The following is a 48,698-nucleotide window of genomic DNA, read 5'->3' as shown; positions in this document are numbered from 1 at the left end:
CGCTTGGAACTCTCCGGATTTGTCTTTCATCAACCTTATGAAGGACTAACTTACTGGGCTCTTTCCTGAATTGTCCTTCATCGACCATTTATACCGCTGTACTAAGAATCAACAATGAGTTTTATGATTAAAGCAAACCTTTTTGCTCTAGCACTTCCTTCAATTTAATGCGAAGACCATCCATATCGATAATACTGTCGATCACAATTACTTCTCCTAAATGCCCCATTCCTTCCGCAATATCCTTTGCTGCGATAAAAAGATCGGCTGCATCTGGGGTGGCAGAGCTTAGGTCAGAATGTTCAACTTCAATACCGCTAACCCCTAACTCACCAAGAATTTGTTGTACATTCATCTCCAACATAAAGCTGCTTCCTAAACCAGACCCACAAACGGCTAAAATTTTCATTTGAATTTCCTCCTAAAATGTATAATGAATAAATAATTAAACCACTGCTGAATAACGCTCAAATAATGTAAGAATATCTTCTGTTGTCTCTAACTCTTTTAAGAGCCCGACATTGTTGTTCTCACTAAGAAGCTTCGTTAATTGTGATAACGCCTTAAGATGTGTGGTATTATCGATAGCCGCAATACAAAATAGTAAGCGGACTGGATACTTTTCGTCATTTAAAAAATAAACCGGCTCATCGAGCTTCAAAAAGCTCATCCCCACTTGATTGACTCCTAATTCTGGCCGTGCATGTGGAATCGCCACCTCTGGTCCAATCACGACATATGGACCTAATGTCTTAATATTGGTAATCATCGCATCGATGTAAGAGGACTCAATCGCCCCTGACTCTAATAATGGATGGGCTGCCACTTTTACAGCCTGCTCCCAATTCGGAAGCTGTCCTACAATTTGAATCGTATCTTCTTTCAGTAAATCGCTTAACACTGGTTGATTCCCCCTCTGAATATCTACCTTTTTGTGAAAGGTTAGTTGATTTAAAGCATTGGTTAAGCCTTTTTCATCATAAACATTGGCATAGCGCCCAATTGTTTGAATTAGCTCTTTTGTCGAGATGTCATGGTACTCTATCCCGAACAGGTGATGATACACTTCATTGACCAAACTATTCTTTTCCGTTGGAGTCATAATCGGCTTAACATAAAAGCATGGCAGCTTTGACTCCAGCTCTACTGTCGAAAAGAGAAGATCATATTGGTCGACATTCTCCTTTTGATAACCTTGTAGCGACAGTGTTTTTTCGACAATGATTTCGGAGAAAAGAGACTCCAGCAGGTGTTTCACCATCAACGATGAGCTAATCCCACTTGGACAAACGACAATGGCTCGTTTCTTTTTCGGTACGACCTGCTTCGGCTTTTCTAGCAAGGCGCCAAAATGAATCGTGATAAAACCAATTTCCTCTTCTGGGATTCTGATACCTAATAGTGATCCAATCGGCTGAAGCAATTCTTTTACAATCGTATAAAGCTCTTGATGTTCCCGTTTGATTTGGTCAAGCAGCGGATTTGTAATCGGTATCCGATATTTCATTCGAAAATAAGCGGGCTTAAAATGCTGATACAAGGTGTTAATGACTTCGTTCTTTTTCTCAAAAGCAATCGCTGCTTTATTTTCAAAATCAAAGACAAGCTGTTCACATAATTTAAAAAGTAAATCCCAGTCTCCGTCTTGCATAGAACGATTTCCTAAAGACAAACCGAGCAATTGGGTGGTGAAATAGCAGAGCTCATTTTCATCTTCCTCAAGATGAAGCGATTGAAATAAGGTTTTTGCCACTTGCCACATATGTTCTTTTTTTAATAATTCGACTTCATCGTTATGAAATCTCACAAACTTGCTTTCTTTTTGACGGTAATAGTAGAAAACGAGAAAGTAGGTAAATAAATGCAAGCGCTCCTCGACGAAATGGAGATCGAACAGCTTTTCCATTTCATTAAGCTTATCGTGAATGGCAGGCAATGGAATTTGTTCATTTCGATCACTTACTAGATGGTTGATCAGTTCTTTGTAATATGGAATCCGAATCAGCTCAGCTAAATGATGTTGAACAAGTACCCGCTTATCCGGCTCTGCACCCGATAGATGGTAGCCGTTTTGCCTCGAGTAGCGTATTTCAACCAGAAAGGACATGTTCCTTTCATTGGCTTTTTTCACATCTGAAATAACTGTGTTCTTACTAACCTGCAAGAGCTGTGTTAAATGGACTGATGAAATCGGCTCTTGCCGGATAAATAGGTAAAGGTAGATGAAGATCAAACGTTCCTCTTCTGTTAAAATAAAGTCACGTTCCTTCTCTTCTATCTGTTGTTTCCGGAAATAGTCAACTACCTCTTCCGGCATGACGATATATTGATCTCCCCTGTAAGGTATCGCGGGAAGAGCTTTGTCCTTCAACCAATGATTGACTTTTTCCAAATCATAGGAAATCTGCCGCTTGGTTAATTGAGTTAGATCCATAACTTGGTTCATGGTAGTATTCTTCACTTTTAATAGATGTTTCAATAAAAGTGCGGGACGTTTATCAATCATCATCGTGTCTCTACCTCCTGAAATAATCATAGTATAAAACGCTTTCATAGTGTCCGGTCATTGGGAACAATTGATGTTTGAACAATCTGACAAAATTGTGCTCATCTCGCTGCCAGACAAATTTTTGTTCCATTATAGACAATTGTGAAAGTTTTCACTATAGTAGTTTTAAAAAAGCAGGTGAAAAACTATGTATCTAATGGATTATCATCATCACACCAATCATTCCTTTGATTCCACCGCGAGCATGGTGGAAGTATGTAAAAGAGCGATAGAAAACGGGATAATAGAAATTTGCTTTACCGAGCATTTCTCCGTTAATCCGCTTGCGCCAACCTACGGACACATGGTTTTTGAAAAATATTTAGATGAGATTCGTGCTTGTCAGGAACAATTCAACAGCCAATTAACAATCAAAGCTGGGATTGAACTATGCGAGCCCCATCTTTTAAAAAATCAATATGATGAAATTCTGCAGCCACTTAACTTAGATTTCATCCTAGGTTCCGTCCATAACCTTAACAACCAGAAACTTCGTTTGGCCCTCAAAGAAGACCATCCAACTGCCTATAAACGGTATTTTAATGAACTATATCAGATGGTCTCGACAGCGGATATCGATATCATCGCACATTTCGATTTAATGAAACGCTATGCTTATAAAGAACATGGACTCTATGTCTTTCAAGAGCACCGAGAAAAATTTGAGCAAATACTGAAAAAAGCGATTGATAGAAATATAGGAATGGAGATTAATACATCCGGACTTCGAACAGGGTTAAAACAAACATTACCATCGATTGAAATCATCCAGCTGTATAAGGAGTTAGGAGGAGAAATTTTAACGATTGGTTCGGACTCTCATACGGTTGAGGATGTAGGGGCAAATATTGCGGCTGCCTATGAATTGGCCAAGCATTGTGGGTTTCACTATATTTATAAATTTGAGAAAAGACAGCCGATACCAGTAAAAATAGTCTAATGGTGTGTTTGGCTTTTGGAAGAAGATAAATTAAAAGAGGAAATAAAGTATGACGGCCCTTTTGTTAAAGAAAGGACAAAAGGGCCTGAATGAAGGAAGATTAGAAAATTCCTTAGAAGTTTTATGCCTAGAGGTGCAAACCAATACACAAATGATTGCAAATGATAATAATCATGGTCCACCAATATGAATGACTGTAAGCGGGGTCAGACCACAATCTTTTTTAACGGGTTGTTTGCTCTGCATATTTTTTGAAATTATCTAGTATGGCCTGCCATCCTTGCTGCTGCATCTCAATGGGATTCTCTGTTTCAGCATCAAAGATTTCGATTACTTTGGTGAAGTTATCATGTCCTTTAAACGTGATTGTCACTTTTCTTCCATCACCAAGTGTATATGCAATCACCTCATGTACTTTCACTTCATCATAAATTCCACCAAAATCGAAACCAAAACTACCATCTTTCGCTTCCATTCTTGAACGGAATTCCCCACCAACTCTTAAATCATTTTCTGCAATCGGTGTGTGCCAATCATCTGAAGCAGCGTTCCATTTTTTAATATGAGTTGGCTCTACCCAATATTCCCATACTTTCTCTACTGGTGCTTGAATGGTTGTTTCTACTGTTACTTTTTTAAGTGATTCCATTAATTTACCGCCTCTCTCTTAATACGAAAATGAGTAGTTGCCTGGCTATGTTCAGTTGATTTCGACTACTTCTTCATTGTTTCCATTCTATCATTAAAAATCCCAACGATTTAATTCAAGAGAAATTTATTATGCATGATTGTATAGGTGAAAAATCTATTCATAATTATCTTTTTACTAAATCATCTTTTCGACAATATTCCTACCTATATGGAGGTTCAAATATAGGAATGACAGCATGTACAGCACTTCTAATCAATCGATTAGTTAACAGAGATTCTTTTAAACAAACATTTGATTAAAAACTTCTTAATCCCTTTTATAACAAGGCCTTTGCTAGTTTTCAAGAAAAATTTTGTCGATAAAAAGCTTGATTCTTAGTAATATCGGACAATAAAAACCTTCACTTTACAGAGTATTACAGACGACAACATTTTTTATATTACACAAACGATTGATTAGTTTTCCTTTAAGTCCATATAAAAGGAGGCTTTCTGCATCACCTTACAGAAGAATATTGTCAAATTTTAAAACACCTGGTACAGGTATCGATATATGAAAAATCGTAGAAGTTCCCAATGAAAGAATGTGAAAGTTTTACTCGGACACTTGTGTAACAAAATCAGCTAATAGTCGAACACCAAAGCCTGTTGCTGATTTTGGATAATAGCCTGTTTCTTCACTTTCGGCAACACCTGCCATGTCAACATGGAGCCAGCGACATGATTTTGGTACAAAGCGTCGAAGGAATAAACCTGCCGTTATCGACCCTGCCTCTGCTTTCGTACTAATATTGCTAAAGTCAGCATAATCACTTTTTAAATAGCATTCATATGCATCCACTAATGGCATAGGCCAAATGAAGTCGCCATTTTCTTGACCGATCTCCTTCATTTTAAAAGAAAGTTGCTCATCACCGAAAACGCCGGCTATTTTTGAACCAAGTGCAATGCCGATCGACCCTGTTAATGTCGCAATATTCACGACGTATTCGGCATTCCATTCACCGGCGCGAATCAGACCATCCGCCAATATTAATCGACCCTCGGCGTCCGTGTTACCGACTTGAACCGTAGAACCATTTTTGTAACGGATAATTTCACCTGGTAGAACCGATGTATTATCGGGTGTATTTTCAACAATTGGAATCAAACCAACTACATTTACTTTCGCCTTTAAGGCAGCTAAAAGCTTAATGGCTCCAACAACAGCTGCCGCTCCACCCATATCCATACGCATATCGCTTAAATCCTTCACAATTTTCAAACTAATCCCACCCGTATCAAAGGTTACACCTTTTCCAACGAGAGCAATAAGAGGTTTTGACTCATCGCCATGGTACTCGAGTTCAACAAAGGAAGGCTTATATTTACTGCCGCGGCCGACCGTTAACACGCCATTCATTTCCATTTTTTCTAACATTTCTTTATTAAAAACATTCACTTTAACATTTGAATTAGTAAACTCCTCTTTTATCATCATGGGGAAGGTTTCCGGATTCAGGACATTCGGGAGTTCATTCATTAAATCACGAGAATATGCTGTCGCTTCTGCCCGGATCTTACCCAATTCAATAAATGGACTGAACTCGGCTCCACCATCCACTTGCAGTATCGTTTTAAAAGAATCTTTCTTTGATTGATAGGTATCAAACTTATAAGATCCTAGTTGCCAGCCTTCGACAAAGGCCGTAACGGCTGCTCCTGTCTGTAATTTTCGCAGCCCCTTTTTAAAGACATCGTGATGAATAACAGCTTTCGGAACGAAACGACCACTCAGATCGCGGGCAATTGCTCCAGCGATCATACGAAGCTCTTCATACGTCTGCTTCTCTTCCTTCATTTCCTTTACGGCAACAATTAGCTCACCATCAAGCATCAATGGCGTAAAAGCGGCAGGGCTATTTTCAATAAATTGTTTTAGATATTTACTAGTTTGAATTCGTGAATCATTTAAAAAATGAATTGTAGCTTGAATTGACATTTATTTCCCCCTTACTAACGATCATCACGATGTTCGTATTCGAAAACAAAATCCTTACTCGATTCTTCTCGAATCTCCCAGGGTCATCTTTTTTGCCCCATAATCCTAACGCCACTAGAACCGTCACCTTGTTCCCCTTTACTATGCTTATCTTCGATCACTTGGCTGATTTTTGTAAATACAAAGGTTGTAAATACGGCAGCAAAAACAATACCGTAGAAGCCGGAACCGATGCCGATCCCTACACCGCCAGCAAAAAATACCATGGCAGCGGAGGTTAGTCCTTTAACTCGTAAACCATCCTTTAAGATGAGTCCTGCACCTAAAAAGCCCAGTCCCGAAACGATTTGAGCCGTAAGACGCATTGGATCCATTCGATTATTGAAATTGGAACCGCCAAAAGCCTCGGCACTATAAATGGAAATAATCGTTATTAAAGTACAGGATACAGAGACATAGGTGAAGGTTTTCAACCCCGCCGGTTTATTCTTTGCACTGCGATCCCAGCCGATAAACATACCAAGAAGGGCACTAATGACAAGCCGCAAATAAACCTCAATATTTTTTAGTAATTGTTCTTCATAGAAGATTCCGAAATAATCCATTACTGTACCCCCTTTAATAAAATTTTTCCTACATATAGCCAAGGATGGAGGCACCCCATTGGTACCTCCATCCTTATCCCCATCATCCCAAAGGTTTCAAAATTCGCTGCCGCTTTTCATAGGTTGCGACTTGGACTGCTCCTTTTGCTAAGAGGGTTTCTGTGTTGTGGTCGACATATGCTCCGATATCATCAGGAAAGTGGGAATCGGATGACGTTGTGATATCGACACCGTTTTGAAGCAATATGTCTAGGAATTTCGGACTCGGGCACATTTCTTTAACAGGATAGCGATAATACAATCCTGCATTTACCTCCGTTGCTGTATCCGTTTCTACTAATGCATTCGCGATTCTTTCATAATGTGAAAGAAGGTCGTTTTCGTCTGGACGATAATTGAAAACCTTGAGATTATCCAAATGAGCAACAAAATTAAACAGTTTACTGCGGATTGCTTTTTCCACAACTCCAAAGAAATCCTCGTATAGATGGTGTAAATCGAATGTGGTAAATAATTGTTGGGTATCCGGATTATCGAAGCCCCAGCCATTTAGAAAATGCACGGACCCTATGACATAATCCCACTCATAGGCATCCAGCAGTTTAGCTAATTCCTCTTCACCGCCCGGAAAATAATCCGCTTCAATCCCCAGTCTTAAGGTGATCCCCTCTGCTTCCCAGCGTGGTTTCGCTTCTGTAATCACCCGGACAAAGTCGCCCATGGATTCCGTCATGACTTGGTTCAGCCAGTTCCTTTGTTTTGTGCCAAGCTCCGTATCACTGATATCCATATACTTTTCAAAATAAGCTCTTGTTTCTTTAAATCGGTAAAGGTGGTCAACAATGCCTACCTCACTTAATCCCTTACGCTTTGCCTCCTGTAAATATAAATCAATCCACTCCGGTGCATACGAGCCTTTTTGGACACGTTCATTTAACCGCTCCATACTTTCCTTCAGCCAATCGAGTGTATGTAAATCCTCACGCTGCGGATAAAAATGGCCTAAGGCTATATTTGTGCGGTCAAGCCAGCGTAATGAATACGGCCCTTCTTCGAGATGCAAATGGTAATCGACTTTCATTTTTCTGTTCCTCCCTATGATGGATATCCTTATTTTTCAGGCCAGATTTTCGCATTAGGTTCGAGAAGCCATTTATGCTCTTCCTCCATAATGCGCTCTGTCCACGGATTGTTGTGCAGGTGACGAATCATCCAGCAAAAATACATCGCATACCCTGGTGCCGTAGCCTGAGGATGGTCGAGATTCCCTGGGATGGTAATATAGCTATTATGCTCGACACGGTAAGCCTCACTTCCAACCATGGCACAGCCAAACCCTTGAGGCTTATCAAAGCGGTAGTAGTACACCTCTGGCTGCTGATGATGGTGCGGCGGGTAGCTTGACCAGCGCCCTGGGTAAGAAATTACTTCGCCAATTACTAAATTGGAATAAGGGGCATTGTTATAATCAAAAATGGTTCGGATCACACGTTCAGCGGTTCCGTCCCATACTCCTTCTCCAGCTACGGTGCTGCTGCATTCTTCCGGTGTATATAATTTTGGTTTAAATTCCTTATCATTATCTGTTTTCTGAACGAGCACTTCGCTGTCAGAGAGTGCTGTTATCTTCACCTCGACCCCTTTTGGAACGTGGAGACACCATGGATCCTCTTCAAACACACTATCACGCTTCATCTCTTGAATCGTACCGTTCCACTCAAGCTTGACTTCACCCTCTAAAAGGAGGATTGCACTCTCTTTCCTTACTTCGCTCACCGTTTCGGATTCTCCTGAGAGAAGCGAGTAAATCCCAATGTCCTGCAGCATATCAGGATGTTTACCATCCATACTCGTGATTTCCGTATATCCTTGTGTTAATTCACCCAGTTTTTCATACATGCTCATTTCCTCCTATAAAGCGTCCGCCTTTCGCCTGCAGCGAAGTAGGACGCTTCTTTACAGTTCTGCTGTTTTCAAAAAATTCGGCTGTGTTAAAGGTCAATATTGAGGTTACTAATTTAGGAATTCTAAATAGACGGAAGAATTCCGCTTAATTAGCAATCATATTAAAAAATAGCTTAAATAGACGGAGAATTTCCGCCTATTGATCCAAAAAACGCGAAAATGGAGGGGTTTGCTTTACATAACCGGAAAATCTCCGCTTATTTACACCGAAACAGGCTCCATTCTGCATTTAATCGGAAAATCTCCGCTTGTTTTCCTATCGCTGGTTACTGGAGCGCAAATCAACAACCTTAATTAACACAAGCTAAAAATCTAATAGGCACGTGCTTTTACGAGAGCGGTCTCCTTTTCGGCAAAGGCTGTTTGGATACTCTCCTTTTTCGAGACCTCTGGTACACCGACATGCCACCACGCGTCATAACCATTTGTCATCGTTTTTGGCAGCACCTTGATGTCGATGAGTGTACTGACTTTTTGCTGTTTCGCATCGGCAATCGCTGCTTGTAATTCTTCCATTGTCCGGACAGAATATGTTTTTGCCCCGTAGCCCTCCGCCACCTTGGCAAAATCAATCGTCATCAGCGGGCCATCCAGGTTACCCGTCTCATGGTTTCGTTTTCGGAATTCCGTCCCAAAGCTGCCCATGCCATTGCCCATCTGGAGATTATTAATACAGCCAAAACCAGAGTTATCGAAAAGAATCACATTTATTTTTTTCCCTTCCTGAAGGGAGGTCACCAGTTCCGAATGAAGCATTAAATAGCTGCCATCACCTGTCATGGCATAGACCTCTTGGTTCGGAGCGGCTAGTTTAACCCCAAGTGCTCCGGCGATTTCGTAGCCCATCAAGGAATATCCGTACTCCATATGGTAGCTATTTGTGGATTTGGACATCCACATCCGCTGTAAGTCACCCGGCAGACTTCCTGCCGCCCCCACGATAATCGCATTATCGTCTAGACACTCGTTTAACTTGGCAATCACACTCGTTTGCACAAGCTCTGTTCCTAACGCTTTTTTATATTCCGCCAACTCTTCATCAAGGTGTCCGGCGATTTCCGGTACAAAGTTCTCACCGTAACAAATGTCCGACAAGCGTTCCAGTTCCTTCAGCCAGGCTTGTTTTGCTTCACTAATTTCATTTTGATAGCTCGTTTTATAACCATGCAACTGTCTGGAAATAGCTTCAAGCCCCGCCTTGGCGTCAGCCACAACCTTAACTGCCTCCAGCTTAGAGGCATGGAATTCTGATATATTAATGGTTAAAACATCTGCATTTGAAAAAAGTTGCTTCGATGCAGTGGTAAAGTCAGTAAACCGTGTTCCGACTCCGATGATTAAATCAGCTTCCTTCGCAATCGTATTCGCTGCCAAGTTGCCGGTTACACCGAGCCCGCCCAAATTCAGGTTATGCCCGCTTCCCACTCCGCTTTTGCCTGCCTGTGTTTCCGCAAACGGAATATGGAAGTTTTCCGCGAACTGTAAAAACGCATCAGCGGCTTCTGAATAGCGGACACCACCGCCAAGAATCAGCAACGGCTTTTTCTTTGATTGAATCAGTTTCACCGCGTCATTGACACTTTCAACAGAAGGCTGGCGGCGCTCAATTCTGTGTACCCGTTTTTCAAACAAACGTAACGGAAAATCCCATGCTTCTCCCTGAACGTCCTGTGGAAGGGCAATGGTAACAGCCCCTGTATCAGCCGGATTGGTTAAGACGCGCATTGCATTTAACATCGCTGACATCAGCTGCTCCGGACGGTTAACACGGTCCCAATACTTACTCACTGCACGAAATGCGTCATTGGTGGAGATTGTTAAATCATGCGTTTGTTCGATTTGCTGCAATACTGGATCCGGCTGGCGTGTGGCAAAGACATCACCTGGTAAAAGTAGCAGCGGAATATTATTGGCTGTCGCCGCAGCGGCAGATGTGATCATGTTGGCCGAACCCGGTCCAACAGAGGAGGTGCAGGCGATAATTTGCTTCCGATGTTTTTGCTTCGCAAACGCCATCGCTGCATTCGCCATCCCCTGCTCATTCCGTCCTTGATACACTACCAATTCGCCGGGATCCTCTTCCAGCGCCTGTCCCAACCCCAACACATTTCCATGACCAAAAATCGTAAAAATCCCTTTGACAAATTTTTCTTTCCTGCCATCAAACTCTACATACTGGTTATTTAAAAATTTCACCAGTGCCTGTGCGGTCGTTAAACGAATGGTACTCACCGGTCATTCTCCTCTCAAAACAGTAAAATAGGCTTTTTTATAAAGCTTTGTTAAATTTCATTGTTGATTTTTAAATATAAAAGGTCATGAAGGACAAGTCGGGTGACTTCCCATTGAGTTTTGTCCCTCATAAGGTTTATGAAAGACAAATCCGGTGGCTTCTCGTTGAGTTTTGTCCTTCGTAAGTTTGATGAAGGACAAATCCGGTGGCTTCTCGTTGAGTTTTGTCCTTCATTGGTTGATGAAGGACGAATCCGGTGGCTTCTCGTTGAGTTTTGTCCTTCATAAGGTTCATGAAGAACAAATCCAGTGACTTCCCATTGAGTTTTGTCCTTCATAATGTTGATGAAGGACAAATCCGGTGACTTCCCATTGAGTTTTGTCCCTCAGAAGGTTCATGAAAGACAAATCCGGTGGCTTCTCGTTGAGTTTTGTCCTTCATAAGGTTGATGAAGGACATATCCGGTGGCTTCTCGTTGAGTTTTGTCCTTCATAAGGTTCATGAAGGACATATCGGGTGGCTTCCCATTGAGTTTTGTCCTTCATAAGGTTAATGAAGGACAAATCAGGTAACTTCCCATTGAATTTTGTCCTTCATTAGGTTAATGAAGGACATATCGGGTAACTTCCCATTGAGTTTTGTCCTTCATAAGGTTGATGAAGGACAAATCCGGTCGCTTTCCATTGAGTTTTGTCCTTCAAAAGGTTTTTCGCGTAAAAAATCAACATCTATCTTTAACAAAGCTTTCTTTAAAGCAGCCAATGTTAAAACGCGAACTCTTTGGAACTATGAAAGGGAAGCAGACGGACAGCCGTCGTCCAACCTTCTTCCCCTTTTCAAAAATCCTAGTTTACGAAACGCGCTGTAACCATTTTCTTTCTAGTATAGAATTCCACGCCGTCTGTGCCGTTGGCATGCAGATCACCGTAGAAGGAATCTTTGTATCCTGAGAACGGGAAGAACGCCATAGGTGCCGGTACGCCAAGATTAACTCCGAGCATACCCGCATCGATGGTTTCACGGAACTGACGAATCGCCGAAGCACTGTCCGTATAGAGACAGGCCCCATTTGCGAATGGTGAAGCATTGGCCACTTCAACAGCTTCCGTTAAATCTTTTACACGAACAATGGAAAGGACCGGTGCAAATACTTCATCCTGCCAGATTTTCATTTCTTGCGTAACGTGATCGAAAATCGTTGGCCCAACAAAATAACCTTCTCCTTTTACGGCTTCATCCTCCCTGCCGTCACGAACTAGCACAGCTCCCTGCTCAACACCAGATGCAATGTATCCAAGCGTCCGCTCCTTATGGGAATCACGAATAACCGGACCAAGGAAGACCCCTTCTTCAAGTCCATCACCGATCACAATCTCATTGGCGGCCTGCTTTAGCTTCGCGACAAGTTCATCTGCAACCGACTCCTCAACTGCTACTACCGCTGCCGCCATACAGCGTTCCCCCGCGGAACCAAAGGCAGCACTCGTAATTTCCTTCACGGCCACATCAAGATTTGCATCCTTTAAGACAATCGAATGGTTCTTGGCTCCGGCAAGTGCCTGAACACGCTTTAGATGAGCAGTCCCTGTCTTATAGACATATTCGGCAACCGGCTGAGAACCAACAAAAGAAATAGCTTTTACAAGTTTGTGCTCAAGAATACCGTTCACGACATCATGTGCGCCATTAACAATGTTTAATACACCCTTCGGCAGACCGGCTTCTTCAAAAAGCTCAGCAAGGCGGGCGGCCAGAATCGGTGTCCGTTCAGATGGTTTTAGGACAAAGGTATTTCCGCAAGCAATCGCAAGCGGGAACATCCAGCATGGAACCATCATCGGAAAGTTAAACGGCGTAATCCCGCCAACCACACCCAGCGGGTACCGGTACATGCCTGACTCGATGTTGGTAGCAATATCAGGAAGTTGTTTTCCCATCATTAATGTCGGTGCTCCAGCTGCAAACTCTACACATTCAATTCCCCTTAGTACTTCCCCTTGTGCCTCTGAATAGCTTTTACCGTTCTCTATCGTTATGAGCTTGGCAAGTTCATCCCAATGCTCAACCAGAAGCTGCTGATATTTAAAAAGAATACGAGCCCGCTTCGGAACGGAAACCTGCGACCATGTTTTAAATGCTTCATTTGCAGCTTGAACAGCACGATTTACATCTTCTTTCGTTGATAAAGGCACTTCTGCCAGCGCTTTACCTGTAGCCGGGTTTACAACGATTTCTGTTTTATCTGAAGCGGAGGCGACCCACTCGCCGCCGATAAAATTTTTTAGTAGTGTAACGGTTGTGTTTGTCATCTACGATCTCTCCTTATTTCATTGGCTCTTTCTTTTACGAAAACAACCAATCTATTAAACTGGTTCATACACACCTGTATTTAGTTGTTCCAGTAATTCCTCCGCTGTTGGCATGGCATCTGAACAGCTGTGTCGGGAAATGACAAGGGATGCGGATGCGCTCCCCATTTTCATGGCCTCGCTGATGTCTTTGCCTTTCATTAGACCGTAAATGAAGGCAGAGGCATATGAATCCCCGGCACCAAAGGTTTTCAGTACATTTGTTTTAAAAATACCGCTTCGGTGGGACTCCCCGTCTTTCGTGTAGGCAATCGAACCGGCTCCCCCATGTTTGATCACCACAATCTCGGCACGGTGGGAGAACCAGCGATTTGCGGTACTACGGTCATCTGCCTCTGTCATATTTAACATGCTTTCCATCATATTAAACTCTTCACGTGTACCGATAATTACATCACATTTTTCAGCTGCCAAATTGTAATAAATGGCCGTTTCCGCTTCATCGGTCCACGTATAGGGACGATAATCAAGATCGAAAAATACGGCCACTTGGTGCTTCACAGCATATTCAAGGGCTAGGAAAACCGCTTCACGTGACGGGCTCTTTGCAAGTGCTGTTCCTGAAACCAGAAGTGCTTTTGCCTGTTTAATATAGTTTTCATTGATTTCAGCTGGATGGAGCAGCAAATCTGCGACATTGTCACGGTACATTAAAATGCTGCATTCACTCGGACTCTTAATCTCTGTAAAAGCTAGACCGGTAACAGCACCCGTCCGATCAATTGTCACACTGCTCGTATCAATATCATTTTTTTCAAGGTACTGAGTAATGAATCGGCCCATCTGGTCGTCTGATACCTTGCCAATAAATCCTGTTTTCTGCCCGAGCCTTGCCGATCCAATGGCAATATTCGCAGGTGACCCGCCAACATATTTTGTAAATGTACTAGTTTCTTCCATCGGCCGATGGATTTCATTGGCATTCAAGTCAATGCAAAGGCGGCCAATGGCAATGAGATCAAGCGGCCGGGATTGGTCAAATGTTAAGGGATTCATGATAATTCCTCCGTCCTATATTCCTATAGATTCAAACTGCGATAATACAACGATCGTGCCCCGTTTGCAGAAAATACCACAGTATCGGAACTGTGGTATTTGAACTGATGGTCACACTATTAATGATCGATTATAGCCCCAGTCTCTCTGACATTTTCACTAGATTCGTTAAGCTGATTTCTAAACTATCAAATGGACTTCCTGGACAATAATCTTGCTCCACACAATAGTATACCACTCCATTTTCTTCGCCCCATTGCAGGATTGGTTCAAAGTCAATGCTGCCTGTACCTACTTCGGCAAAGGTTTGTCTCTCATCCTTTGTCATATCTTTAAAGTGTAAAATCGGAATTCGATTTGGGAATTTTTGAATATACGATAGCGGGTCTTCTCCAGCTTTTTTAATCCAGTACGTATCAAGCTCCGGAATGATAAACTGGTTGCCTTCCGGTTTTAGCATGTAAGTAAGAGCATACTGCCCATCCACTTCTGTTTGAAAGTCGTAGTCTTCGTTATGGTAACCGACACGATAGCCTAATGGGGAAACCTTTCTCGCGACTTCTAATAGCTCCCGCTTTACCTGCTTATAGCCGTCAACATTCAGGTATTCCTCATCTAGATAGGGACAGTATAAATGGGTTGTTCCGAAAAGATCCGCTTCTCTTAATACTGTTTTCAGTTCATTGTTCAGTCGGTCAAGACTGACATGCATGCCGGCTACCTTTAAGCCTGTTTCTTTCAGCACCGCAGCAATTTCTTCAGCCGGGTATCCGAATAGACCATCAATTTGAACAGCTTCCCATCCCATATTTTTTAACGTTCTTAACACCCCGGGGAAATCTTTTTCAAGCTCATTACGTAAGGTGTAAAGCTGAGCGGCAAATTTATGTTTCATGTACAATCACCTTTCTAAGGAACCTTGATAGATTTTTAAATTAAGAGTTTAATAGAACAGGTTTTTCAGCTATCCGTAAATCAAGCCATTTCACGATATCATGAGAGAGCTCCAGTTGGGAGCCCTTGAAAGAAGACATCAGCTCGGTTACTTTTTCAGGACCAATAATAGCCGCTGTCGGAAAGGACTGGTTTAACACATAGGAAAGAGCTACCTGAATCGGTGTCACGCCAAGCTTTGCGGCAAGCTCCTTTGCCCGGTCAAATCGTTCCCAGTTCTCTTCGGAATAATAAACCTCTACCATTTCCTGATTCTCACGGTTTTCCGGTGTGAATGCCCCCGAGAAGAAACCACCCGCCTGCGAAGACCAAGCTAATAATGGCAATTGATGGTTTTCATGATAGTGAACCATCTCTTCATCAGCAGAGACACAGCCAGGCCAGCGAGGGATGAGACACTTCGCTAGACTTAAATTTGGGCTGTTGAAGGTAAAAGGAATCAGATTGTGTTCTTTTGCATAGACATTTGCCTCTTCCAAGCGTTGGGTCGTCCAATTGGAAACCCCAATCGCTTTGATTCGTCCTGCTTTGATATGTTCATTAAGAATTTCTAGGATTGGTCCCACTTCAACCTCTTCGTCATCACGATGTAGGGCGTATAAATCAATATACGTTGTTTGCAAGCGCTCCAAGCTTTCAAACAAATCCTTTGTAATCGACTGGGGATTCACACGTTTGCCAGGTTCGCCGTCATCATTATGAGCACCTTTTGTTAAAATCGTGATTTTCTCACGGTTTCCACGTTCTTTCATCCACTGCCCGATAATTTCTTCACCGCGGATATATTGATGGGCTGTGTCCAATGTATTACCGCCAATTTCCACAAATGTATCTAGCATCTTCGTAACATTTTCCGGATTGAATTGAAAAAAGTCGCCAGATCCCAAAATAAGCGGTGATACTTCAATTTTGACAGGCTGCTGATTTTCGATTCCATCAATCGTTAAGTATTTCATCTGTATCCCTCCAAGAACCATTACCTTCTGAGTTTATATTTGTATATCGGCAATAATCGGAAAATGATCGCTCGGGAAACTTCCACCCGGACAATCTCCGATAATCTTCGTTTCAGCGACGGTTATATCCCCATGAACAAGAATCCAATCAATCCGGTCATTTCTGCCGGTTTTGTCCTCAAAATCATTAAATGTCCCCAGCTCCTCGTTCAAACGCTCAGACGCTAAATACCATGTATCGGTAAAAGCCCCTTCTGCTGTCAACAGATGATACGGTACCGAACCATTTCCTTCATTAAAATCACCTGTTAACACGATAGGTTCTGCCGGAGATAACTCGCTTGCTTGTTGAACAATTAATTTCGCACCCTTGATCCTCGCTTCAGAGGAGTAATTATCCAAATGCGTATTCAAATGGTAGAAGGTGGTCCCAGACTTCAATTCCTGAAACCGGATCCATGTCACCATCCGCGGACAAATATTCCCCCATGTTCGGGAGCCGATTACGGCGGGCGTTTCTGAGAGCCAGAAATGGCCGTATTCTAAAACTTCCAAGCGGTCTTTTTTGAAAAAGACCGCCATATATTCACCTTTGCTTCCGCCTTCTCTGCCAAGGCCGACCCAATCATAGTCTGAGAGCATCGAGGATAAATCCTTGACTTGACGGAACAGGCATTCTTGTGTGCCGATGAGATCAGGGTCCTCACGTAGAACTACTTCTTTAATCAATTCTCTCCGCTCATTCCATGAATGAGGAGGAGTATCGTCCGCATACCGCATATTGTAGGTCATGACACGAAGCAGGTTAGATTCTGACATGGTACCTCTCTCCTTATTGTCCCGCTATGTCCACTAGGAACGTCTTAATTTCATATGGTTCGATTTCAAATTGAATGCTTCCTTGTTCCGTCGTTTCGCCAATTGGACGTTCCATTAAGTCACATTCCTGCCAAGAAGTGATTGTTAAGTCACTGCTCATTTTCACAGTACTACGGCTGCCGGTAAATTCATGGACACGCACTAAAATCTGATCGCTGTCTTCTGCTTTTTTGATAGCGTCAATCATGATATTGTCCGCTGACATCTGGAATAGAGAGAATGCTGATTTAACCGCGGCACCTTTTGCTGCCACAAGCGGCTGATTTAAATCCCACGCTGCTTGAACAGTATTCCCTTCAACCCAATCTCCCTGATGCGGCAGAAGGGAATAGGTAAATTCATGTTTCCCTTGATCCTGTAAGTAATCCGGGTCTGTTGAAGAACGTAATAATGATAAGCGAATGACATTGTCCTTTATGTCATGTCCGTATTTACAATCATTTAAAATGCTGACCCCATAGCCGCGTTCAGATAAATCTGCCCATTGATGTCCAACGGTCTCAAAGCGGGCCATATCCCAGCTAGTATTCCAATGAGTTGGTCGTTTTAAATTGCCGTATTGAATATCATACGTTGCTTCCGTTGCCCTGACGGCTACAGGGAATGCAGCTTTTAACAAGCGGTTTTGCTCATGCCAATCAATATCTGTCACGAAATCAATTCGTGGGTTTAAGGCAAAGAGCACCATTTGTTGTTTCACACTCGAGTCAAGATAGGTCCATTCAAACTCTACTGTCAAACGCAGGTTGTTTACTTCAGTTACCTTTACGGATTGCAGCTGAGTAATTTCTCGCATTTTTTCCTGGTAGTAAATATCGATATCCCAGGCATCAAAATTCATTGGTTTATCTTCAAACACTTGAAGGACATTCCCTCTTGCACCTTTCGCTAAAGACTCCCTGTTAGCTCGGCGGTCAAAAATCCTCGTTAACTGCCCCTGTTCATTCCAAGTGATTTCATAATAAGGAGTAACAACGCCTGAAGCTTGAACCTCAAACAGAACAGGCTCATCCACTTTCCCCAATGCACCCTCGAAATGAATTAAATTCATTCCTGCTGCTGGCACAGAATCAACCTGTACAAGCCATTGGTCTCCCTCACGGCAGGAGGCTATTTTCTCGCCATCGGCAGTTTTCCATTCTCCTTGCTCCATGCCTTGTTCACTAGGAATCACCACCAACCCTGAACGCTCCCATGATGAAGAATTCATGATTGTGTAGGTGTTTTGAGCCGGCTGTACAAGGGAATTCACAGAATCGGCGTAGATGGAACTTGCTAGCTCTTCCGCCTCCTCATACTCTACCTGGCAATCTTCATATACTTCGCGAATCGACGTGCCTGGAATAATATCATGGAATTGATTGCGTAGAATAATCTTCCATCCTTCGTTGATTTGCGCTTGCGGATATTTTCCAAAGTCTTTAACCAAAAGACTGTCCAGCACCGTCAGCCATTCAACTTCCCGGTACAGCAGCTCCAGCCTGCGATTCATTTTCTTGTTATAGGCTTGGCTTGTATAGGTACCGCGATGGTATTCGAAATAAAGTTCGCCATCCCATGTATGAACATATTGATCCGTTTCAGCAACCGTTTTTTGCAGTCGCTTAAAATAGTCATCCGCTCTGCCTGTTTCAACCCGAGGCAGTCCAGGCATATCATTTAATCGTCTGCGCATCTCAAGCATCTCGCGGTTAACGCCACCTCCGCCATCTCCATAGCCATAAGAAAGCAGCAATTCTTTGTTAATCAATTTATCCTTGTACTCTGTCCAGCTGCCCAAGACGGTCTCAGGCAGAATCTGACCGTTATAGGTGTAGATATGCTTCCAATCATCATCTGTATCGGTGGTTGTAATAAAATGGGTTAAGATCTCCGTGCCGTCAATTCCGCGCCATTTAAACGTATCATGCGGCATCCGGTTGTATTGGTTCCAGCTGATCTTTGTCGTCATAAAGGTATCAATGCCAGACTTTTTCAAGATTTGTGGAAGAGCCCAGCTGTATCCAAACACATCCGGCAGCCATAAATAGCTGGATTCAGCCCCAAACTCTTCACGGAAAAAGCGAGTGCCCATTAAAAGCTGACGGACGAGTGACTCACCAGAAGGAATATTACAGTCCGCTTCCAGCCACATGCCCCCGCCTGCTTCCCAGCGACCTTCTTTGACACGTTCCTTAATTTGCTCGTAAAGCTCAGGGTAATCGGTTTTTATGTAATCATATAATTGCGGCTGCGTTTGTAAAAATAGGTATTCTGGAAATCTTTCCATTAAACGCATCACTGTTGAAAAGGAACGAGTCGCCTTTTGTCTGGTGTGTCTTAAACGCCACAGCCAGGCAACATCAATATGAGTATGTCCAATCGCTTGAATTGTCACAGGGTGATGGCTCTTTAGCTGACTTAATTCCTGCTGCAAAACATCTCGTGCTTCCGCAACAGATTGATAAAAGCCGTTTGATCCTGGCCTCGACCAATCAAGCTGTAAAAAGGTACGATCAAGCGCTGTAAGTAACGACTGGCGCTCAGGAGCGTGTTCGTTCAAAACCTTAACTGTTTTTAACACAGCCATGGAAGTATAATAAAGGTCATCTGCCGCCTCATCCAGCCAGGCAATTTCTGCGGTTTTCAGTTTGTGTTCCTGAGGTGCCGGCACGCCGCCCCCCTCTAGTCCGGACCATAAGCGGAATGTCAATTCAACCTTTTGCCCCGCTAAGGAAGCAGGTATGAACACTTCTTGGTGGTTAGAGTCAACACCTTGATAAGGTGTCCCGTTTAGATAAATCATCGATTCAAAGCCGGAATTGTTCCCGTCACCTGTTTTACCAAAATCAAAAATCCCTAAAACATCATGCCCTTCCCATGCTGCCGGGATTTCAATATCCGTTTGCAGCCAGGCGTATAAATCACGCCCAGACCAATGATCCCCTAGACGGATGGTGGACCATTCATTATTTTCCGGAGGACTCGCTACAATCTCATCGGAGCCATCCAATTGATAACGAAATTCGGAAATCGTTGTTCGTTCGCGATATCGGTAGGTTTCTAATTCCTTTATTCTTCTTGCAATTTTCTCCTCTGTCCAAAACACCATGATCTACCTCCTAAAGCGGATTTTATTTATACCTTCGCATTCGATGCTGAATTCTCTTGCACAACCTTGGACCCGTCCGCCAATCGAAGATAGGTGTCAAAGTTCCGTTTACCCTCTTGCAATTGAATAATCCGTGCCCCACGCGGGAAATCATCCTGCCCATAGCCGTTATAACCTGTGGCCCGGCCATAACATAATTGAATTCCATGTAACTCACCACAAAAATCATTTAAGTGGTCATGTCCGACAAAAGTACCCTTAGCGGTGCCCATTTCCACCATTGCCGAAAAGAGTCCAGAATTCACCGCAGGGCTGCAAATTTCCCCTTCCTTCATAGAACCGACACAGTTTCCGTGCTCCCATACTTCTTTATACTCGGGAAGCGGAATATGGAAAAATAACAGCTCCGCCGGTCCTCCGTTTTCCTTTAAAGCCAGTGACTCTTTAACGTACCAGTCTATCTGGTCTCGTTTTATAAAATCGTAGCCACCAACCAGCTTGTTTGCGTTATCCATCCCAGAGTCTAAGAAGAAGAGGGCCCATTCTACCTCAGCACCTGAAGAATCCAAAACGGGTACAACATAATTGCCGGCCCCGCTGACAACTCCTACTTCTGTAAGACTATTCGGATACTCTTGCATAACAGCTAACAATTCCTCTTTCGATACATTTCCTTCTGTATCATGATTTCCAAATACAGCTGCCCAGGGAATGTTCATTTTTCCAACCGGCTCAAGAGCTCCCCGAAAAGCAGCAATTGGGTTATTACTGGCCGGGCTGTAGATAATATCCCCAGTAAACACAACCAAATCCGGCTTTTCTTCTATTAAAATACGTTCCATTAAACGATTCGTATCAGCATCTAATTGATCGCCATTTTCCCAATGAAGATCCGTGAATTGTACAATTTTGAAGGTACCATCTTGTCTGAATTGCAGTTGTTTTTTCATAAGAACACGCCTCCTATTCCTTCACCGAACCAATATTAACACCCTGAGCAAAATACTTTTGGACAAATGGATAAACGAGGATAATCGGCGCTACTACAATAATAATTGTCGCCATTTTCAGTGAATCACCTGTCACGGTTATTTTTTCTAAGGCTGCATACGCCCCAGAGTTTCGCAGCAATGCGTCCGCTAAGGCCTGCTGCCTTGTCAGCATCTCTTGTAGTAGCGTGGCAAGTGGTTTTAATTCAGGATCTCTGACATAGAAGGATCCGGAAAACCAGTCATTCCAGTGAGCAACTGCATTAAACAGGGCTATGGTTGCAATAACTGGCTTGCTCATTGGAAGAATAATTCTCAAAAAGATTTGGAATTCACCGCAGCCATCAATCCTTGCCGCTTCAACCACACTATCCGGTAACCCCTGGAAGAACGTTCTCATAATTAAAATATTCCATACACTATAAAGACTTGGGATGATGTACACCCAAATGGTATTTGTTAAATTAAGATCTGTTAATACTAAATAGTAAGGAACAATCCCACCGCTGAACAACATCGTAAAAAAGATGAAGAAGGTAATGACCTTTCGTCCTGGTAAGGTCTTTGTCTGCAAGGCATAAGCAGCCATCGCTGTTAAGAATACACTGACCACCGTGCCGACTACCGTACGAAACACACTAACTGCCGTAGCATTCAGAACCGTTGATTGCTTAAATACTTCTATATAATTCTCTATGCTAAATTCTCTTGGGAAAAAGTAGATACCGCCGCGCTGTGCATCTGTTCCCTCATTAAAAGATAGAGCAAGAATATTCAAAAATGGGAGAATAATAGATAAGCAAAGTAATATGATGATGGTATAATTGAAGACCTGGAAGAAATTCCATGATTTTCTACGTTCGCGATACATGTATATCACTCCTAAAATAGAAGCTCCCTCTCCTTTTAAAGGAAAGGAAGCCTTCCTCTGATTACCGTTTTTTTAGAATCGAATCGTTGTGCCTTCTTTTTCTTTCTTTTCAATCAATTTGATATAGTCTTCCAAACCAGACTTTTCAAGTAATTTCTTTGAATCTTCTAGAATCTTCTTCGCTTCATCTTCAGACTTACTATAATAAGCACGTAATAAGTTTTCATTGTACGTATCTAAGGCAATATTCAAGTTATCACCGTTTTCATATTCGTAAATGAACGACTTTGGTGAGGATCCATCGATTACCTTCGCATTCTTTAACTTCTCATCATAATTCCACATTTCGATGATCTTTTCAGCAGATGCCGTATCAGCTCCAGCAACATTTGCACCATATTCAAACTCGCCAAAGTCAGCAACGTTATCAATATCTGTGTAACCTAAATGCTCTGCCCAGTAAGAACGAACACCTCTGAAACCTAATTTCGCAGCAGCTTCTGGGTCATTTGCTTTTAACTCTAATACTTCTTTGTTCACAATTGGGTTGCCTTTTTCATCTAATGTATAGTCTCTACCTTCAAGACCATATTGGCTTAATAATTTACCTTCACGGCTTGCTAAGTAATCAGCAAGTTTTACAATGTCTTCAGGATGCTCTGTTGTTGTCGGGATGGACCAGCCGGCATAACCTGATTTGTAAGCTAATTCCATTTGGTAATCACCCTGAGCCGTATCGATTGGTCCTAACGGGACATATTTCATATCAAGGTTTTCTGGAAGATAGTTATGAAAATCGGCAACAATTCCAAATGATTTATTCACAACGCCTTCCTTCGCTTTATTTTCCGGCATTGTAAAGAACTCAGGATGCAGGAGACCGTCTGCTAATAATCCTCTAATAAAGTTCACACGTTCTAGACCATAATCAGTTTGCGATTCATGTTTGATTTTTCCATCTTTGTCCTTTAAGAACTTCTCGCCCTTAGAACCAGTCCAGACAAGGTCATTGAAAATAAAGTCACGGTCAGCACCGCCCCATGCTGTTGGTCCAATTGGTGTAATCGGCTTGCCGTTTACATCTTTAAGGTTGGCTGCTTTAATTTTCTCAGCTAAATCACGTAATTCTTCATGCGTATCAATCTCTGCAGGGTTAATACCTAATTGGTCAACAATATCCTTTAAGATATACGGTCCGCCAACATATTTACGTGATACTGTACCAGGTTTACGTGGAATCGCCATATGAACGAAATAGCTGCTTCCTTTAAATTCTTCACGGAACATAACATTATTCTTTGTATCTGCAGGCAAGTAACCATCTTCGAAATACTTGCTGTAAATCTTTGTTTCTTTCAACATCGGTGTTAAATCATGGAACATGCCTTCACGTGCACCTTTTAGAAGAATCTGCATTTCAGGACGTCCACTGTGATCTAAGTAGTACGCAATAAAGTCCGGCAGGTCCCCGGCAGCTAATCCAGATGTTAACGCTTCTGTTGAGTCTTCGACTGTGATTCCTTGTAATTCTAAAGTAATCCCTGTTCTTTTCTTTAATTCCGCAGCAATTTCTGGGTTCATGTCAGCTGACACGTCGCCATCACTCATGAATACTAACCCTTTAATCGTCCTGTCTGCTATCCAAGTATCTGGTGCGTTCTCTGGCTTTTCACGGCTCTCTGTAGAACTCTTCTTTTCTGTACAAGCAGCAAGCAACATAATACTAATCAATAACAATGTTAAAAATTTATATGAAACTCTTTTCATCTAAATTTCTCCCCCTATAATTGGTTTACCATAATGATGTATTAAATTTCTTGTTTGCAAATCGATTTACTACAAGTACAACGACTAACCCTATAACCCCCTGCATCATCCCAACGGCAGTTGCATAGCCAAATTGGCCGCTTTGGAGCCCGGTCCGGATCACGTATGTATCAATGATCTCTGCAACCTCTGCATTTCCTGGAGTCTTCAATAAATAAATCTGATCAAAACCTGCAGAAAGAATATTACCTAACGATAGAATAAAAAGAATCAAAATGGTTGGTCTTATTCCCGTTAATGTAATATGCCAGATTTGCCTTAATCTACTAGCTCCATCAATTGCCGCCGCCTCATAAAGAGCGGGATTAATTCCGGCAATGGCTGCAAAGTAAATAATTGAACTCCAGCCGATATCCTTCCACACATAACTCCAAAACATAATTGAGTGAAAATACTTTTCGTCCATCAGGAAAAATGTGCTTCCATCACCCCCCATATTTTTTATTAATTCATTTAGTAACCCTGTATTTGGTGCTAAAATACTCTGGATAATCCCCACTACGACAACCCATGATAAAAAATGGGGCAAGTAGGAAATACTTTGGAAGAATCCCCTGATTTTGTTACTTTTTATCTCATTAAATAACAGTGCCAAAATGATCGGAAACGGCATGGCCAAGATTAATTTCATCCCGCTGATAATGAGTGTATTTTTAACAAAGTTCCAGCTTTGAGGGTCCTGGAAAAATCGCTCGAAATATTGAAGCCCTACCCAAGCTCCGCCAAACATTCCTGTATCGAAGCGAAACTCCTTGAATGCCAGAACCAATCCGGCCATCGGTAAATAAGAAAAAATGATAAAAAAGATAATACAAGGTAACAGCATAAGGTATTGGGCCCGGTGCTTCTTGATATTCTTCCAGGTCATCCCCACTGGCTTAACCTTTTTCCTTTTTTTCTTTTTGTTGTTATTGATTTCTGTCCCCGACCCGAGGTCCTTTTCTGTTGCAATTTCCATCGGTACGCCCTCCTCTAATCACCAGCTTTGTTCAAAGTAAATGGGATTAGTTAGTAAAATTCTGTTAAGGTCGCTGTCAAAAGCGGATACTCTTAACCAGAGCAAATCTTCTACTCTAGCTTTTTCCAATTGAAAATCAATTTCTGCTCTGTGGCTTTCATATAAGTCTCCCAAATTGGATTCAATTCTCACCACAGCTGCGCTTGCTGCATTTTCGAGAGCAATCCTGATGGCGATTTCTTTGACATCCGTTAAACGGATACGGTCGCCGATTGTCCATTGCCCGTTAATGCTTAAAGTAATTTCCGGTGCGAGTGACAAATAACTTCTGCCCTGTTTAACCGCTTCCAAAATATCCTGTTCTTTTGCATCCCTCGCGGCCTCTACAAACAACAGTGCAGGTTTTTTCGTGGTGTTAGAATGATGCCAGTCTCGTCCGCATGTTGCCGGGATTTCAATTCCGCTGTTTAACAGCTGAGTCCATTTGGCAATCGCATCCGCACTTGATAGGGAATAGTGCGGGTCCTCAGAGTTCCATACTTCAATGAAGTCGATATATTCTAGCGATTGTAAGGCATATTGCCACCTGCAGCCTGTGCAATAAGGACTTCCAACATCGAAAGGATGAGCGATTCCAACGAGTAGACCTTGCGCTTTCATTTCTTTTAGCTTTTCATTAATGTTACTGCGGTCAATTGTGGTCCAATCCACAGGTCTCATATTTTGATAGCCTAATGTTAAGAAATGACCATGCAGTGTCGTCATCTCTAGACCTTTGATAAATTGAATCGGATAGGTTCCCGGTTCTATCTCATCAAATGCACTTAGCGTATTATGGTCGGTAATCGCCAGCCAATCAATATTCATCTTGATGGCTTCGGTGATTAACTCTGTCGTCGTATGCCGAGCGTCACTATGCTGTGTGTGGGAATGAAGCTCTACCTTTTGATAATGTGCAGGTACAGCTGGCTTTCGCTCCCGCTTTAGACGTTCTTTTGTGATATCAGCGATTTCTATAGGCTGTGAAGCGATTCGATCGCCCTTATGTATGGCCTGGATGGTGCAATTTATTTCCGTCTTTTCCGTGACCAATGCATGGAAGTTAAACGAAATATCCCAAAAACCAGGCTGAATTTCTCTTGTGTGCATGCCGGGAGTTGATTGTGTTCCGTTAATGATAATGGTCCCCGTTGATTCAAAGCGGTGGCAGCTGCCTTCATATCCTTGACTTGAGCTGGCTGAAATCGTAATTAGATTTCTAACAGAGTCAATATATTGACGGTCTGAAGCTGGCATTTGGTTGTCCTCTTGATACTTTGAAAACAATGAATCAATCTTCGCTTCTACCTTTTCTACCGTTGGCGAATAGGAATAATCAATCCTGATTTCGTCGGTTAATACAGGAACCTCCACTCTGAAAATCATGTGAGACTGATGTGCCTCGGGTGTAACAGTTAAACAATAGTTTCCCAATGTTGTCTTCTTCAATGATGTCTGTTCCATATAGAATCCCCTCTTTTCTATATTTGTCAAGAACGCCTGTAAACGCTTTCTAATTTACGATGGAAAGACCTGTTTTAATGGCTTCAACTGCACTAAATCTCTTGGTTTCGTTTTCGCCTTGTCTCTATCCTGTTCGAATGCGTAAGCAAGGGCACCAAGTGCGCCAGATTCTTCATTCATTGCGGATAATTCAATCGTTACAGGAATTGGAGTGAACTGGGCAACTTTCCCTTGAATCAAGCCAATTACCTGTGACATCGAATTGGAAACGCCGCCGCCGATAATCACCTTTCTTGGATTCAGCAGACTGACAACATTGGCGATGGCAATGGAAAGGTCCGTAATAAATTGATTCACAATGCTGATTGCATTCGCCTCACCTGCCGAAAAATGTTCAAAAAGCAGTTTTGGATCTATACCATGACTGGCAAGAGCCGTTCCTGAAGTTTTTTTCTCAAATACACCAAATTCCCCAAACATATTATCTTCAATATGAGGAAGGTCGCTGTCCCCTAGTAAATAGCCAATCTCTCCAGCCATAAATTGATCACCTTGGACCATTGCGCCATTTGAAAAAATCGCACTGCCTACACCTGTGCCAATCGCAATAAAAACAAAGTCCTCGATATTTTTCGCACTTCCCAGCCACCGCTCTCCGTGGGCTGCACAATTCACATCATTATTGACATAAACCGGACAATCGAAATATTGCTCCATCTTTTCCTTAAACGGTTCATTTTTCCATTTAAATGCAGGAGCATCAATGACCGTGCCCATGACACTATCCGTAATGCCCGGCACACCAAATCCAATCGATTCGATCTGTTCAAGTGCTAAACTAGCATTTTTTATTGATTGATATATGTACTCGTAAATCTTGTAATAATCACTCGTTGTTTCTACCTTTCGCCTATACACAATATCTCCATGGGTATCGGCAATACAAATTAAAATTTTGGTTCCGCCAATGTCAACGCCAACACCATATTTCTTCACACACTCTTGGCGGTTTGCAGCCCTGGTATTTGGTATCATATGAAATCTCCCCATTTTCCTTTGGTAAGGTTAGTTTGTTCTAAGGAAAAACTAACTAACCTTACCAAGAGTATACATTTCTACCAAACAGCCCGTCAACCTTTTTTCTAATAATTTGATAAATTGCCATTTTTTAAATATGTATCCCTTTACATTTGTTGGTACCGCTTAAGCTCACGATTGATTCTTTCCCTTTTAAGCAGGTGCCAATCTAGTTCGAGAGGATAATCAGTAAAGGTTAGTTCATGGTCCAAACCTTCCTCCAAAATCTCTATCACTCGTTGTCTGCCAATATAGCTTTCTAGCAGCTGCAATGCCCTGATGTCTTGAAAGGCGTCATTCAGCACCTCAAGCCGAATGGATTCAATCGGACCATGCTCACCCGGATAGACGAGAAAGGCATCCCCTGAAGGAAAAGAATAATTGGCATCTGTATTTTTAAACGGGTCGATCGGCTTTTTCGAATACTGCGAGTACCAGAAGTTATAGCCCCAGTGAAGGAAGCCAATCACATTAAACTTATACAACTGAAGCCCTAGAATTCGTGTTCGGAAGGATGGCATCGCAAAAAAGCGGTTGGAGACCTTATTCTTTTGGCCGTTACAGTAATAGGTCCAGAGATTTTCTACTCCCTTCTCAAGAAACGGACCGATATGGTCATTCGCCGGGATTGGGTTTTTCACAAAACCCTTCTCATAAAACCTATAATCTGAAAGAGCGTCCATAATCGGAAAGTCTGCCAAATGTTGATAGATAATTTCACTTGCACGCTGATAACACGGCAAATCCTCCCCATTCGGCTCATCTGAGATATGAAAAAAACTATTGCGCTCTAACTGATGTTCGTCTATAAATGCTACAAGTTTAGGTAGAAATTGGTGCAGGAATTGGTGATAGTCTTCACCCGCGGCATATGTTTCCCAGCCAAATCTTCGTTTGAGTTCCCCTTGTTCGTTCACCATGATTTTCGGAGCATGCTTTGCTCCCCACTGGGTAAACAAGTGCGAGAATTCAAAGTACTTGATTCCTTGTTCACGGCAAAGGGTAATCCATCTTTCCAACTTTTCAAACGAGAAGTGGTAGGTATCTCCCACCGCCTCGACATCAACAAGCTGAACAGTTGGACGTTCGCCGCCCACCTCTGTATCCAAAGGCGGAGTAAAAAGCGGGGTAAGAATCATATTCACACCGTGAGTTGCTGCAGTATGAACATACTGCTCAATTAACCTCCAATGAGCTTCACTGAAAATCTCGACATTGTAGTACGTTGCCAAGCAGTCCGTATGAAACCATTCTGTATGATACGTTGTTTGTTCCGGAAGCTCTAGCGCAATGACCTCTAGCGTAAATACCTCCCGACCGAGGATTTCGCTATTAGCACTTTCAAAGGTGATATCAATCGGATAACTTCCTGAAAGCTTCGCATTCTTTAAATCAACACTAATCCAAATGGAACGCCATTGTCCCGGAAAGGCGGTAATCCCTTCTGTTTCCTCTAGCGGGTAGAGAGGATCAGGGTAAAGTCCGGGCGTTTTGCGAAGAACGATGTCATCTTGATCGTGAACACACGGCAGCTCCGAAGGAACTAATCCTACACTTCGAACGGTCATCCACTCATTTAAGGCTGATTCAACGTTTACTTTTATCTGTTTTAGGTGCCAAGTAGACTTATAGGCAACCTGGAAGGAAAAGGTTTCATTCCACAGTGCTGTGCCGGTTGTAACCGGTTGGTCGGCCAACTCACAATCAGGGAAAACCTTTGTTAATGAACTAAGCACCCTTGTATAAAACTCATGACTCACTTCCATTTCAGCACTCCAATCTTTTGGTTGTGTTTGGTTGGTTTGTTTTCCCTCAGAACTAACGAAAGATAAAAAAAGAAGGTCCTATACTAAATCTCTTACTTTATCAAAAGAATATAGGATAATTCCTAGTGTTCCAATATCATCGCTTGCCGTCGATAATTCAATCGCACATGGAAGCGGGGTGATGGTTACCACCTTTTCAGTAATCATCGGGAGGATAAAAGAGAGTTCTTTCCCCATTTTACCGCCAATAATTACTTTTTCTGGATTCAGCAAACTAATCATATTCGCAAGTCCAAGGGAAAAACTACGGACAAAATTGTCGACTAACTGGCACTCTTCAGCTGCCAATTCAGGATATTTTTTTATTAGTTCATAAAAGTTCACGGCATCCTGTTCAAACGCCAACAAAGAAGCCTTTTTGTCAAATGTCCCAAAATTACCCAATCTATTAATCTCTTTATGTGTTGTATCTGTTTCAAAGGCAAAATAACCAATTTCACCGGCCATGTAATTTTTCCCTTGAATGAGTTCGCCATTGGCCATGATGGCACTGCCAATTCCTTTTTCAATAAAAATATAGACAAAATCATCTGTATTTCTGGCATTACCAAGCAACTTTTCACCAAGAGCCATGCAGTTCACGTTATTGTTAATAAACATAGGCATAGGGAAAAACTGTTTCATATACGGAATGAATTCGACAGCACTCCACTGCAATTCCGGGGAATCAACAATGCCGAGCTCACTATCCGTGGTGCCGGGAATACAAAAGCCAATGGAGATAATCTGCTCCAATGAAACTGGCGATAAATCGATACATTTATCGATGGAGTCACGAATAACATGGAGTTGATTCGTCGGTAAGAATGTGGTTTTATAAATCACATTTCCATCCAAATCAGCGATACAAATGTAAAGCTTGGTACTTGAAATTTCCACTCCAATACCGAAGCTTGAGCTTGGATTAAATCCTAATTCGATCGCCCTTCTGCCTCCCTCTTTGGTAGATTCACCATACCCTAATTCAACAACAAACTTTTTTTCAATTAATTCATCTACAATTGATGAAACGGTAGAACGGCTGATTCCGAGATTCCGTGAAATTTTCGCCCTGCTGATTGGCTGTTCATGGCGAATCGTTTCAAGAACTAGATCACGGTTAATTTTTTTAATTAATTCTATATGTCCTTTTTTCATCTTTAAACCCCTTCAAAAAACAATCTCGAGTAGATTAATAGTAACATCTTTATTTAAAAAAATAGAAAGGAAACTTATAGCAGGACATTTTATTCGTGACTGGCCTCTTCTAGTGCTTGCTTTCCAAGCAGAAGGGATCCGGTAATTCCAGCAAGATCGCCAAGATCAGGACGCACAATATAATCGGTAAGTTCCGGTAAGGAAACATATCCGTTCATAAACTCCGGCAAATACTTATAAATGGAGGCAAATACTTGCTGTTGGTGCATGACTCCGCCACCAAGAATAATCTTTTTCGGCGAAAGAATTAAAATATAGTGATAGAGTGCTTGAGCAAGATAATAACCTTCCAAATCCCAAACTTCGTGACGGTCTACTAAGTGAATGCCCTTTTCGCCCCATCGTCCTTCTATGGCTGGTCCAGCAGCAAGACCTTCTAAGCAATCATGATGAAAAGGGCACTTTCCTGAATAGGCATCATTTTCATGACGTCTGACAAGAATATGTCCCATTTCCGGATGTGAAAGCCCTTGAAGCAGCTTGCCATGTACGACTGCTCCTGCACCAATCCCTGTACCAACTGTAATATAAAGACAGCTATCCAATCCCCTTGCCGCACCAAGTTCTGCTTCACCCAAGGCAGCCGCATTGACATCCGTGTTAAAACCGATCGGAATCGGAAAGGCTTCCTTCATGGTTTCTAGGAACTTGAAATCTCTCCACCCTGGTTTTGGTGTGGATGTAATATTGCCGTAAGTCGGGCTTTCGTGGTTTACATCAATGGGTCCAAATGAACCAATCCCCATCGCATTTAGCGGATACTGCTTGAAAAAATCGATTACCTTTGGAATGGTTTCTTCCGGCACCGTCGTGGGAAATTGAATTGTGTCCATGATAGTGCCTTGTTCATCCCCGACAGCACAGACAAACTTTGTCCCGCCAGCTTCAATCGCACCTAACATTCCGTTATCACTCCTTTTATTTTCTATTGGTTTTTGGCTGTTCTCTCCCATTTTTGAAACAATTTATTGACTAACCACATAATCAGAAAGGCTTACGTCACATAGGTAAACGTTTTCAATTGATAGTGGCTATAGATAGAAACAAATGACAGAATATATAAAATTATTATAAACTAGCAAAAATTGTTGTCAATGACAGATGGTACGATCAACCTCTCTTCATAAAGGAGGCGTGAGCAAAACGAATGATAGAATTGTAGAATTGCCGTTGAAAAAATCACTTGATTAATTCTTGTCCGGTTCCTAAAATAGTCGGCTAGGTTCAACCCTAGCCGCTCGTTCTACTCCTATAAAATTCGAAACGTCCTGATTTCATAAGGTTTCACGTCAAACACAATCGGTCCACTAGATTCTTGGGAAATCGGTTCTTCGATTAAATTCGTTTCTACCCATGACCCGAAGCCCTTATGAACATTCAGCGTAACCTTTCCTCTTCGTCCCTCATACTCATGGACACGAATGATCATTCCGTTGCCATCATAAGCAGGTTTCACCGCATCAATCCAAATATGGTCACAATCGGCTTCTAGGAAGGAGGCTTCCTTCGTCCATTTTCCCGCGGCCGTCAAGACAGGATCATTTAAATCCCATGCCACTTCCACCGTCTTCGCTTGACGCCAATCCCCGATATGAGGGTATAGCGAATACACAAAGGTATGTGTGCCCTGATCTGCCTCCGGGTCCGGATGTGTGGCTGCTTTTAGCAAGGTAAGACGCATGGTATTTTCTTTAATGTCATAGCCATATTTGCAATCATTGAGCAGACTCACACCGTAATCCGGTTCTGATAAATCAGCCCATTGGTGGCCAACAGTTTCAAACTTTGCCAAATCCCAGCTGGTATTCCAGTGGGTTGGGCGTTTCACGTTTCCATACTGAATATCATAGGTTGCCTCGGTTGTCCGTACATCGACAGGGAAGGCAGCCTTCAATAATTTACGCTTTTCATGCCACTCTACATTTGTCTCAAAGTCAATCCTGCGGTGATTATGATAAAACACCACCCGCTGCGAAATCTCCGAATGATGATAGGTCCACTTCGCCTCAATGGCAAACGCAAGCTCCCCGTTTTCAACCACCTCAAAATGGATTAAATCACGGATTTCTTCCATTTTTTCCTGATAGAAAATATCGATATCCCACGCATCATGAGCAAGCGGCCGGTCCTCAAAAATTTGCAGGATATTTGCTTTCATACCAGCTGCAAGCACTTCACGATCTGCCTCTTTATCATAAAGCTTCGTTATTTGGCCAAACTCGTTCCACTCCACCGTGTAAAAAGGTGTTTCCAATGTACGATCATGATAGCTAAAATCCGAAGCAGCTGTCACCGCTTCCACCGGCGCAAACGTTACGGTTGCCGCCCCAAATGCTGGCAGCCTATCCACTTCGACGAGCCAGCAGTCCTCATGTTTTTGAGAGGTTAACACTTCGCCACTGCTGTTTTTCCAAACGCCTGCAGCAAAATCAGCAAATTGCGGAATGACAACATTTTTTTTGCCAGTATGCTTTGCTGTGTTAAACAGAACGACGGAACGATCCCCTTGTTCCATTCCACACTGAATGACCTGTGATTCCAGCTTATTCACTAACTCAAATGCCTCTCTGTACTCCTCGCGCGCATCCTCATACACTTCTTGAATCGAGGAACCTGGGATAATATCATGGAATTGATTGCGCAAAATAATTTTCCAGCCATCCTTGAGCACATCGTTGCCCATCCAATCGCCATTTTCAGACAACCAAGACGATAAGAATTCAGCTCTCCGATACATTAGCTCTAATTTGCGGTTCATCCTTTTCATAAATGCTTGACTTGTATACGTACCACGGTGGTATTCCAGGTACAGTTCCCCATCCCATTTATGAATATAGCTGTTTGATTCCTCGACATTTTGATGGAGCTTGTCAAAGAAAGCCCCTGCTGTTGATGTTTTAACATTCGGCATCCCTGGCAGCGTATCAAATCTGCGCCGCATTTCTAGCATGTGGCGATTGACACCTCCGCCGCCATCGCCGTAGCCGTAGGAAAGAAGCAGGTCTTTCGATAATTCTTTATCGCGATAGCCTTTCCAAACCCCTTTTACCGTTTTGGCTGTTATATAGCCGTTGTACGTATAGAGCCATGAGTCGGATGAATTCCATGGTTCTGGAGTTGTAATGAAATGCGTTAAAATCTCTGAACCGTCGATGCCCTTCCAGTAAAAGGTATCATGCGGCATCCGGTTATATTGATTCCAGCTAATCTTTGTGGTCATCATCGTTTGGATACCTGATTTTTTCAAAATCTGCGGCAATGCCCAGCTGTAACCGAACACATCAGGCAGCCATAGATAGCGGCAATCTACACCAAACTCTTCCTTGAAAAATGCCTTTCCATGAAGGATCTGCCGGACTAACGACTCGCCGCTTGGAATATTACAGTCCGCTTCGAGCCACATTGCTCCGCCCGCTTCCCATTTCCCTTCGGCAATCACTTCCTTCATTTGTTCGTAAATTTCGGGATAATCGGTTTTAATATAATCATAGAGCTGCGGCTGCGTTTGCAGGAACATGTATTCAGGGAATTGCTTCATTAAATGCAGCACTGTCGAAAACGAACGAGCCGATTTCTCTCTAGTGTTTTTTAACCGCCAAAGCCAAGCAACATCAATATGGGTATGGCCGACCGTATGAACCGTAATATCAGATGAACGTTCATAGGAGTGAATCGCCGCGGTCAGATTCTCTTCGGCGGCATAACAGGATTGATAGAATTCCTCACTTCCTGGTTCTGTCCAGTTAATGAGCATGAGCGCATCATTGATCATCTTTTTCAAAGTCGTGTACGCGCTATCTGCGTCGGACGTCTCCTTTAACACTTCGTAAGCAGCCAAAAGTGTGTAGTATAAGTTATCGACACGAGTATCCAGCCAGCCGACTTTAGCCGTTTTTAGTTTGAATTCATTTTCGACAGGAACACCGCCGCCACTCATGCCGGACCAAAGCCGAAAGTCTAACCGGAGCGGGCCTTTTACCGCCTCCTCGTCAAAAAGAACCTCTTCATGGTTAGAGTCGACACCTTGATACGGTTTACCGTTCACAAAAAGCAGTGATTCAAACCCGGAATTATTACCGCCTCCCGTTTTACCAAACGAAAACAGTCCGACCACCTGGCGTCCGCTCTCTACCAAATGGGAAACCACATTGGCATGAAGCCATAGATAGCGGTCACGCCCCTTCCAATAATCGCCGATTTTCATGATGTTTGTTTCCGGATAATCAACCGGCGGATACGTGCCAATTTCTCCGCTATCTTCATATGTATAGAATGAATCAATGGCGGTACAATCTCGATAGCGGAAGCCTTCTAATTCTTCAATTCGCTCTTCAAATTTACTTTCCGTTAAAAACATAACTCTCCCCCCATTTTCTAGGCTTTACAACTAGAGCCAAATTCCCTTATTTTAGCCTTTACTGTTTCTTTAACCGCTTCCATTCCTGGAGTCAGAATGGCTCTTGCATCGTATAAATCACGGTCATTTTCAAGCACTTGGCGAATAGCATTTGTCCAGGCTTGTAAACACTCCGTATTCACATTAATCTTGGCATGCCCAAGCTCGATGGCTCTTTTTAGTTGATAGTGAGGAATCCCGGAACCGCCATGTAAAACGAGTGGAATATCTGTCAGATCAGAGATTTGTTTCATTTCATTAAAACCAAGTTTAGGCTCACCTTGATAGGGGCCATGAACAGATCCTAATGCGGCTGCAAGGGCGTCAATACCCGCTTCCCTCACGATTCGTAAACATTCCTCCGGATTGGCATAGATAATGCCGCCGATCATACCATCCTCATTGCCGCCAACACTTCCAATCTCCGCTTCTACAGAAACACCAAATGGAAGGGCATAATTTTTTACTTCCTTCGTCAACCGTATATTTTCATCAATAGGTAGATGGGAACCATCAAACATAACAGAAGTGTAACCTGCATCGATTGCCGCTTTGCAGTGCTCGACACTTTGACCATGATCTAAATGCAGCGCAACGGGTACGGTAATGCCCTTATGTTCTATTATTCTATTAATCATTACGGCAATTGTCTTAAAACCGCCTAAATAATCAATCAATCTATCTGAAGTTGCAACAATAACAGGTGATTGTTCCTCTTCGGCACCTGCCAAAATTGCCTCAGCCCATTGATAACTATTTACGTTAAAGTGACCAACAGCATATTTTCCTTCCTTTGCCTTTGAAAGTATTTCACCCATTGGTACTAAATTTTTTACGATTACAGCCATTGGTATCGAACCCTTCTCAACTTATTATTTTAGTTATTTTTTGGTAATTTATGATTACATTCTAATCACTCAAAATCCATTGGTCAATATTTTATGATTAAATTTTGGTAAACTATTGGTGAAGTTATGATACTATTAAGATTAGAATAATTAGGTTTTTATGATTGAGGGGATTGATATGATAAAGGAAAAAAGACTAAAACAATTAGAAGAATATGTAGTAAAACAGCAATCTGCCTCTCTCGATGAGCTTGTCAAAGAATTTAACGTTTCAAAAAATACGATACGGCGTGACCTTCAAGAGTTACTAGATACTGGTGCTTTCAAAAAGGTGTATGGCGGGATCGCTGTCAATCAAAAGAAACTTGAACACTTTCAGGAACGAGAAGTACAGAATCATCATGAAAAAAGAATCATAGGCAGAACCGCAGCCGATTTTGTCGAAGATGGAGACATCATTTTTATCGATTCAGGTACGACAACGATAGAGATGCTTCATCATATAAAAGAAAAAAGTATCACCATCATTACCAATAATATTGATATCATTGTTGGATCCTTACCTTTTGAAAATGTAACGATTATAACGATTGGCGGCGTTCTTGAAAGAAAAACTAAATCTTTTGGCATAAATTATAATGTGGAAATGTTAAACACTTACAATATTAATAAGGCCTTTATGGCCTCAACGGGTCTAACACCCACTACCGGTGTGACAAATGCTTCTTTTCTTGAAACAGAATTAAAAAGTAAAATGGTTGAAAGAAGTAAAACGATCTTTTTATTGGTGGATCATACGAAATTTGGTCAATATGGCTTAACAACCTATTGCGAGTTAAACAAAATTGATTACTTAATAACGGATCGTATGCCAAGTCAGGAATACCAGAATCTTATAGAGGAAAATCATGTTCAATTAGTTATTGCTGCTGAATAACTTAATGGCCAAGTGACAAGTGTTTTGTTACTAGATTCTTCTCAAGGGATATTCGAAGAAAACAATTAATTTAGTGGAGGTCAAAATTTTGCAGCCATTATTTTTAAAGCCAGTTTTTAAAGAACGGATTTGGGGCGGTACCGCTCTTCTTAATCAGTTTGGATATGAGATTCCAACCGAACTTACAGGAGAATGCTGGGCGATTTCAGCTCATCCCAATGGACCATCCGTCATTGAAAATGGCCCATATACCGGAATAACGTTAGATGAACTTTGGAAAAAGCAGCCTCAGTTATTTGGCAATCCTAGAGAAGAGGTTTTCCCGGTATTAACCAAAATCCTTGATGCCAATGCGGATTTATCTGTTCAGGTTCATCCTGCAGATGAGTATGCCAAGATTCATGAAAACGGTGACTTAGGGAAAACAGAATGCTGGTACATCCTCGATTGTAAAGAAGGGGCCGACATGATTTTTGGCCACAACGCGAAATCAAAAGAGGAATTAATTCAGCAGATACATGAAGGTAAATGGAGCGACCTGCTGCGCAGAGTAAAAATCAAGCCAGGGGACTTTTTCTATGTTCCAAGCGGGACCATTCATGCGTTATGCGAAGGAACGCTCGTTTTAGAAACACAGCAAAGCTCTGATACTACATACAGGGTATATGATTATGACCGTAGAGATAATGAAGGAAATTTACGTGAACTTCATTTAGAAAAAGCCATTGATGTTTCCACGGTACCACACCAAGAAACCGGTGTTACACCGAAAGTAGAGAAACGGGAAAATGCTACCGTTACGACATTTATAGAATCTGAGTTTTTCTCTGTTTATAAATGGGATATTCATGGTAAAACATCATTCTCTCAAGGTCGGCATTATTTACTCGTAAGTGTGGTGGATGGTGAAGGTACCCTTATTCATGCAGGGGAGCGTTATCCGTTGAAAAAGGGAACTCATTTCATCCTTCCAGTTGGATTTGGCGAGTTTGAATTGGATGGAAACGTAGAATTGATTGTTTCTCATACATAAAAGTTCATCCTTAGTCCCGAGGTTAATCAGCCCTGGGACTAATCTATTCTTAAGGGTCTGAACCAAAAGTAGGACTTGTCCTCAAGACTCTGTATTAAGGACAAATCTTGCTTGGTACTCTGGCGGTTCGTCCTCAAGGCCCTGGATTGAGGACAAATCCTTGCTTGGTGCTCATCCGTTTTGTCCTCAAGACCCTGCATTGAGGACAAATTCTTGCTTGGTACCCACGCGTTTTGTCCTCAAGACCCTGCATTGAGGACAATTCCTTGCTTAATACCCATGCGTTTTGTCCTCAAGACCCTGCATTGAGGACAAATCCTTGCCTAATACCCATGCGTTTTGTCCTCAAGACCCTGCATTGAGGACAATTCCTTGCTTAATACCCATGCGTCTTGTCCTCAAGACCCTGTACAGTCCTTCACAATCTTCCTTACTACTTTGAAGCGTACAGTGGATTTGCAACTCTCACCAAATCTTGATATTCCACTTTTAACTCTTCAAATGCATTCAATACCTTCACAGGAATATTAACGTGTGCAATATAATTTTTTCCGTTAGGACCGTATCCATTCGCATCATCTAATAATCTTGGTATTTCTCCCATCAATAAAGAAAGATAACTTTTTAAGTCCCACATCCCCCAAATACCTGAAGATTCAAAAACTATTTTTTCATTTTTCACTTCAACTCTAACCTTATACGAAGCAAAATTTATTACTTTAACCTTTGAATCATGAAGAAATTTACGAAAACCAGCATCCATTCTGCACTGCATCGTGGAGTCTTGGACAATGATAATATTGTTAGGATAAAGATTATTTTCCTTCATAACCTCTAACGCGTAAGTAATGTTATTTCCACAATTAGTGGAATTACGCTCTAACAAAATATTGTCAATATTATATTTCCGTTTTATATAATCACTCATAATTTCGGATTCTGTCTTCCCTGCAGTTACTAATTCGGGATAAGCACTATGTATTTCTCGACGTAAAGTCTCAGTAGTATGGCCTTCTCCACCAACGATCATAAAGTTTTTGGCAATATGGTTTGAAATGGCTTTACCAACTACGTCGCAGCCATATGCTATACTACCACCAAATAAAATCAGTAAATCCGTTTGTGGAATTTGATATTTTTCTTCTAAAGCCTTACTTGTCAAAGTATCAATATCTCTTTTCCCAAGGAAGTCGCTTAATATATTTATGTTTTCTGTCATTTTATATAAATCCATTTAACGACCTCCAGAAATACAACACAAGCATTCCAATCTATTATAACAATTAGTTCTACGTATAAATCGCTTTACATCAATAAAAAAATGAGTGTCAAATTATATAAAATTTGACACTCATTTTAAGTTACATTTTTAAATGTTTACGATAGGCACGGTACCTATTAGACCCTAAACACTCCTCTTCTGCAGATTCTTCATTTAGGGTGATGATAATAGCACCTTACGCAGATAAGTCGTTAGAATTGAATGCAGTTGGTGCCTTGGGAACTCCTCTTTTAAGTTCGATCCAGTTAACAAGTAAAAAGGTGATTAAACTTGCTACACAGCCGGCAATAACAGCCATAATGCCATATGGTTCTTTTGCTAACTGCCAGCCAACCCCCGTTACGGTTCCGATGACAATGGAATAGAGACCGGCTCTTGGTGTAACTTTATCCCATAGCAGCCCAAGAATATAAGCAGCAAATGGACCGGTTGAGCGAATCGTAAAGGCAAAGACAAGTAAAGGAATGATAGCCTGACTGAATAAGGAGATTACAATTGCCACGATACCTGATAAAACAACCAATCTTTTACTTAACTTCAATTCATTTTCCGGCTTAACTTCTCTTTTTAAAACCGTGCCATGAATGTCCTTCACATAAACACTCGCTACCGCTAGCAGGTTTCCTGAAGCACTCGATAAAGTGGCTGAAATAACGCCTGATAGAAGTAAGCCAGCGATAAGCGGTGGTAATAATTCAACAGAAACAGTAGCTAGGGCATTATTCGCGTCGATATTTGGGAATACAGCTAGCGCAATTAAACCAAGGAAAGCTGGAATAAAGGCGTAAACGGACATGAGGATTCCACACAATAGTGAACCGACAACAGCTGTTTTCTCATTTCGAGCCGAGTAATACCGCTGAACGGCCTCCTGCCCCGTAGAAAAGGTCATAAAATACAAGATAATGAGCCCTATGATCGTTTTCCAGCCAATTTTCGTAAACCCTAGCTGCTCCGGCGGCAGGTTCGAAATGACAGAATCAAAGCCTCCTGCGTTATGTAACGCAAAGGGAACAGCAATAGCAAAACCAAAAACGATGATAAAGAATTGAACAAAGTCCGTTAGAGTAACACTCCACATTCCACCAAGATACGTATAAAAAACTACCACAACGCCGGATATAAGAATGGCCCAGGTTAAATCAAATCCTGTTAACACATGGACGATAGTGGCGGTTGCAGTAATTTGCACCGCAGCCAGAGCAATCGATGCAACGAAAGACAAGAAACTTGAAATAGCATAACTACTTGTTCCATATCTTCTGCCAATAATTTCTGGAACCGTTGTGGCCATCGCCCTCCGCATTAGGGGTGCGATAAATGAACAAAGTAAGATCCCAATTCCCGCTGCTACCACATACCAGCCGGCCGAAAGCCCCCACTCACCATATGCTTTTGAAGCAACTCCGACCGAGCTTCCGCCACCAATCTCAGTGGCAGCTAAGGTTCCGGCCAGCATAATCGGACCTAATCGACGTCCTGCAAGATGATAATCATTACTGTCTTTGATTTTGGTTTTCGCATATAACCCAATTCCAATCATAGCCGCCATATACACAATAATAATCGTCCAAATAATACCCATAAATCATCCCCCTTTGTATGGTTGCCGTCAAAAACGATTGATTACTCTACTGTAACCTGCTGTTTTTCCCCTGATTGAACCCCTTTGTACTCTCTCCGGATGACTTTTCCTGCGGCCTTTCGGTATGCCTGTTCCCCTTCAATCACCACTTGCCCGTTTACAATAACGGTGTCAATACCGATGTTGTACTGACGTGGCCTTTCAAAGGTTGCCTGGTCAATGATTTGATCAGGATCAAAAATGACAATATCAGCAGCCATTCCTTCTCTTAGAATCCCTCTGTCTTGAAGACCAATAATTCTTGCAGGCTGTGAGGTCATTCTGCGGATCATACTCTCTAACGGCAATACCTTTTCCTCACGAACATACTTACCTAGTATTCTCGGAAAAGAACCATAAGCACGTGGATGCGGCTCTCCGCCCAACAATCCATCACTTCCAATCGTACCTGCCGGATGAGCTAGGATCGCTTTAATCGATTCTTCATTCATGACAAAATCAATCATACCAACCGCATTTTTTTCATGAAGGATCAGATCAAGTGCGACATTGGCGTAGTCTGTTCTATTTTCCAATTCCGCAATTTGTATAATCGTCTTTCCTACAACATGCTGACGCTCTGTTGAGTCTACAGAAGTAATAATAATACCGTCCCATCCGGCCCATTTGGAAATACTATCCCAGCCTTTTAAAGCCGTGGCCATTTCGGATACCATTCTCTCTCTTAATACCGAATCTGTCAGGCGCTCGAGCATTTTTTCACTTCCTCCATCATGGGCCCATGGGGGTAGGATGGCACTCAGCATCGTACTTCCGGCAGTGTACGGATATTGATCAAACGTTACCTCTAGTCCTTCTACTCTCGCTTGATCAATCTTCTTCAAGACATCCGGTGTTTTATACCAATTATCTTTTCCACAATTCTTTAAATGGGAAAAATGAAGGTGGGCACCGCAGCGTTTCATCATATCAATCAATTCCTGCATAGATTCAAGAATTTCATCACCCTCACTTCGTTGGTGAATCACAAGCGGTACACCATATTCAGCGATTACCTTACATAAAGCCTCCAGTTCTTTCATTTCAGCAAAACAACAAGGAGGATAAATTAACCCCGTTGACAGTCCGACTGCCCCTTCTTCAAGTGAGCGTCTTAGGACATCCTGCATTTGTTTAATTTCCTCATCGGTAGCCGGACGGTTATCTAGACCCATTACTTCCATTCGAATATTTCCATGCGGGGCCAAAACAGCCAGGTTATAACTCGGATTGTTGGACTCGATTTTATTCAAATAATCGCCAACTGTTCTCCAATCCCAATCAATTGGCGGTGTTCCATTGAGCCCAGCCATATTTTTTCTCCAAGGAGAGACAAATTCCTCTGGAAGAGGTGCAGCCGCAATCCCATCCTGTCCTAGAAGGTCTGTGGTAATGCCTTGTCGAACCTTGGCCTCAATTAATGGTTCATCAAGAATGACAAGATCGGAATGGGTATGCATATCAATAAATCCAGGAGAAACTACCTGCCCCTTGGCATCAATCACTTCCTTTGCCTCCCATGAACTAAGTTTTCCGATTCTTTCAATACGCCCGTCTTTCACACCAATATCTCCGTAAAACCAGGGCGATCCTGTCCCATCAATAATTTTTCCGTTGCGAATCATTAAATCAAACATTGGTAAAGTCCTCCTTTTTGCCGCTCTTTAATAGAGATAACGCTTCCATAATTACTCGATAGCCTTCTGCTGCCTTCGTTAACTGATCAATTTCAATATATTCATTATCAATATGAGCTAAATGCTCCAGTGAAGGACCATAGCCAATGGTAGGAATATTCGCTTCACCTGCAAAATGACTGCCATTGGTACAAAAGGAATAATGGGAAAGCTTTGTATCAGCATTTAGTTCGCAAAGCCTTTGATAGGTAGCTTGGACAAAATCCTCTCCTTCATCATAAAGCCACCCTGGGAAGAAACGCTCTGCTTCAATGACGGCTCCCGTATAACAGCGCTCTTCTCCACCTGAATAGCTGACATTTGCTTTAAAACTAGGGTCTTCACCTTCTAGTTGGTCGACTAATGCAAGAATCGGAGCGAGTACAGATTCTCTCGTTTCATTCACAAGCAGACGACGATCAAAGGTGACACGGCAATAAGAAGGAACGACCGATGCTCCTGGATAAGGAGAAGATTTAATATCGGTTAACTCTAGAATTCCTTTTCCTAACACGCTGTGGTTCTGGACCGGCAGCTCTTGGACAGCAGCTAAGAGCTTCATCATTTTCGTGACAGCATTGATTCCCTTATCAGGATTCGAGGAATGTGCCGGCTTCCCAATTGTCTCGACAACAATTTCCGCACGTCCCCGCTGGCCGTGGTTAAGGTTTAAATTTGTCGCCTCACCAATAACTACATAATCTGGGCTGATGGCTTCACTCACTTTTCTTGTCGCAACGCCTTCAAAGCATTCCTCGTGGACACTGCAGGAAACAACAATTTTGCCAGGAAACCTTTTATTGGTATCTTCAGCAAAATGAATCGCTGCGGTAATCATTGCACTGACCGCCCCCTTCATATCAGAGGTACCGCGTCCATAAACTTTCCCATCCCGGATCTCGCCTGAATAAGGATCAAGCGTCCAATTTTCCCTTTGCACAGGCACCGTATCGATATGTCCGTCAAATAGGATAACAGGTCCCGGTTGATCCCCGTTCACCACCAGCATCACATTTCCGAACTCATCCATCCTTACCTCATCAAACCCACGATCCTTCGCATACTCCATAATCCGCTCAGCAACCAAACCCTCCTCCCCAGAATAACTAGGAATCCTCACAAGCTCCTGACACAACTCCACAACCTGCTGCTTTCGACATTCTGATAACATTCTCGTATACCTCCTGAATAATTATTCATATCATGTATATTTGGTGACAGGCACCACTACTGCTACCGCCACTCTTACGAATAAAGCCCTTTCCAAACGACGTCCAGGTAATGCTGGTGGTCGGTGTCTCCTTCTGTGCTGATGATTAATACTCGGGATGATGAATCGAGTTCCAGTGCCTGGCGGGATTCTAGGTTTTCTTGCTGTGTGCAAAGGTGGACGAGCAGGCCAAGTGGAACGGCTCCTGATTCTCCTGAGATAATTTTTGGATCTTCACCAAGCGGGTTTCCTAGCACTCTCATTCCCAGAGCGGAAATAGAATCCTCACAGGAATAAGCGGCCCAGGCATATTGACTTAATATCCGGAATGCCCGTGTATTCGGTTCTCCACACGCTAAACCTGCCATAATGGTATTCATATCACCTGTAACAAACTGCATGGCCCCAGATTCATTTTGAAACGAACGATAATAACAGTCTGCTAGATTGGGTTCGACGACAATAATTTTGGGTGCTTGCTCTTTGAAGTGCTCCGTAAAATAAGCAGCAATACCGGCGGCAAACGACCCAACTCCAGCTTGGAGAAAAATATGGGTTGGCGTTTTTTCCGATTGTGTCTCCAATTCTTCCAGAATTTCTTGTGCAATCGCTGCATAGCCTTGCATAATCCATAGCGGAATCTCATCGTAACCTTCCCAGGCAGTATCTTGAACCATAATCCAGCCATTCTCCTCCGCCAATCTCGCACATAATCGAACGGTTTCATCATAATTAACGTCCGTTATATCTGCCTCCGCACCTTCATTTCGAATCGCAGTCAAGCGTTCAAGGGATGACCCTTTTGGCATATAGATCACGGATTTATGCCCAAGTTCCCGGGCAGCCCACGCAACACTTCGGCCATGATTACCATCCGTGGCTGATATAAAAGTAAGTTCTCCTAGCTGCTCCTTTATTTGGGGCGACCGAAGTTCGGCAAAAGACAGCGTCTGAATATCTTTTCCAAGCACATCCGCTAGATATTTTCCAACCGCATAAATACCGCCCATCACCTTAAAGGCATTTAAACCAAAACGCTTGGATTCATCCTTTACTTTGATATCCGCGACATTAAGATAGTTAGCAAGTCTTTTTAAAGAATACAGAGGAGTATTCGTATAATCGTCGTGTGTCCGCTGAAATTGCAAAACACCCTTAATTTCTTCATTCGTAAAGTGTTTTAACTCATCCTCGTTATACTCCGAATAGTAGGATCGATTTTTAACCCATTTGATTTTTTGCTCAACTGTTTGCTTCACTCTGTCACTCCTATCTTCAATAAAACTAAAATTTCTGACTTATAAAACAATAATGCAAGTACCGTGCCAACAAAAAAATTCTTTATTTAAAGGTCCCCAAAAAAAATAAAGTCTGCTAAAGTATCAGATTGATACCTTAGCAGAAGCTATTAATCACTTCACTATGATTAAAACAGGAAATTTAGGAGCTAGTATCAGATTGATACTGAGTATCAATTTGATACTTCTTCATTTTTCTAAATAAAGTAGCCCTTCCTATTCCTAAAAGGGTACTGGCATCTTCAATTTTCCCATGATTTTGCTTAATGTAGAGCAATGCTTTTTCAATCAACTGCTTTTCCATTTCATCAATGGAATAGAACGGGGAAGGTCCCTTCTCTTCTGTTATATTCAATTTCTTCTGAATCATGGGCCCGGCCTCCTCCATCGTAATCCAGCCATTCGTGAAAAAGTTAAATAAATACTCAATGAAATTCCGTAATTCTCGAACATTTCCTTTCCATACGTGACGCTGCATGAACTCCATCACGTCACTTTCCAATCCTAGTATCTTGGCACCAAAACTTTCATTAAAAATACGAATAAAATAATAGCTCAAGTCGACGATATCTTCCTTCCGATTTCGTAAAGGTGGAATAAAAATCGGGATGACATTCAATCGGAAATATAAATCCTCACGAAATCTTCCTTCGTTCACCATATGTTGAAGGTCTTGATTCGTGGCCGCAATGACCCTGACATCAAGAGGAATCGTCTTAACCCCGCCAATTCTTTCAACTTCCTTTTGCTGGAGTACCCGAAGCAGCTTCACCTGCAGGTGCAAAGGCATTTCCCCGATTTCATCAAGGAAAATCGTTCCCTGATGGGCCATCTCAAACTTTCCAGGTTTACCAGACGGATTGGCTCCAGTAAAGGCACCTTTCTCATAACCAAATAATTCACTTTCCAATAAATGTTCTGGTATCGCACCACAGTTCACGGTAATAAACGGACGCTGTTTCCTTGGGCTCGATAGATGGATGGCCCTTGCAAATTCTTCTTTCCCTGTCCCGCTTTCCCCTTGAATTAAAATGGTCGAATTCGATTGAGAAACACGAAAAGCATATTCTTTAATTTCCCTCATCGAAGGGCTGTTCCCAATAATCGGATTAAAAGCTTTCTTCCGGTCCTCAGCCGTTCTCTCCGCTAAATGCTGAATCTCATCCACAGCTTGAATCATAAATAAATGTTCAACTTGATTACCATATTTTGAAAGTTCCTGCCTAACAATAAAAAACGATTTTTCCTCCCCATTAATAGCAAGTTGGATGGTTTTTCCCTTCCCTTGATGATGTTGAACCAGTTCTTTTAATTGCTCCTTAATAGCCGCCGGGAACGTACTCTCCGATAACCCAAGTAACATTTTTGCTTTCGCATTCATCTCATGAATTTGCCCAAAGTTGTCCATCACAACAATGCCCTGCTCGACAAGGTCCATCATTCTCGTCAATTTATTGGAGGAATCTTTTAATCTTTCCATCATTTCATGCTCATGCAGTTTACTTGCAAGTAAGTCTGACATTTTATTTAAAAATTTTAGAATACCCTCAGAATTTTCGAATAACCGTTGTTTTTGTTCCTGGTTGAACGCAAGCAGCCCAATGACTCCGAGGGATATATCATTGTAAAAAATCGGAGTACAAATCTCCCCTGTTTCAGGACAACTTCGATAAAGTTGACACCGCTTACAAATTTCTTCAAAACCTGGATTAACAATGACTACCGGGCGGCCAGTGCGAATGGCAGACCTGTACACCAAATCCCCTTCCATCTTAGTAAGAACTCCGTTTTTCTGCTCCCCCGTTCCTGCCACTCTTATAAACTGATGATTGGCTATTTCGACTTCAATCTTGAGAACAGAAGCAATCGCATCGGCTATTTGTTGTACGACCGGCTGAATAGTAAGCAAATCCAAAATAAGTTCCCCCCATATGAATTCATGCCCATTAGATTACTATAAAGTTTAGCATTAAGTAGAATCGTTTTGGTTATTTGCAGATAGATAATTCAAAAAATTTCGAAGTTTATTATTTCATAATAATATCTAGAATAGCTCTTCATAAAAAAAATGCCCCTACTAAAATAAAGGCATCTTCTTCTAAGAAAAAATTTATTTTCTTTGTAAAGCTATTACTTCTATTTCTACTAAGGCCCCTTTTGGAATTGCTGCAACTTCAACACAGCTTCTGGCAGGTTTATGGTTGGTAAAATAGGAACCATAAACCTCATTCACACTTTGAAAGGAATCCATAGAATCTAGAAAAATCGTAGCCTTCACAACATCTTCAAGATCTAAATTCAACTCTGCCAGCAATCCAATAATGTTCTTCATCACTTGCTCTGTTTGTTCACCAGCGTTTTCTCCAATCATGATTCCTGTTCTTGGATCAAGCGGCAGCATTCCTGATAAAAAAACAAATCCATTGGCAATAATCGCTTGAGAATATGGACCTACAGCTGCTGGGGCGTTTTCTGTCTGTACTTTGGTTATCATAGTAGAACTCCTCCTTTTGTATTCATTTAAATTCATGCAAATTCTGTGCCACTTGGATTCTACGAAATCAAAAAAGTTTTCTTATAGCTAGAAATGCATATATATCTATTAATTTTTTTCAAAAGGGCTAGCCAATTCCAGCTAATTTGTCGATAATAGTAATGCAGCTTGTTACTCCTAAGCAAGTTGCTAGTAATATTTCACTAGGGCTGTCTATTTAAAGACAGCTCTTTTTATTTGAATATAATTTGTTTCTCGCATGAGACAAAAATTTGAGCTTATTACTTAGTATAATCCAGCAATGGTACAAATATATTCAAAGACATAGTCAGGACATTAACCTAAAATCTTTATTGCATTCAATTTTTTTGAATGTAAATAGAGCCAAAATAAGCAAGTAGTGTATAAAAACTTGCATATTTTAGGCTCTATATTTTTCTTAAGTACTTTTCTTTAAATAGAATAGAATGTCGACATTATTTATAATATGTAGCACAAAAATTCCATGTTTTAATCAGGAAGATTGTCCAATCTAAACAGCCTTCAAATGAATAGATTATGGTGTAATCTAATTATTAGGAGGGAAAAAAATTGAATCAAAACACTAACGACAAAGACGTTAAGCTTGAGGATAAAGAATTTTTCAAAAATAGGGTAGAAAATGCCCAAACTGAATATCAAGGATTAGTGATTAAAAAATCACACAACATTGAAGTTGTTCAAACTGAAGCACAAGGTTTACTATTGGTACAAGCATCACTTAAAGCTGCAATTGAAGCAGTTGTAGTTGTCCTTGGTAAAGATGACACTGATGTGAAAAATTTAGAAAAGATCTCTCAATCTATTGAAAACTTTCAAATACAACAACAGTCGATTCACATTGAAGAATCTGATGGAATAAAAGTGACTCAAACGGAACTTCAATTTGAAGCCGTAGTTCAAGCAGTAGTGAAACTTTTAACACAATTAGCTGTAAGGATTAGATAATAATAACCCCCTAGCACATGCGACTTTGAGGCTCCTTTACGAGCCTTTTTTTTGCGAGTAATTCATTTCCATCTAGAACTATAGTAATTATAATTTTATTTTACTTTTGCTTTAGGGCTAGATGATCATTACTAATAGTTTCAGTTTGCTATTCATTTGTACTTCGCATTTTTCGTCATTATCGAATTTTTGAAGTTTTGTGAAACATCTCCATTTTTATCTCTTTCAATATTTAGTCAAGCTGCATATTATAATCATGGGTACGTAGGTGGTAATTGGTATATTTTACTCCTTTTTGAAAGCGTCTTTGTAGACGCTTTTTATTATGAGAACCAGGAAGCACCACGCTTCCATGTTACTGCTTGTTTTTCTAAGCAAACATCATTTGGCAACTGATTAATGAAAAGTTGCCATTTCATTATTAGTTGAAATGGCAGATTCCATATCGTAAATTCGAAAAAACCATCCGTGCTCATTAAAGCCGTCCGAAGTCGTGT

The 48,698-nt window shown here is 41.8% G+C and carries 36 protein-coding genes; 4 read left to right on the top strand and 32 right to left on the bottom strand.

What is annotated here, in order from left to right; translation table 11 throughout:
* Nucleotides 1–127: 127 nt before the first annotated feature.
* Both BANA01_RS23825 and BANA01_RS23820 read right to left on the bottom strand, forming a co-directional pair.
* Nucleotides 128–409 (bottom strand): PTS sugar transporter subunit IIB, encoded by a 282-nt coding sequence (locus BANA01_RS23825; RefSeq protein WP_034677501.1) that lies wholly within the window; start codon nucleotides 407–409, stop codon nucleotides 128–130.
* A gap of 36 nt (nucleotides 410–445) precedes the next feature.
* Nucleotides 446–2,509: a BglG family transcription antiterminator gene (locus BANA01_RS23820; RefSeq protein WP_034677503.1), complete on the bottom strand. Its 2,064-nt coding sequence runs from the start codon at nucleotides 2,507–2,509 to the stop codon at nucleotides 446–448.
* A gap of 187 nt (nucleotides 2,510–2,696) precedes the next feature.
* Here BANA01_RS23820 and BANA01_RS23815 point away from each other — a divergent pair, with 187 nt between their 5' ends.
* Nucleotides 2,697–3,488 (top strand): histidinol-phosphatase HisJ family protein, encoded by a 792-nt coding sequence (locus tag BANA01_RS23815; RefSeq protein WP_034677506.1) that lies wholly within the window; start codon nucleotides 2,697–2,699, stop codon nucleotides 3,486–3,488.
* 223 nt (nucleotides 3,489–3,711) lie between these two features.
* On the opposite strand, the gene BANA01_RS23810 is transcribed toward BANA01_RS23815, so the two are convergent.
* The 23 genes from BANA01_RS23810 to fba all read right to left on the bottom strand — a co-directional run bounded on the left by BANA01_RS23810 (nucleotide 3,712) and on the right by fba (nucleotide 35,660).
* The gene (locus tag BANA01_RS23810) at nucleotides 3,712–4,137 is read right to left on the bottom strand and encodes an SRPBCC family protein (protein WP_034677507.1); all 426 of its coding nucleotides are present in this window, start codon (nucleotides 4,135–4,137) and stop codon (nucleotides 3,712–3,714) included.
* A 597-nt stretch (nucleotides 4,138–4,734) separates the two neighbouring features.
* Nucleotides 4,735–6,120 carry a leucyl aminopeptidase family protein gene (locus BANA01_RS23805; protein WP_034677509.1) on the bottom strand — a complete coding sequence of 462 codons (1,386 nt, stop codon included), beginning with the start codon at nucleotides 6,118–6,120 and terminating at the stop codon, nucleotides 4,735–4,737.
* An 83-nt stretch (nucleotides 6,121–6,203) separates the two neighbouring features.
* Nucleotides 6,204–6,725, bottom strand: coding sequence for an MgtC/SapB family protein (locus BANA01_RS23800; RefSeq protein ID WP_034677511.1), 522 nt, complete (start codon nucleotides 6,723–6,725; stop codon nucleotides 6,204–6,206).
* Nucleotides 6,726–6,807: 82 nt separating this feature from the next.
* Nucleotides 6,808–7,806, bottom strand: coding sequence for a histidinol phosphate phosphatase domain-containing protein (locus BANA01_RS23795; RefSeq protein ID WP_034677512.1), 999 nt, complete (start codon nucleotides 7,804–7,806; stop codon nucleotides 6,808–6,810).
* Nucleotides 7,807–7,835: 29 nt separating this feature from the next.
* Nucleotides 7,836–8,624: a 5-deoxy-glucuronate isomerase gene (locus tag BANA01_RS23790; protein ID WP_034677514.1), complete on the bottom strand. Its 789-nt coding sequence runs from the start codon at nucleotides 8,622–8,624 to the stop codon at nucleotides 7,836–7,838.
* Nucleotides 8,625–9,002: 378 nt separating this feature from the next.
* Complete coding sequence (gene iolD / locus BANA01_RS23785; protein ID WP_034677516.1) at nucleotides 9,003–10,922, bottom strand: 3D-(3,5/4)-trihydroxycyclohexane-1,2-dione acylhydrolase (decyclizing); 1,920 nt, start codon at nucleotides 10,920–10,922, stop codon at nucleotides 9,003–9,005.
* A gap of 846 nt (nucleotides 10,923–11,768) precedes the next feature.
* Nucleotides 11,769–13,232, bottom strand: a complete 1,464-nt coding sequence (locus BANA01_RS23775) for a CoA-acylating methylmalonate-semialdehyde dehydrogenase (protein WP_034677520.1) — start codon at nucleotides 13,230–13,232, stop codon at nucleotides 11,769–11,771.
* 54 nt (nucleotides 13,233–13,286) lie between these two features.
* Nucleotides 13,287–14,288, bottom strand: coding sequence for a 5-dehydro-2-deoxygluconokinase (gene iolC / locus BANA01_RS23770; RefSeq protein ID WP_034677522.1), 1,002 nt, complete (start codon nucleotides 14,286–14,288; stop codon nucleotides 13,287–13,289).
* Between the two features lie 130 nt (nucleotides 14,289–14,418).
* Entirely contained in the window at nucleotides 14,419–15,183 is a 765-nt protein-coding gene (locus BANA01_RS23765) for a sugar phosphate isomerase/epimerase family protein (protein ID WP_063254970.1), read from the bottom strand.
* A gap of 40 nt (nucleotides 15,184–15,223) precedes the next feature.
* Entirely contained in the window at nucleotides 15,224–16,198 is a 975-nt protein-coding gene (locus BANA01_RS23760; RefSeq protein ID WP_063254969.1) for an aldo/keto reductase, read from the bottom strand.
* Nucleotides 16,199–16,231: 33 nt separating this feature from the next.
* Nucleotides 16,232–17,017, bottom strand: a complete 786-nt coding sequence (locus tag BANA01_RS23755) for an endonuclease/exonuclease/phosphatase family protein (RefSeq protein ID WP_063254968.1) — start codon at nucleotides 17,015–17,017, stop codon at nucleotides 16,232–16,234.
* Nucleotides 17,018–17,030: 13 nt separating this feature from the next.
* A complete protein-coding gene (locus tag BANA01_RS23750; protein WP_063254973.1) occupies nucleotides 17,031–20,165 on the bottom strand; it encodes an alpha-mannosidase in 3,135 nt (1,044 codons plus the stop codon).
* Nucleotides 20,166–20,194: 29 nt separating this feature from the next.
* Nucleotides 20,195–21,118: a metallophosphoesterase family protein gene (locus BANA01_RS23745; protein WP_063254967.1), complete on the bottom strand. Its 924-nt coding sequence runs from the start codon at nucleotides 21,116–21,118 to the stop codon at nucleotides 20,195–20,197.
* A gap of 13 nt (nucleotides 21,119–21,131) precedes the next feature.
* The gene (locus tag BANA01_RS23740) at nucleotides 21,132–22,028 is read right to left on the bottom strand and encodes a carbohydrate ABC transporter permease (protein ID WP_063254966.1); all 897 of its coding nucleotides are present in this window, start codon (nucleotides 22,026–22,028) and stop codon (nucleotides 21,132–21,134) included.
* Between the two features lie 72 nt (nucleotides 22,029–22,100).
* Nucleotides 22,101–23,795, bottom strand: a complete 1,695-nt coding sequence (locus BANA01_RS23735; RefSeq protein ID WP_063254965.1) for an extracellular solute-binding protein — start codon at nucleotides 23,793–23,795, stop codon at nucleotides 22,101–22,103.
* A gap of 25 nt (nucleotides 23,796–23,820) precedes the next feature.
* Nucleotides 23,821–24,771 carry an ABC transporter permease gene (locus tag BANA01_RS23730; protein WP_063254972.1) on the bottom strand — a complete coding sequence of 317 codons (951 nt, stop codon included), beginning with the start codon at nucleotides 24,769–24,771 and terminating at the stop codon, nucleotides 23,821–23,823.
* A 60-nt stretch (nucleotides 24,772–24,831) separates the two neighbouring features.
* On the bottom strand, nucleotides 24,832–26,316 hold the full coding sequence (locus BANA01_RS23725; protein ID WP_063254964.1) for a CehA/McbA family metallohydrolase: 1,485 nt from the start codon (nucleotides 26,314–26,316) through the stop codon (nucleotides 24,832–24,834).
* Between the two features lie 54 nt (nucleotides 26,317–26,370).
* A complete protein-coding gene (locus tag BANA01_RS23720; protein ID WP_063254963.1) occupies nucleotides 26,371–27,351 on the bottom strand; it encodes an ROK family protein in 981 nt (326 codons plus the stop codon).
* 149 nt (nucleotides 27,352–27,500) lie between these two features.
* On the bottom strand, nucleotides 27,501–29,159 hold the full coding sequence (locus BANA01_RS23715) for a DUF4091 domain-containing protein (protein WP_063254962.1): 1,659 nt from the start codon (nucleotides 29,157–29,159) through the stop codon (nucleotides 27,501–27,503).
* Between the two features lie 78 nt (nucleotides 29,160–29,237).
* Nucleotides 29,238–30,356, bottom strand: coding sequence for an ROK family transcriptional regulator (locus tag BANA01_RS23710; protein WP_063254961.1), 1,119 nt, complete (start codon nucleotides 30,354–30,356; stop codon nucleotides 29,238–29,240).
* Nucleotides 30,357–30,445: 89 nt separating this feature from the next.
* Nucleotides 30,446–31,318, bottom strand: a complete 873-nt coding sequence (locus BANA01_RS23705) for an ROK family protein (protein ID WP_063254960.1) — start codon at nucleotides 31,316–31,318, stop codon at nucleotides 30,446–30,448.
* Between the two features lie 347 nt (nucleotides 31,319–31,665).
* Nucleotides 31,666–34,773, bottom strand: a complete 3,108-nt coding sequence (locus tag BANA01_RS23700; RefSeq protein WP_063254959.1) for an alpha-mannosidase — start codon at nucleotides 34,771–34,773, stop codon at nucleotides 31,666–31,668.
* Between the two features lie 17 nt (nucleotides 34,774–34,790).
* Nucleotides 34,791–35,660, bottom strand: coding sequence for a class II fructose-1,6-bisphosphate aldolase (gene fba / locus BANA01_RS23695; protein WP_063254958.1), 870 nt, complete (start codon nucleotides 35,658–35,660; stop codon nucleotides 34,791–34,793).
* Between the two features lie 178 nt (nucleotides 35,661–35,838).
* On the opposite strand from fba, the gene BANA01_RS23690 reads away from it, so the two are divergent.
* Both BANA01_RS23690 and manA read left to right on the top strand, forming a co-directional pair.
* A complete protein-coding gene (locus tag BANA01_RS23690; RefSeq protein ID WP_063254957.1) occupies nucleotides 35,839–36,597 on the top strand; it encodes a DeoR/GlpR family DNA-binding transcription regulator in 759 nt (252 codons plus the stop codon).
* Nucleotides 36,598–36,682: 85 nt separating this feature from the next.
* Entirely contained in the window at nucleotides 36,683–37,630 is a 948-nt protein-coding gene (gene manA / locus BANA01_RS23685) for a mannose-6-phosphate isomerase, class I (protein ID WP_063254971.1), read from the top strand.
* Between the two features lie 433 nt (nucleotides 37,631–38,063).
* Here manA and BANA01_RS23680 read toward each other — a convergent pair whose 3' ends face one another.
* From BANA01_RS23680 to BANA01_RS23650, 7 genes are all read right to left on the bottom strand, one after another.
* Nucleotides 38,064–38,864, bottom strand: coding sequence for an ElyC/SanA/YdcF family protein (locus tag BANA01_RS23680; RefSeq protein ID WP_063254956.1), 801 nt, complete (start codon nucleotides 38,862–38,864; stop codon nucleotides 38,064–38,066).
* A gap of 223 nt (nucleotides 38,865–39,087) precedes the next feature.
* Nucleotides 39,088–40,497: a sodium:solute symporter family protein gene (locus tag BANA01_RS23675; protein ID WP_063254955.1), complete on the bottom strand. Its 1,410-nt coding sequence runs from the start codon at nucleotides 40,495–40,497 to the stop codon at nucleotides 39,088–39,090.
* A 41-nt stretch (nucleotides 40,498–40,538) separates the two neighbouring features.
* Nucleotides 40,539–42,173, bottom strand: a complete 1,635-nt coding sequence (locus tag BANA01_RS23670) for an N-acyl-D-amino-acid deacylase family protein (protein ID WP_063254954.1) — start codon at nucleotides 42,171–42,173, stop codon at nucleotides 40,539–40,541.
* Nucleotides 42,166–43,383 (bottom strand): YgeY family selenium metabolism-linked hydrolase, encoded by a 1,218-nt coding sequence (locus BANA01_RS23665; protein ID WP_063254953.1) that lies wholly within the window; start codon nucleotides 43,381–43,383, stop codon nucleotides 42,166–42,168. The genes BANA01_RS23670 and BANA01_RS23665 overlap by 8 nt, the downstream gene beginning before the upstream one ends.
* A gap of 74 nt (nucleotides 43,384–43,457) precedes the next feature.
* The gene (dpaL, locus tag BANA01_RS23660) at nucleotides 43,458–44,681 is read right to left on the bottom strand and encodes a diaminopropionate ammonia-lyase (RefSeq protein WP_063254952.1); all 1,224 of its coding nucleotides are present in this window, start codon (nucleotides 44,679–44,681) and stop codon (nucleotides 43,458–43,460) included.
* 181 nt (nucleotides 44,682–44,862) lie between these two features.
* A complete protein-coding gene (locus BANA01_RS23655; RefSeq protein ID WP_063254951.1) occupies nucleotides 44,863–46,635 on the bottom strand; it encodes a sigma 54-interacting transcriptional regulator in 1,773 nt (590 codons plus the stop codon).
* 195 nt (nucleotides 46,636–46,830) lie between these two features.
* Nucleotides 46,831–47,211, bottom strand: coding sequence for a RidA family protein (locus tag BANA01_RS23650; protein WP_218008419.1), 381 nt, complete (start codon nucleotides 47,209–47,211; stop codon nucleotides 46,831–46,833).
* 594 nt (nucleotides 47,212–47,805) lie between these two features.
* On the opposite strand from BANA01_RS23650, the gene BANA01_RS23645 reads away from it, so the two are divergent.
* The gene (locus tag BANA01_RS23645) at nucleotides 47,806–48,201 is read left to right on the top strand and encodes a spore coat protein (RefSeq protein WP_034675971.1); all 396 of its coding nucleotides are present in this window, start codon (nucleotides 47,806–47,808) and stop codon (nucleotides 48,199–48,201) included.
* Nucleotides 48,202–48,698: the final 497 nt, after the last annotated feature.

Source organism: Neobacillus niacini NBRC 15566 (assembly GCF_001591505.1).
In the GTDB taxonomy this organism is placed as follows: Bacteria; Bacillota; Bacilli; order Bacillales; family Cytobacillaceae; genus Neobacillus; species Neobacillus niacini.
The sequence above is the reverse complement of the archived record's forward strand: the minus strand, read 5'-3'. Positions and strand labels throughout refer to the sequence as shown.

Excerpts from the sequence above, each read along its gene's own strand:
- BANA01_RS23745 (WP_063254967.1), bottom strand. The coding sequence starts at position 21,118 with ATGAAAAAACAACTGCAATTCAGACAAGATGGTACCTTCAAAATTGTA.
- BANA01_RS23680 (WP_063254956.1), bottom strand. The coding sequence starts at position 38,864 with ATGGATTTATATAAAATGACAGAAAACATAAATATATTAAGCGACTTC.
- BANA01_RS23810 (WP_034677507.1), bottom strand. The coding sequence starts at position 4,137 with ATGGAATCACTTAAAAAAGTAACAGTAGAAACAACCATTCAAGCACCA.
- BANA01_RS23825 (WP_034677501.1), bottom strand. The coding sequence starts at position 409 with ATGAAAATTTTAGCCGTTTGTGGGTCTGGTTTAGGAAGCAGCTTTATG.
- BANA01_RS23705 (WP_063254960.1), bottom strand. The coding sequence starts at position 31,318 with ATGTTAGGTGCGATTGAAGCTGGCGGGACAAAGTTTGTCTGTGCTGTC.
- BANA01_RS23815 (WP_034677506.1), top strand. The coding sequence starts at position 2,697 with ATGTATCTAATGGATTATCATCATCACACCAATCATTCCTTTGATTCC.
- BANA01_RS23690 (WP_063254957.1), top strand. The coding sequence starts at position 35,839 with ATGATAAAGGAAAAAAGACTAAAACAATTAGAAGAATATGTAGTAAAA.
- BANA01_RS23775 (WP_034677520.1), bottom strand. The coding sequence starts at position 13,232 with ATGACAAACACAACCGTTACACTACTAAAAAATTTTATCGGCGGCGAG.
- BANA01_RS23740 (WP_063254966.1), bottom strand. The coding sequence starts at position 22,028 with ATGTATCGCGAACGTAGAAAATCATGGAATTTCTTCCAGGTCTTCAAT.
- BANA01_RS23665 (WP_063254953.1), bottom strand. The coding sequence starts at position 43,383 with ATGTTATCAGAATGTCGAAAGCAGCAGGTTGTGGAGTTGTGTCAGGAG.
- BANA01_RS23820 (WP_034677503.1), bottom strand. The coding sequence starts at position 2,509 with ATGATGATTGATAAACGTCCCGCACTTTTATTGAAACATCTATTAAAA.
- BANA01_RS23670 (WP_063254954.1), bottom strand. The coding sequence starts at position 42,173 with ATGTTTGATTTAATGATTCGCAACGGAAAAATTATTGATGGGACAGGA.
- iolC (WP_034677522.1), bottom strand. The coding sequence starts at position 14,288 with ATGAATCCCTTAACATTTGACCAATCCCGGCCGCTTGATCTCATTGCC.
- BANA01_RS23765 (WP_063254970.1), bottom strand. The coding sequence starts at position 15,183 with ATGAAACATAAATTTGCCGCTCAGCTTTACACCTTACGTAATGAGCTT.
- BANA01_RS23720 (WP_063254963.1), bottom strand. The coding sequence starts at position 27,351 with ATGATACCAAATACCAGGGCTGCAAACCGCCAAGAGTGTGTGAAGAAA.
- fba (WP_063254958.1), bottom strand. The coding sequence starts at position 35,660 with ATGGCTGTAATCGTAAAAAATTTAGTACCAATGGGTGAAATACTTTCA.
- BANA01_RS23805 (WP_034677509.1), bottom strand. The coding sequence starts at position 6,120 with ATGTCAATTCAAGCTACAATTCATTTTTTAAATGATTCACGAATTCAA.
- BANA01_RS23795 (WP_034677512.1), bottom strand. The coding sequence starts at position 7,806 with ATGAAAGTCGATTACCATTTGCATCTCGAAGAAGGGCCGTATTCATTA.
- BANA01_RS23715 (WP_063254962.1), bottom strand. The coding sequence starts at position 29,159 with ATGGAAGTGAGTCATGAGTTTTATACAAGGGTGCTTAGTTCATTAACA.
- BANA01_RS23725 (WP_063254964.1), bottom strand. The coding sequence starts at position 26,316 with ATGGAACAGACATCATTGAAGAAGACAACATTGGGAAACTATTGTTTA.
- BANA01_RS23760 (WP_063254969.1), bottom strand. The coding sequence starts at position 16,198 with ATGAAATACTTAACGATTGATGGAATCGAAAATCAGCAGCCTGTCAAA.
- BANA01_RS23735 (WP_063254965.1), bottom strand. The coding sequence starts at position 23,795 with ATGAAAAGAGTTTCATATAAATTTTTAACATTGTTATTGATTAGTATT.
- BANA01_RS23710 (WP_063254961.1), bottom strand. The coding sequence starts at position 30,356 with ATGAAAAAAGGACATATAGAATTAATTAAAAAAATTAACCGTGATCTA.
- BANA01_RS23790 (WP_034677514.1), bottom strand. The coding sequence starts at position 8,624 with ATGTATGAAAAACTGGGTGAATTAACACAAGGATATACGGAAATCACG.
- BANA01_RS23755 (WP_063254968.1), bottom strand. The coding sequence starts at position 17,017 with ATGTCAGAATCTAACCTGCTTCGTGTCATGACCTACAATATGCGGTAT.
- BANA01_RS23800 (WP_034677511.1), bottom strand. The coding sequence starts at position 6,725 with ATGGATTATTTCGGAATCTTCTATGAAGAACAATTACTAAAAAATATT.
- BANA01_RS23675 (WP_063254955.1), bottom strand. The coding sequence starts at position 40,497 with ATGGGTATTATTTGGACGATTATTATTGTGTATATGGCGGCTATGATT.
- BANA01_RS23700 (WP_063254959.1), bottom strand. The coding sequence starts at position 34,773 with ATGTTTTTAACGGAAAGTAAATTTGAAGAGCGAATTGAAGAATTAGAA.